This window comes from Aeromonas sp. sif2433 (assembly GCF_019218705.1).
Taxonomy (GTDB): domain Bacteria; phylum Pseudomonadota; class Gammaproteobacteria; order Enterobacterales; family Aeromonadaceae; genus Aeromonas; species Aeromonas encheleia.
In genome coordinates, this window is record NZ_JAHUXD010000007.1 from 1 (window position 1) to 56,252 (window position 56,252).

Annotated in this window: 56 protein-coding genes and 1 tRNA gene (1 of these 57 running past the window's edge); 13 read left to right on the top strand and 44 right to left on the bottom strand. The window is 61.1% G+C overall.

Translation table 11 applies throughout. The annotated features are described in order from the left end of the window. Positions 1-223: hypothetical protein (locus KW825_RS11905; RefSeq protein WP_218329338.1), on the top strand; the 223-nt coding region annotated here is incomplete at its 5' end. 127 nt (positions 224-350) lie between these two features. Further along, entirely contained in the window at positions 351-821 is a 471-nt protein-coding gene (locus tag KW825_RS11910) for a tetratricopeptide repeat protein (RefSeq protein ID WP_218329339.1), read from the top strand. A gap of 48 nt (positions 822-869) precedes the next feature. Here KW825_RS11910 and KW825_RS11915 read toward each other — a convergent pair. From KW825_RS11915 to rpsU, 5 genes are all read right to left on the bottom strand, one after another. Then, positions 870-946 (bottom strand) — tRNA-Ile (locus KW825_RS11915). A 179-nt stretch (positions 947-1,125) separates the two neighbouring features. Then, the gene (rpoD, locus tag KW825_RS11920; protein ID WP_305729942.1) at positions 1,126-3,021 is read right to left on the bottom strand and encodes an RNA polymerase sigma factor RpoD; all 1,896 of its coding nucleotides are present in this window, start codon (positions 3,019-3,021) and stop codon (positions 1,126-1,128) included. A 183-nt stretch (positions 3,022-3,204) separates the two neighbouring features. Next, entirely contained in the window at positions 3,205-4,992 is a 1,788-nt protein-coding gene (gene dnaG, locus KW825_RS11925; protein WP_218329340.1) for a DNA primase, read from the bottom strand. 89 nt (positions 4,993-5,081) lie between these two features. Continuing rightward, on the bottom strand, positions 5,082-5,525 hold the full coding sequence (locus tag KW825_RS11930; RefSeq protein ID WP_042653031.1) for a GatB/YqeY domain-containing protein: 444 nt from the start codon (positions 5,523-5,525) through the stop codon (positions 5,082-5,084). Positions 5,526-5,540: 15 nt separating this feature from the next. After that, positions 5,541-5,756: a 30S ribosomal protein S21 gene (rpsU, locus tag KW825_RS11935; protein ID WP_005309452.1), complete on the bottom strand. Its 216-nt coding sequence runs from the start codon at positions 5,754-5,756 to the stop codon at positions 5,541-5,543. Positions 5,757-5,935: 179 nt separating this feature from the next. Here rpsU and tsaD point away from each other — a divergent pair, with 179 nt between their 5' ends. Then, a complete protein-coding gene (gene tsaD, locus KW825_RS11940) occupies positions 5,936-6,949 on the top strand; it encodes a tRNA (adenosine(37)-N6)-threonylcarbamoyltransferase complex transferase subunit TsaD (RefSeq protein WP_218329341.1) in 1,014 nt (337 codons plus the stop codon). Positions 6,950-7,035: 86 nt separating this feature from the next. Here tsaD and rpoS read toward each other — a convergent pair whose 3' ends face one another. From rpoS to rlmD, 14 genes are all read right to left on the bottom strand, one after another. Continuing rightward, a complete protein-coding gene (rpoS, locus tag KW825_RS11945; protein WP_218291645.1) occupies positions 7,036-8,019 on the bottom strand; it encodes an RNA polymerase sigma factor RpoS in 984 nt (327 codons plus the stop codon). A 46-nt stretch (positions 8,020-8,065) separates the two neighbouring features. Then, complete coding sequence (locus KW825_RS11950; protein ID WP_042653034.1) at positions 8,066-9,112, bottom strand: LysM peptidoglycan-binding domain-containing protein; 1,047 nt, start codon at positions 9,110-9,112, stop codon at positions 8,066-8,068. Between the two features lie 9 nt (positions 9,113-9,121). Then, a complete protein-coding gene (locus KW825_RS11955) occupies positions 9,122-9,703 on the bottom strand; it encodes a YqaA family protein (RefSeq protein ID WP_218329342.1) in 582 nt (193 codons plus the stop codon). Beyond that, on the bottom strand, positions 9,700-10,317 hold the full coding sequence (locus KW825_RS11960) for a protein-L-isoaspartate(D-aspartate) O-methyltransferase (RefSeq protein ID WP_218329343.1): 618 nt from the start codon (positions 10,315-10,317) through the stop codon (positions 9,700-9,702). Before KW825_RS11960 ends, KW825_RS11955 begins: the two co-directional genes overlap by 4 nt. A gap of 4 nt (positions 10,318-10,321) precedes the next feature. Beyond that, the gene (gene surE, locus KW825_RS11965) at positions 10,322-11,083 is read right to left on the bottom strand and encodes a 5'/3'-nucleotidase SurE (protein WP_042653037.1); all 762 of its coding nucleotides are present in this window, start codon (positions 11,081-11,083) and stop codon (positions 10,322-10,324) included. Then, positions 11,064-12,122 (bottom strand): tRNA pseudouridine(13) synthase TruD, encoded by a 1,059-nt coding sequence (gene truD, locus KW825_RS11970; RefSeq protein WP_218329344.1) that lies wholly within the window; start codon positions 12,120-12,122, stop codon positions 11,064-11,066. Before truD ends, surE begins: the two co-directional genes overlap by 20 nt. Beyond that, the gene (ispF, locus tag KW825_RS11975; protein WP_042653038.1) at positions 12,122-12,598 is read right to left on the bottom strand and encodes a 2-C-methyl-D-erythritol 2,4-cyclodiphosphate synthase; all 477 of its coding nucleotides are present in this window, start codon (positions 12,596-12,598) and stop codon (positions 12,122-12,124) included. Before ispF ends, truD begins: the two co-directional genes overlap by 1 nt. Next, positions 12,595-13,326, bottom strand: coding sequence for a 2-C-methyl-D-erythritol 4-phosphate cytidylyltransferase (gene ispD, locus KW825_RS11980; RefSeq protein WP_218329345.1), 732 nt, complete (start codon positions 13,324-13,326; stop codon positions 12,595-12,597). The genes ispF and ispD overlap by 4 nt, the downstream gene beginning before the upstream one ends. Beyond that, entirely contained in the window at positions 13,319-13,636 is a 318-nt protein-coding gene (gene ftsB / locus KW825_RS11985; RefSeq protein WP_042653040.1) for a cell division protein FtsB, read from the bottom strand. Before ftsB ends, ispD begins: the two co-directional genes overlap by 8 nt. A 230-nt stretch (positions 13,637-13,866) precedes the next feature. Next, entirely contained in the window at positions 13,867-15,165 is a 1,299-nt protein-coding gene (gene eno, locus KW825_RS11990) for a phosphopyruvate hydratase (RefSeq protein ID WP_042653041.1), read from the bottom strand. A gap of 89 nt (positions 15,166-15,254) precedes the next feature. Beyond that, on the bottom strand, positions 15,255-16,892 hold the full coding sequence (pyrG, locus tag KW825_RS11995; RefSeq protein ID WP_042653042.1) for a glutamine hydrolyzing CTP synthase: 1,638 nt from the start codon (positions 16,890-16,892) through the stop codon (positions 15,255-15,257). Between the two features lie 141 nt (positions 16,893-17,033). Continuing rightward, positions 17,034-17,831, bottom strand: coding sequence for a nucleoside triphosphate pyrophosphohydrolase (gene mazG / locus KW825_RS12000; RefSeq protein ID WP_218329346.1), 798 nt, complete (start codon positions 17,829-17,831; stop codon positions 17,034-17,036). Between the two features lie 64 nt (positions 17,832-17,895). After that, a complete protein-coding gene (gene relA, locus KW825_RS12005) occupies positions 17,896-20,106 on the bottom strand; it encodes a GTP diphosphokinase (protein ID WP_042653044.1) in 2,211 nt (736 codons plus the stop codon). A gap of 325 nt (positions 20,107-20,431) precedes the next feature. Beyond that, on the bottom strand, positions 20,432-21,754 hold the full coding sequence (rlmD, locus tag KW825_RS12010) for a 23S rRNA (uracil(1939)-C(5))-methyltransferase RlmD (RefSeq protein ID WP_218329347.1): 1,323 nt from the start codon (positions 21,752-21,754) through the stop codon (positions 20,432-20,434). 235 nt (positions 21,755-21,989) lie between these two features. Here rlmD and barA point away from each other — a divergent pair, with 235 nt between their 5' ends. From barA to KW825_RS12025, 3 genes are all read left to right on the top strand, one after another. Further along, positions 21,990-24,701, top strand: a complete 2,712-nt coding sequence (gene barA, locus KW825_RS12015; protein ID WP_218329348.1) for a two-component sensor histidine kinase BarA — start codon at positions 21,990-21,992, stop codon at positions 24,699-24,701. Between the two features lie 136 nt (positions 24,702-24,837). After that, entirely contained in the window at positions 24,838-25,317 is a 480-nt protein-coding gene (locus KW825_RS12020; RefSeq protein ID WP_218329349.1) for a DUF1456 family protein, read from the top strand. A gap of 3 nt (positions 25,318-25,320) precedes the next feature. After that, positions 25,321-26,244, top strand: coding sequence for an N-acetylmuramoyl-L-alanine amidase (locus tag KW825_RS12025; protein WP_218329350.1), 924 nt, complete (start codon positions 25,321-25,323; stop codon positions 26,242-26,244). Positions 26,245-26,442: 198 nt separating this feature from the next. On the opposite strand, the gene pdxJ is transcribed toward KW825_RS12025, so the two are convergent. The 10 genes from pdxJ to rpoE all read right to left on the bottom strand — a co-directional run bounded on the left by pdxJ (position 26,443) and on the right by rpoE (position 35,429). Then, entirely contained in the window at positions 26,443-27,180 is a 738-nt protein-coding gene (pdxJ, locus tag KW825_RS12030; RefSeq protein ID WP_218329351.1) for a pyridoxine 5'-phosphate synthase, read from the bottom strand. 326 nt (positions 27,181-27,506) lie between these two features. After that, positions 27,507-28,205: a DNA repair protein RecO gene (recO, locus tag KW825_RS12035; RefSeq protein ID WP_218329352.1), complete on the bottom strand. Its 699-nt coding sequence runs from the start codon at positions 28,203-28,205 to the stop codon at positions 27,507-27,509. A gap of 14 nt (positions 28,206-28,219) precedes the next feature. Then, positions 28,220-29,125: a GTPase Era gene (gene era / locus KW825_RS12040; protein WP_042653051.1), complete on the bottom strand. Its 906-nt coding sequence runs from the start codon at positions 29,123-29,125 to the stop codon at positions 28,220-28,222. After that, positions 29,122-29,793 carry a ribonuclease III gene (rnc, locus tag KW825_RS12045; RefSeq protein ID WP_042653052.1) on the bottom strand — a complete coding sequence of 224 codons (672 nt, stop codon included), beginning with the start codon at positions 29,791-29,793 and terminating at the stop codon, positions 29,122-29,124. The genes era and rnc overlap by 4 nt, the downstream gene beginning before the upstream one ends. Next, complete coding sequence (lepB, locus tag KW825_RS12050) at positions 29,794-30,717, bottom strand: signal peptidase I (RefSeq protein ID WP_218329353.1); 924 nt, start codon at positions 30,715-30,717, stop codon at positions 29,794-29,796. A 3-nt stretch (positions 30,718-30,720) separates the two neighbouring features. Beyond that, a complete protein-coding gene (lepA, locus tag KW825_RS12055) occupies positions 30,721-32,514 on the bottom strand; it encodes a translation elongation factor 4 (RefSeq protein ID WP_042653054.1) in 1,794 nt (597 codons plus the stop codon). A gap of 171 nt (positions 32,515-32,685) precedes the next feature. Next, positions 32,686-33,147 carry a SoxR reducing system RseC family protein gene (locus KW825_RS12060; RefSeq protein ID WP_218291698.1) on the bottom strand — a complete coding sequence of 154 codons (462 nt, stop codon included), beginning with the start codon at positions 33,145-33,147 and terminating at the stop codon, positions 32,686-32,688. A 90-nt stretch (positions 33,148-33,237) separates the two neighbouring features. Next, a complete protein-coding gene (locus KW825_RS12065; RefSeq protein ID WP_042653056.1) occupies positions 33,238-34,218 on the bottom strand; it encodes a MucB/RseB C-terminal domain-containing protein in 981 nt (326 codons plus the stop codon). Between the two features lie 21 nt (positions 34,219-34,239). After that, positions 34,240-34,824, bottom strand: a complete 585-nt coding sequence (locus KW825_RS12070; RefSeq protein WP_042653057.1) for an RseA family anti-sigma factor — start codon at positions 34,822-34,824, stop codon at positions 34,240-34,242. A gap of 23 nt (positions 34,825-34,847) precedes the next feature. Next, the gene (gene rpoE / locus KW825_RS12075) at positions 34,848-35,429 is read right to left on the bottom strand and encodes an RNA polymerase sigma factor RpoE (RefSeq protein ID WP_042653058.1); all 582 of its coding nucleotides are present in this window, start codon (positions 35,427-35,429) and stop codon (positions 34,848-34,850) included. A gap of 181 nt (positions 35,430-35,610) precedes the next feature. Here rpoE and nadB point away from each other — a divergent pair, with 181 nt between their 5' ends. Continuing rightward, positions 35,611-37,218 (top strand): L-aspartate oxidase, encoded by a 1,608-nt coding sequence (gene nadB / locus KW825_RS12080; RefSeq protein ID WP_042653059.1) that lies wholly within the window; start codon positions 35,611-35,613, stop codon positions 37,216-37,218. A 73-nt stretch (positions 37,219-37,291) separates the two neighbouring features. On the opposite strand, the gene KW825_RS12085 is transcribed toward nadB, so the two are convergent. Next, a complete protein-coding gene (locus KW825_RS12085; RefSeq protein ID WP_218329479.1) occupies positions 37,292-37,666 on the bottom strand; it encodes a protein YgfX in 375 nt (124 codons plus the stop codon). Between the two features lie 62 nt (positions 37,667-37,728). After that, complete coding sequence (locus KW825_RS12090; protein WP_042653061.1) at positions 37,729-37,998, bottom strand: succinate dehydrogenase assembly factor 2; 270 nt, start codon at positions 37,996-37,998, stop codon at positions 37,729-37,731. 113 nt (positions 37,999-38,111) lie between these two features. Here KW825_RS12090 and ygfZ point away from each other — a divergent pair, with 113 nt between their 5' ends. After that, positions 38,112-39,023, top strand: a complete 912-nt coding sequence (gene ygfZ, locus KW825_RS12095; protein ID WP_218329354.1) for a tRNA-modifying protein YgfZ — start codon at positions 38,112-38,114, stop codon at positions 39,021-39,023. A 26-nt stretch (positions 39,024-39,049) separates the two neighbouring features. On the opposite strand, the gene KW825_RS12100 is transcribed toward ygfZ, so the two are convergent. Then, positions 39,050-39,955 (bottom strand): LysR family transcriptional regulator, encoded by a 906-nt coding sequence (locus KW825_RS12100; protein WP_218329355.1) that lies wholly within the window; start codon positions 39,953-39,955, stop codon positions 39,050-39,052. 122 nt (positions 39,956-40,077) lie between these two features. Between KW825_RS12100 and KW825_RS12105 the strand changes: the two genes are divergently transcribed. Beyond that, positions 40,078-40,515 carry a PACE efflux transporter gene (locus KW825_RS12105; protein WP_042653064.1) on the top strand — a complete coding sequence of 146 codons (438 nt, stop codon included), beginning with the start codon at positions 40,078-40,080 and terminating at the stop codon, positions 40,513-40,515. A 76-nt stretch (positions 40,516-40,591) separates the two neighbouring features. Here the strand turns inward: KW825_RS12105 and KW825_RS12110 are convergent, their stop codons facing one another. Further along, positions 40,592-40,933, bottom strand: coding sequence for a hypothetical protein (locus tag KW825_RS12110; protein WP_042653065.1), 342 nt, complete (start codon positions 40,931-40,933; stop codon positions 40,592-40,594). 193 nt (positions 40,934-41,126) lie between these two features. Between KW825_RS12110 and cutA the strand changes: the two genes are divergently transcribed. The 3 genes from cutA to KW825_RS12125 all read left to right on the top strand — a co-directional run bounded on the left by cutA (position 41,127) and on the right by KW825_RS12125 (position 43,779). Then, complete coding sequence (cutA, locus tag KW825_RS12115; RefSeq protein WP_218291630.1) at positions 41,127-41,444, top strand: divalent-cation tolerance protein CutA; 318 nt, start codon at positions 41,127-41,129, stop codon at positions 41,442-41,444. Then, entirely contained in the window at positions 41,441-43,222 is a 1,782-nt protein-coding gene (locus KW825_RS12120) for a protein-disulfide reductase DsbD (RefSeq protein WP_218329356.1), read from the top strand. Before cutA ends, KW825_RS12120 begins: the two co-directional genes overlap by 4 nt. A gap of 134 nt (positions 43,223-43,356) precedes the next feature. Then, positions 43,357-43,779, top strand: a complete 423-nt coding sequence (locus KW825_RS12125; RefSeq protein ID WP_042653068.1) for a hypothetical protein — start codon at positions 43,357-43,359, stop codon at positions 43,777-43,779. A gap of 4 nt (positions 43,780-43,783) precedes the next feature. Here the strand turns inward: KW825_RS12125 and KW825_RS12130 are convergent, their stop codons facing one another. The 11 genes from KW825_RS12130 to KW825_RS12180 form a co-directional block, all read right to left on the bottom strand. Further along, positions 43,784-44,206 carry a hypothetical protein gene (locus KW825_RS12130; RefSeq protein ID WP_126623402.1) on the bottom strand — a complete coding sequence of 141 codons (423 nt, stop codon included), beginning with the start codon at positions 44,204-44,206 and terminating at the stop codon, positions 43,784-43,786. Next, positions 44,173-44,871 carry a hypothetical protein gene (locus KW825_RS12135; RefSeq protein ID WP_218329357.1) on the bottom strand — a complete coding sequence of 233 codons (699 nt, stop codon included), beginning with the start codon at positions 44,869-44,871 and terminating at the stop codon, positions 44,173-44,175. The genes KW825_RS12130 and KW825_RS12135 overlap by 34 nt, the downstream gene beginning before the upstream one ends. A gap of 234 nt (positions 44,872-45,105) precedes the next feature. Next, positions 45,106-46,410 carry an FAD-binding oxidoreductase gene (locus KW825_RS12140; protein ID WP_218329358.1) on the bottom strand — a complete coding sequence of 435 codons (1,305 nt, stop codon included), beginning with the start codon at positions 46,408-46,410 and terminating at the stop codon, positions 45,106-45,108. Positions 46,411-46,715: 305 nt separating this feature from the next. Then, positions 46,716-47,795 (bottom strand): class II fructose-bisphosphate aldolase, encoded by a 1,080-nt coding sequence (gene fbaA, locus KW825_RS12145; protein WP_042653072.1) that lies wholly within the window; start codon positions 47,793-47,795, stop codon positions 46,716-46,718. Positions 47,796-47,910: 115 nt separating this feature from the next. Then, a complete protein-coding gene (locus KW825_RS12150) occupies positions 47,911-49,074 on the bottom strand; it encodes a phosphoglycerate kinase (RefSeq protein ID WP_042653073.1) in 1,164 nt (387 codons plus the stop codon). Positions 49,075-49,136: 62 nt separating this feature from the next. Beyond that, the gene (gene epd, locus KW825_RS12155; RefSeq protein ID WP_042653074.1) at positions 49,137-50,147 is read right to left on the bottom strand and encodes an erythrose-4-phosphate dehydrogenase; all 1,011 of its coding nucleotides are present in this window, start codon (positions 50,145-50,147) and stop codon (positions 49,137-49,139) included. 47 nt (positions 50,148-50,194) lie between these two features. After that, on the bottom strand, positions 50,195-51,124 hold the full coding sequence (locus tag KW825_RS12160) for an ROK family protein (RefSeq protein ID WP_218329359.1): 930 nt from the start codon (positions 51,122-51,124) through the stop codon (positions 50,195-50,197). Between the two features lie 216 nt (positions 51,125-51,340). Continuing rightward, positions 51,341-52,408 carry a uroporphyrinogen decarboxylase gene (hemE, locus tag KW825_RS12165; RefSeq protein ID WP_218329360.1) on the bottom strand — a complete coding sequence of 356 codons (1,068 nt, stop codon included), beginning with the start codon at positions 52,406-52,408 and terminating at the stop codon, positions 51,341-51,343. Between the two features lie 163 nt (positions 52,409-52,571). Then, a complete protein-coding gene (gene nudC, locus KW825_RS12170; RefSeq protein ID WP_218329361.1) occupies positions 52,572-53,357 on the bottom strand; it encodes an NAD(+) diphosphatase in 786 nt (261 codons plus the stop codon). 153 nt (positions 53,358-53,510) lie between these two features. Then, entirely contained in the window at positions 53,511-54,116 is a 606-nt protein-coding gene (locus tag KW825_RS12175) for a TIGR04211 family SH3 domain-containing protein (RefSeq protein ID WP_042653078.1), read from the bottom strand. A 152-nt stretch (positions 54,117-54,268) separates the two neighbouring features. Further along, positions 54,269-55,021 (bottom strand): potassium channel family protein, encoded by a 753-nt coding sequence (locus KW825_RS12180; protein WP_218329362.1) that lies wholly within the window; start codon positions 55,019-55,021, stop codon positions 54,269-54,271. Between the two features lie 99 nt (positions 55,022-55,120). On the opposite strand from KW825_RS12180, the gene KW825_RS12185 reads away from it, so the two are divergent. Then, on the top strand, positions 55,121-56,252 hold the 5' portion of the coding sequence (locus tag KW825_RS12185) for a methyl-accepting chemotaxis protein (protein ID WP_218329363.1). The gene runs 119 nt beyond the window's last position; 1,132 of the gene's 1,251 nt are visible here — the first part of the coding sequence; its start codon is at positions 55,121-55,123; its stop codon lies off the right edge, out of view.

Below are 56,252 nucleotides of genomic sequence, written 5' to 3' on the forward strand. Positions count from 1 at the left end.
GCTGGCGCAAGCTGAGCTGTGGGAAGAGAGACAGCAGGTGTTGAAAGGCTTGGGTATCCATGATGGCGGCCCTCGGGTGATGACCTACTTCAAGGTTAGCCTTTCAACATGTAATTGGGACAGAGCCTTTTTTATCCGCGAGGTGCCCCATGCGATCAGCGTGCGGCCCGGCGGGACTCGCCTCGAGAGACCCCCTGGCTTGCTCCGTCTCCAGCCGGCCTGACCGTCGCCATTGGCGCCCGCCTGCTGCTTATCTCTGCCAGCGCGGCGGATGCATGGCCCTCTCTTCCCCATTTCCCGGCCGCTGACTCGCAGGCATACTGGAATTACATCCCCATGCAGGAGCGCATATGAAACAGCTGGAAACCCTCAGGGCCGAAGGACGGATTGAAGAGGCTCGCCAACACGGTCTGCTGCAACTCATCGAGCACCCGCAGCACGCCGAGCTGCATTATGAGGTGGCCTGCCTGCACGACACGCTCGGGCGCGAGACCCAGGCCATTCCCCTCTACCAGAAGGCCATAGCGCTGGGACTGAGCGAGGTCTCCTTGCGCGGCGCCTGGCTGGGTCTCGGCAGCTCTTATCGCAGCACCGGGCAGTATACGGAGGCCCTGGCCGCCTTCGAGCAGGGGCTGGCCCGCTTCCCCGACGCCGCCGAGTTCAGGGTGTTTAGGGCCATGGCCTGTTACAACCTGGGCCACCACAAGGAGGGAATGGAGAGCCTGCTGGCCGTGCTGGCCGTCACTACGACGGCTCCCGACCTAACCCCCTATAGACGCGCCATCGCGCTCTACGCCGAGGATCTTGACCGGCGCTGGTGAACGCCAGAAACGACAAAGCCGCTCATGATGAGCGGCTTTGTCTGAATTTGGTGGCCCCTGCCTGACTTGAACAGGCGACCAATCGATTATGAGTCGACTGCTCTAACCAACTGAGCTAAGGGGCCAGAATCTTGGTTTTGCGGCGTGGATTATAGGGGATGTGTGATAACCCGTCCATAGGCAGATCAACCACTTGGCGAGTTTTTGTCCACCCGTCAGCAAATCTCTCTGCGCCCTGGCTCCCGGATAAAACAAAGCCCCGCATGGCGGGGCTTTTGAGACAGCTCAGGGCAATGCTTCAGGACTATTCGTCCAGGAAGCTGCGCAGCACTTCCGAGCGGCTCGGGTGGCGCAGTTTGCGCAGTGCCTTGGCTTCGATCTGACGAATACGCTCACGGGTCACGTCGAACTGCTTGCCCACTTCCTCGAGGGTGTGGTCAGTGTTCATGTCGATCCCGAAACGCATCCGCAACACCTTGGCTTCGCGGGCAGTCAGACCGGCCAGCACTTCGCGAGTCGCGTTGCGCAGGCTTTCGCTGGTCGCCGCATCCGCCGGCAGTGCCAGGGTGGTGTCTTCGATGAAGTCGCCCAAGTGGGAATCTTCATCATCACCGATGGGCGTCTCCATGGAGATGGGCTCCTTGGCGATCTTCAGCACCTTGCGGATCTTGTCTTCCGGCATGCCCATACGCATGGCCAGCTCTTCCGGGTTCGGTTCACGACCCATCTCCTGCAGCATCTGGCGGGAGATACGGTTGAGCTTGTTGATGGTCTCGATCATGTGCACCGGGATACGGATGGTACGGGCCTGATCCGCGATGGAGCGGGTAATGGCCTGACGGATCCACCAGGTGGCGTAGGTCGAGAACTTGTAGCCACGACGGTATTCAAACTTGTCTACCGCCTTCATCAGACCTATGTTGCCCTCCTGGATCAGATCCAGGAATTGCAGACCGCGGTTGGTGTATTTCTTGGCGATAGAGATAACCAGACGCAGGTTGGCCTCGACCATCTCTTTCTTCGCACGACGGGCCTTGGCCTCGCCGATGCTCATGCGACGGTTGATATCCTTGATCTGGGCGATGGAGAGGCCGGTCTCCTCTTCGATCTGCTGCAGCTTGCCGATGGCGCGCAGCACATCTTCGTCCATCTCGACCAGACGCGGCGACCAGGCTTTGCCTGCCTGCTTCTGATATTCAAACCAGGCGGTCTCGCACTCATTGTTGGTGAAGGCCGCGACGAAGGTTTTCTTCGGCATCTTGGCCTGCTCAACGCAGAGTTTCATGATGATGCGTTCCTGCACCCGCACCCGCTCCATCATCTCGCGCATGTTGTTGACCAGGCGATCGAACTGCTTGGGCATCAGGCGGAATTGACGGAACACATCGGCCAGCTGGGCGATGGCAGCCTGGGTATCGTCGTGGGCACGACCATTCTTTTGAATGGAGAGACGGGTGACTTCGTACTGGGCACGCAGTTCACCGAACTTCTCACGGGCGACTTCAGGATCCGGACCACCGTCCCCCTCGTCGTCGGAGTTGTCACCGTCTTCATCTTCGTCTTCGTCTTCGTCTTCGTCTTCGTCAGCCAGATCGTCTTCGCTGAGCTCGGAGCCGATATGAGTGGCGGTCGGCGCCACATCATCGGCCTCGTTGGGATCGATAAAACCGGAGATGATATCGGACAGACGCAACTGCTCGGCTTCGTACTTGTCGTACTGTTCGAGCAGGTAAGTGATGGCTTCAGGGTACTCGGCAACGGAGCTTTGTACCTGGTTGATACCGTCTTCGATCCGCTTGGCGATGTCGATTTCGCCTTCGCGGGTCAGCAGTTCGACGGTACCCATTTCCCGCATGTACATGCGGACGGGATCGGTCGTGCGACCAATCTCAGATTCAACAGATGCCAGAGCCTGGGCCGCTGCTTCGGCAGCGTCCTCATCGGCGGTACCACCTTCGGCCATGATCAGGTCATCGGCGTCCGGGGCATTTTCCACCACCTGGATACCCATATCGTTGATCATCTGGATGATGTCTTCGATCTGGTCAGAGTCGACAATGTCTTGCGGGAGGTGATCGTTCACCTCGGCATAGGTCAGGTAGCCCTGTTCTTTACCTTTGGCAACGAGGAGTTTAAGCTGAGACTGCGGGGTTTGCTCCATAGAACTCATCCGGTTGGTGTTGCTAGGTTGCGCGTACAGTGCGCTGCTGCGCAAATAGCCAATTCTAATAGAAAACCGCCAGACATGCTATGTCTGGTTGCGGCGTCGGTCATGAGAAACCCCTGCCCGCAGTATTGTCGGGGCCAGGCGGTTATACAATATTTGCTTTTAATCCCGTCGATTCGGGCAACGGTATTTATATTGAGACTAAACACTCAAATATCAAGCCCCACTCTCATTTCTTTTCTCAATCTGCACCTCTCTGATCAGCATCATCAGCTCCTGCGTCTCCTCAGAGCTTAGCCCTTCCTGCGCCACCTTGGCCTGCAACTCTTCGATCCGTTGCTTCAGAAACTGGTTGATGAAACCGACGAAGGTATCCTGCAGTTCACCCAGGATATCCGGCTCCTGATCGAGCTTTATCTCTTCAAACAGGTCGTGCATCGCCAGCTGGGCCAGGATCTCTCCCTCCTTGGTGCCACGCCAGTGCTCCAGCAAGATGCCGGTGGTGACAGCTGGCTGGGAAAGGATCTGCTGATGCAGTTGCAACAGGAACTTGATGCCCTGCACCCGCAGCCCGGCCAGCTCCGGCATGGGCGGCAACTCGGCCGTTATCGACGGGTACTGGATCATCAGCGCCAGTGCACGGCGCAGCGGCGTCAACTTGGCGGCCTTGGGTTTGTTGACCTCCCCCTTGGGCTGGCTATTGCGGGCAAACAGCTCGGCGATCCGCTGCTTGTTCTCACCCCAGCGCATCATGCTGGAGAGCCGGGTGATCAGCCCCTCGCGGGTGAAGCCCTCCGGCACCCGGCGGATCAGCTCGGCCGCCTTGTTGGCCACCTCGAACTTGCCCGCCTCACCGGAGAGGGCCGCATCCCGTCCAAGACGCTCGAACATGAAATCGGCGAAGGGCTGAGCCTCGTCCAGCAGGGCCTCGAAACCCTCCTTACCGATCTGGCGCACCAGCGAGTCCGGATCCTCTCCATCCGGCAGGAACACGAACTTGAGTTCGCGCCCGTCCTGCAGATGGGAGAGGGCATTATCCAGTGCCCGCCAGGCCGCCTCACGACCGGCGTTGTCACCGTCGTAGCAACAAACCACCTCGGCCGTGGTACGAAACAGGGTGTGGATATGGTCGCTGGTAGTGGCGGTGCCCAGCGCGGCCACCGCATAGTCGATGTCGTACTGACCGAGCGCCACCACGTCCATATAGCCTTCTACCACCAGGATCCGGCGAGGATCCTTGTGTGCCTGCTTCACCTCGTAGAGGCCGAACAGTTCCCGCCCCTTGTGGAAGATGGGGGTCTCCGGCGAGTTGAGGTACTTGGGAGTGCCATCCCCCAACACCCTGCCACCGAAGCCGATGACCCGGCCCCGCTTGTCACGGATCGGGAACATGATGCGATCGCGGAAGCGATCATAGCTGCCGGGGCCGCTGTCGCGGGGGATCAGCATGCCGCCGGAGATGAGCAGCTGTTCGTGATCCCGGCTGGAGCCAAAGCGCCGCCGGACCTGATCCCAGTCGCCCGGGGCATAGCCTATGTTGAAGCGCTTGACCACTTCCCCGGTCAGACCGCGTCCCTTCAGGTATTCCACCGCCTGAGGAGCCCCCTTGAGATTGCTCTCGTAGAAGCGGGCAATCTGGCTCATCAGCTCATAGAGATCCTTGCTGACGGCGGGTTGGGAACTGGCCGAGCCCCCCAGGCTCTGCTCACGAGGCACCTGCATACCCTGCATGCTGGCGAGCTCTTCGATGGCGTCGGGGAATTCGAGTCCGTCGTACTCCATAACGAAGCCGATGGCGTTGCCGTGGGCGCCACAGCCGAAACAGTGGTAGAACTGCTTCTCCTGGCTGACGGTGAAAGAGGGGCTTTTTTCGTTATGAAAAGGACAGCAAGCCTGATAGTTCTTCCCGGCCTTCTTCAGCCGCACTCGCGAGTCGATCAACTCGACGATATCGGTGCGTACGAGCAGATCATCGATAAAGGATTGTGGGATCCTGCCTGCCATAACCGTCCTGTTTCATTACTCGGAAAAATAAAAAAGCCGCGCATTCACAGGGAAGCACGGCTTCTTTCGACTAACAAGAGAAATGCCTGTTACGCCAAGCGGGTTTTCACCTGAGCACTGACGGCGCCGACATCGGCACGCCCCTGAATCTTCGGCTTCAAGACAGCCATGACCTTGCCCATATCAGCCATGACGGCAGCACCACTTTCAGTGATGGCTTGCTCGATCAGTGCGGCAATTTCGTCCGCGGTCAGCTGTTGCGGCAGAAATTCCTGCAACACCAAGATCTCTGCGGACTCTTTGTCGGCAAGATCCTGACGACCGGCAGCTTCAAATTGGCTGATGGAATCGCGGCGCTGTTTGACCATCTTGGTCACGACAGCGAGGATATCCTCATCATTGAGCTCGATACGGGTATCAACTTCACGCTGCTTGATTTCTGCCATCAACAAACGGATCGTCCCCAGGCGAGCCTTATCTCTGGCAAGCATGGCGAGTTTTTGTTGATCCTTGAGTTGATCCTTCAGAGACACGGCATGATCTCCCGATTAGTACAGGCGGATACGACGTGCGTTTTCGCGGGACAGCTTCTTGGCGTGACGCTTAACGGCAGACGCTTTGGCGCGCTTACGGATGGTAGTCGGCTTCTCGTAGAACTCACGGCTACGAACTTCAGACAGGATACCGGCCTTTTCGCAAGAACGCTTGAAGCGACGCAGAGCAACGTCAAACGGCTCATTTTCACGGACTTTGATTACTGGCATGTGCCTTTCACCTCAGTGATATATTGTTAGCTGACCATCAGTCGATCAGCATGTCTTAAAATGGTGCGAAATTATACTCTGGACAGGGAATGAAAGTAAACCCGCAGAGATCGCTCTGGTTTAAAAAACCCGCGAAGGTTACCATAGCCGTCTCATTTTAGCAGTGAAATTTTTTAGCAATGCGTGTATTGGGCATAGAGACATCCTGTGATGAAACCGGGATCGCGATCTTCGACGATCAAAAAGGGATCCTTTCCCATCAATTATACAGTCAGGTCAAGCTGCATGCGGACTACGGTGGCGTCGTCCCCGAGCTCGCCAGCCGGGATCATGTCCGCAAGACGATCCCCTTGATCCAGGCCGCGTTGCAAGAGGCGGGACTGGGTAAAGACGACATCGACGGCATCGCCTACACCGCGGGTCCGGGCCTGGTTGGCGCCATCCTGGTCGGCGCCACCATAGGCCGCTCGCTGGCGATGGCCTGGGGCAAACCGGCCATCGCCGTGCACCACATGGAGGGTCACCTGCTGGCACCCATGCTGGAGGAGCGGGCCCCCGACTTCCCCTTCGTGGCGCTGCTGGTCTCCGGCGGTCACTCCATGCTGGTACGAGTCGATGGCATAGGCCGCTATCAACTGCTGGGCGAATCCATCGATGATGCCGCTGGTGAGGCGTTCGACAAGACCGCCAAGCTGATGGGACTGGATTATCCAGGTGGTCCCCTGCTCTCCAGGCTGGCCGAGCAGGGTACCACGGGACGTTTCATCTTCCCGCGTCCCATGACCGATCGGCCCGGCCTCGACATGAGCTTCTCCGGCCTCAAGACCTTTGCCGCCAACACCATAGCCGCCAATGCCGACGATGAACAGACCCGTGCCGACATCGCCCGCGCCTTCGAAGATGCCGTGGTCGATACCCTGGCCATCAAGTGTCGTCGCGCCTTGAAGGAGACCGGCCTCAAGCGGCTCGTCGTGGCTGGCGGGGTCAGCGCCAACCGTCACCTGCGCACCCAGCTGGCCGAGCTGATGGAGAGCCTCAAGGGCGAGGTGTTCTACCCGCGTACCGAGTATTGCACCGACAACGGCGCCATGATTGCCTACGCTGGCATGCAGCGCCTCAAGGCCGGCGTGTTTGAACCGCTGGCGATCAAGGCGGTGCCACGCTGGCCGCTGGACACCTTGGATCCGGTTTGATCCAGAGGATCCTGTCGCAATGAAAAGGGGCCAATGGCCCCTTTGTTGTCTCTGTCGGCTGTATCACGGCCATCAGTTGGTACGGACTAATTGGTTCTAAACAGGGCCTCGATGGAGAGACCCTGCCCCAGCAGGATCTCCCGCAAACGACGCAAGCCTTCCACCTGGATCTGGCGTACCCGCTCCCGGGTCAGCCCGATCTCGGCACCCACGTCTTCCAGGGTGGCCGGCTCATAACCGAGCAGGCCGAAACGACGGGCCAGCACCTCCCGTTGCTTGGGGTTCAGCTCCTCCAGCCAGTGGACTATGCTGCTGCGCATATCGTCCTCCTGGGATTCCAGTTCGGGCCCCATACCGCGCTCATCGGACAGGACATCGAGCAGGGCCTTGTCGCGATCGCCACCGATGGGGGTATCCACCGAGGTGATCTTCTCGTTGAGCTTGAGCATGCGATTCACATCATCGACCGAGCGATCCAGCGCATGGGCAATGTCCTCGGCGGTGGGTTCATGGTCGAGACGGTGCGAGAGCTCGCGGGCGGTACGCAGGTAGACATTCAGCTCCTTGACCACATGGATCGGCAGCCGGATAGTCCGGGTCTGGTTCATGATGGCCCGCTCTATGGTCTGGCGGATCCACCAGGTGGCATAGGTGGAGAAACGGAAGCCGCGCTCGGGATCGAACTTTTCGACCGCGCGGATGAGACCGAGGTTGCCCTCTTCGATGAGATCCAGCAGCACCAGGCCGCGGTTGTTGTAGCGTCTGGCGATCTTGACCACCAGCCGCAAGTTGGACTCGATCATGCGTTTGCGGGCGGCTTTGTCACCGCGCAAGGCACGACGGGCGTAGTAGACTTCCTCTTCAGCCGTGAGCAAGGGGGAGAACCCAATCTCCCCCAGGTAGAGCTGGGTGGCATCCATGACCTTGTTCAGTTCCGGCACCATCAATTCGTCGGAGATAGTCTCCTCAACCTCGGCGGCAACTTCCTGAACCTCTTCTTCCTCATGGGTTTCCAGCTCTTCGTCGAACTCTAATTCTGCATCCTGCATTACCAGTTGTTCTTGGCTCATGATATGTCTCCCTGACCTGAACCAGAGTAAGACCTAGCTCTCTGGGTTAACGCTTTGGCAAATAGCTCATCGGGTTAATCGACTTGCCTCTGTACCGGATCTCGAAGTGCAAGCGCACATCCGGTGCGTCCGTGCTACCCATATTGGCGATGACCGTGCCCCCTTTGACGGAGTCACCCTCCTTCACCCGCAACTCATCGTTGTGGGCATAAGCGGAGAGGTAGTCATCATCGTGCTTGAGAATAATCAGCTTGCCATAGCCCCGCAGCGCGCTGCCCGCATAGACAACCTTGCCACCGCTCGCGGCGTAGATGGGTTGCCCCTTCTGACCCGAGATATCGATGCCCTTGTTGCCCTGCTCCGCGACAGAGAAACCTTCGACGACCCGGCCTTGAGTCGGCCAGTGCCATGAGAGCTTCGACTGGGAGCTGCTTGTTTTTTGTTCTTTGACCTGAGCGTATGCTGTTGAAGATGATGGAGCAATCGTTTTCTGTGCGATGAACGGAGTGGTCGTACCTGCCGGGGCGGTCGCCATAGGCTTGGGACCCGAACTGGCCACTACCGCCGTCGCCACCACCATCTGGCTGCCTCCGGTCGCGCTCGACCCGACCTTGAGCACCTGCCCCACATTCAGGGCATAGGGCGCCTGCAGGTTGTTGCGCTGCGCCAGGGTCTGGTTCGACACGTTGAACTGACGCCCAATGCTGCTCAGGGTGTCGCCGCGGCGCACCTCATAGGTACCAGCGCCACTGACGGCGCTGCCGGTGCTGGCCACCGCGGCAGAGGAGCCATCCAGCCTGAGCTGCTGGCCCGGGTAGATGTTGTAGGGGGGGCTGATCCCGTTGAGGCTGACCAAGGACGCGACATCCATGCCCGAACGGAAGGCGATGGAGTAGAGGGTATCCCCCTTGACCACTGTGTAACCGCCGCCCTGCATGCCCGGATTGGCCATGTTTTGACGAGTCGGGATGGTCGAGGCAATGGGGTCATTGCCGAGACTCTGTACCGGGGCAGCAGTCTTGCTGGAAGAGCAGGCAAGCAGTAGCCATGACAACACGACGACACTACTTCCTTGCCAAACACGCGAACGCATAGTGGATCCTTAACGACTAAACCAGAAATAGGCCGCAATGGCCAAACCAATACAGAGCCAACCCAGCACATCCACATAGTGCATCAGCTTGCGCTCCATCTTCTCACCGCCCCAGCGCATCAGGCCCGCCACCAGGAAGAAGCGCATGCCACGCCCAATGATGGAGGTCACGATAAAAGGCAGTAGCGCCATATGGAGCAAGCCCGCCGTGACGGTAAACACCTTGTAGGGGATCGGCGTGAAACTGGCAATGAAAATCACCCAGATACCCCATTGTTCGAACCACTGCTCAGCCAGGGCGATCTTGTCCTCATAGCCGACAGAGACCACCAGCGGCTGCACCACCGGCTCCCACAGGGCGTAGCCCAGCAGGTAGCCAAACACCGCCCCCAGCACCGAGAACAGGGTGGCCAGGCCGGCGTAGTGCCATGCCCGGTGGGGTTTGGCCAGCGCCATGGGCGCCAGCATCACGTCCACCGGGATGGGCCAGAATACGGATTCGATAAAGGCGGTGATCGCCAGATAATAAGGCGCGTACTTGTGGCGCGCCCACTGCATCACCAGCACATAGAGGCGGGAAAACAACTTCACTCAACATCTCCGTCAATGAGGGGAACAAAACGCACCGGCTCCAGGATCCGGCTGGTCAGCTGGGAGCCAGAGCGTTCGATAAGCTGCAGCGTCTGTTGGCTGTCGCCCACCGGCAGCACCAGCCGGCCACCCTCGGCGAGCTGATCGGTCAGGGCCTTGGGCACCTCGCTGGCCGCCGCCGTCACCAGAATGGCATCGAACGGCCCCTTGTTGGGCCAGCCCAACCAGCCGTTGCCGTGCTTGGCCGAGACATTGTGCAGATCGAGCTGACGCAACCGGCGCCGGGCCAGGAACTGCAGCGACTTGATCCGCTCCACCGTGTAGACATGTTCCACCAGATGAGCCAGCACCGCGGTCTGATAACCGGAGCCAGTGCCGATCTCCAGCACATGAGCCGGATTGTTCTGGATCAGCAGCTCGGTCATCCGCGCCACCATGTAGGGTTGCGAGATGGTCTGACCCTGGCCGATGGGCAGGGCCGTATTGTCCCAGGCCTTGTGCGCCATGGCCTCGTCCACAAACAGCTGGCGTGGCACTTTCGCAATCGCCGCGAGCACGCGGAAATCGCGAATATCCTGGGCAATCAGCTGATTCAAAAGGCGTTGTACGATCACACCTTCATCCCTGCAGATCTAGCCAGGCTCCCAGACCCGCCAGACTGCTGTAGGCAGTCATGTCGATGGTCAATGGGGTGATGGAGACGTAACCCTGCTCGATGGCCGCGAAATCCGTACCCTCCCCCGCATCCTGCTGGCTGCCGGGGGGGCCGATCCAGTAGATGGGTTGACCACGAGGATCCTCGGTGCGGATTACCGACTCGGCGCGATGGCGATTGCCAAGACGAGTCACCTTGATCCCCTTGATCTGACTGAGCGGCAGATCCGGCACATTCACGTTGAGGATCTGATCGGCGGGCAGCGAGTGCAGCATCAGGCCCCGCACCAGCAGGGCGGCATAGTGGGCCGCCGTGGCGAAGTGGGTCCTGCCCACCAGCGAGATGGCCAGGGAAGGAAAACCGAGGTGGCGCCCTTCGGTCGCCGCCGCCACAGTACCGGAGTAGATGACATCATCCCCCAGGTTGGCGCCGTGGTTAATCCCGGCCACCACCATGTCCGGCTCGGGCCGCACCAGCTCGTTGACCGCCAGGTGCACGCAGTCCGTCGGCGTGCCCTTGACCGCATAGCTTTCGATCCCATTAAAGCCGGATTCGCTGAGGCGGGTGACCCGCAGCGGTACCTCCAGCGTCAGGGAATGACTCGCGCCGCTGCGGTTGCGATCCGGCGCCACCACTATGACCTCGCCACAGGCAGTCAGCGCAGTGCTGAGGGCACGAATACCCTCGGCGTGTACACCATCGTCATTACTGACCAGAATTCGCATCGGTTGGGTTCCTGAAACCGTGATCGGCCTCTTCGGCCTGCATTAACTCGCGCACCACGCTGGTGGCAAAGGCCCCGGCCGGCAGGAAGAACGACAGGGTCAAGGCCTCGGCGTCCAGCGTCCAGCTCATCCCCTCCGGCAGCAGCAGCAGCGGACGTCTGTCCTGATCCAGCCCGGCCTTCTCCAACCCGGCGCACCAGTCGCCATAAGCCGCCAGCACCCCTTGTTCAAACTCGGCGGCGGCCCCCTGACTGGCCAGTCGACCACGGCCCCACTGGGGGGCGGTCAGCTGCACGTCGCCGGAGGCCAACCGCGCCTCCAGCTCGGGGGTCAGCGTCTCTTCACTGAAGATGGAGTGACTGCCCTTGAGCATCACGCAGTCGCCGGCCAGCAGCTGATGGGCCAGCCCCTGCTCGATACGGGCACTGACGATGGCGTTGAACAGCATGCTGCGGGCGGCGGAGAGATAGAGGGAACGCTTGTTGCGATCATTGATCCGCTTGCCGGCGAACATCGCCTTGGCCGCCTCCAGGTTGTTGCCGCCACGGCCGAAGCGCTGCTCGCCGTAGTAGTTCGGCACCCCCTGGCTGGCGATGGCCTGCAGACGGGGCTCCAGCCCCTCGCTCTGCTCCAGCCCGGTCAGGCGCAGGCGGAAGTGGTTGCCCTTGAGGTAGCCGACCCGCAGCTTGCGGTTGTGACGCTTGGCCTGCAGGATCTGGATGCTGTCGCTCTGGATGACCGACAGATCCGGCTCGGCCTTGCCTGGCAGGTGAATGCCAAACCACTGTTCGGTCACCGCGTGGCGATCCTTGAGGCCGGCCCAGGTCACCGCGTTGCGATTGACCCCGGCCGCATCGGCCAGCAGGCCCGCCACCCAGGCGGTGTTCTCGCCGGTCTTGCGCACCCGCACGAAGATGTGCTCCCCTTCCCCGCAGGGCTCGAAACCGAGATCCTCATTGACCACGAAGTCGCCGGCCTCGGCCTTGAGGATACCGCGGGCAGTCGGTGCCCCATGCAAATAGCTAAGCTGTTCCAACATCATTGTTTCACCAGTAAGACGACGGCTTCGGTGGCGATCCCTTCCTTGCGCCCCGTGAATCCAAGCTGCTCTGTGGTGGTCGCCTTGACATTCACCCGGTTCAAATCACATTTCAAATCCGCCGCCAGCACGGCGCACATGGCCTCGATATGGGGGGCCATCTTGGGGGCCTGAGCGATGATGGTCACGTCCAGATTGCCGATGGCATAACCCGCCTGCTGCACCCTGGCAAATACGTCCCGCAGCAGAATGCGGCTGTCGATCCCCTTGAACTCGGCGGCGGTATCGGGGAAGTGGCGGCCGATATCACCGGCACCGATCGCCCCCAGCAGCGCATCGCTCACCGCGTGTAGCACCACATCACCGTCGGAGTGGGCCAGCAGCCCCTGTTCGTACGGCACCGCCACCCCGCCCAGCATGCAGGGGCCGACCCCGCCAAATCGGTGTACATCAAAACCATGTCCAATGCGGATCATGATGGCTCCTTGAACGATGAATCGGGTTGCGCCTGCTGGCGCCCATTCTGTTGATCTAAAAAGAGCCCCGCCAGGGAGAGATCCTCCGGCCGGGTCACCTTGATATTGTCGGCGCGCCCCTCCACCATGCGCACCGGATAACCGGCGCGCTCCATGGCGGAGGCCTCATCGGTGATGGTGGCGCCCAGTGCCAGCCCCTCCTCCAGCGCCCGCCTCAGGGGAGCAGTGGGGAACATCTGCGGGGTCAGGGCATGCCAGAGCTGCTCGCGCTCGACGGTTGCCACTATGTTGCCCTGTTCGTCGGTCCGCTTCATGGTGTCGCGCACCCGGCTGCCGAGGATGGCGCCATCGCACGTCAGGGCCGCCGCGATCAGCTTGTCGAGATCGCCGTGGCAGAGGCAGGGACGGGCCGCATCGTGCACCAGCACCCAGTCCCCGCTCGCCACATGCAGGGCATTCAGGACCGAGTAAGCGCGCTCGCTCCCCCCCTCGACCCGCAGGATACGAGGATCGGCCGCCACCGGCAGGGCATCGAACCAGCCGTCATGGGGGGCTAGCGCCACTATCACCTGAGCGATGGCAGGATGGGACAGCAGCCGGGCGAGGCTGTGCTCCAGAATGGTCTGGCCGGCCAGTTGCAGATACTGTTTCGGGCAATCGGCCCCCATCCGGCTGCCAATCCCGGCGGCGGGAACGATGGCGGTCAGCCCGATCTGGCGATCAGTCATCGTAGGGCGCACCGTCCGGCTCAGTCTCCTGGCCATTATCCTTGGGAATGATCCGGTAGAAGGTCTCACCCTGCTTGATGTAGCCGAGATCGTTGCGCGACAGCTCCTCGATGGCCTCAAGGCCCGAGGTCAGATCATCAATCTCACGATAAATCAGGTTGTTGCGGTCCTTGAGAACCAGATTGTCCTGCTGCTGCCGGTGAATGGCATCGGAGAGTTCCCGATAGTCGGAGAGGCCATTCTTCCCCAGCCAGAAGTCATATTGCAGCCCTCCCAACAGGAAGAGCAGGATAAGAGTGAGTAGCCGCATGCACTGAGTCTCCTTCAAGCGGCCTAGTTTCCCATATTCGCAGGCAAGACAAAAGGAAGCCGGTGAGCCAGACGGGCAGGGCCGACCAAAAAAGGCGAAAAGACCATGGGCGCCACCGAAAACATCTCACCCGACATCTGCTCGGACTGTGGGCAAACCAGTCTGTGGACATAAAAAAACCCCGCCAGAGTGGCGGGGTTTTTCAACAGCTTAAAAAGTGCAGGCAGTAATTACTGGCCTTTCACTTCTTTCAGACCGCGGAACGGAGCCTTGGCACCCAGGGCTTCTTCGATACGGATCAGCTGGTTGTACTTGGCAACACGGTCAGAACGGCTCATGGAACCGGTCTTGATCTGGCCAGCAGCGGTACCCACGGCCAGGTCGGCGATGGTCGCGTCTTCGGTCTCACCGGAGCGGTGGGAGATGACGGCGGTGTAGCCAGCGTCTTTGGCCATCTTGATGGCAGCCAGAGTCTCGGTCAGGGAACCGATCTGGTTGAACTTGATCAGGATGGAGTTGGCGATGCCGTTGTCGATGCCGCGCTTCAGGATCTTGGTGTTGGTTACGAACAGGTCGTCACCCACGATCTGGATCTTGCTACCCAGTTCCTTGGTCTGGTAGGCGAAGCCGTCCCAGTCGGATTCGTCCAGGCCATCTTCGATGGAGACGATCGGGAACTTGGTGGTCAGGTCGGCCAGGTAGTCGGAGAACTCGTTGGAGGTGAAGATACGACCTTCGCCCTTCAGGTTGTACTCTTTCTTCTCGGCGTCGTAGAACTCGGAAGCGGCGCAGTCCATGGCCAGGGTGATATCGGTACCCAGCTTGTAACCGGCAGCAGCAACGGCTTCGGAGATCACTTCCAGCGCTTCGGCGTTGGACTTCAGGTTAGGTGCGAAACCACCTTCGTCACCCACTGCGGTGGCGTAGCCCTTGGACTTCAGTACCTTGGCCAGGTTGTGGAAGACCTCGGCACCCATGCGGATGGCTTCTTTCAGGGTCTTGGCGCCAACCGGCTGGATCATGAACTCCTGGATGTCGACGTTGTTGTCGGCATGCTCACCACCGTTGATGATGTTCATCATCGGCAGCGGCATGGAGTAAACACCCGGGGTACCGTTCAGCTCGGCGATGTGAGCGTACAGCGGCAGGCCCTTGGCGGCAGCAGCAGCTTTGGCGTTGGCCAGGGAAACAGCCAGGATGGCGTTGGCGCCGAACTTGGATTTGTTCTCGGTACCGTCGAGGTCGATCATGATCTGGTCAATAGCGGCCTGGTCCTTGGCATCTTTACCCAGCAGAGCCTGAGCGATCGGGCCGTTAACGGCTTCGATGGCTTTCAGCACGCCTTTACCCAGGAAACGGCTCTTGTCGCCGTCACGCAGTTCCAGCGCTTCGCGGGAACCGGTGGACGCGCCAGACGGAGCGGCTGCCATACCAACAAAACCACCTTCCAGATGAACTTCGGCCTCAACGGTCGGGTTACCACGGGAGTCGATGATTTCACGACCGATCACTTTAACGATCTTGGACATGTGTATTTCCTCAGGTTTCGTAAAAAAACAACAAAAATATGCCAAAAAAAGCGGCTGTGGCACAGAGCCTCAACCGCATTTATTTTCAATTACTTCAGATTACGCTTCTGATACTCGCCGGCGGCCTTCACGAAACCGGCAAACAGGGCGTGTCCATCACGGGGAGTCGAGGTGAACTCCGGGTGGAACTGCGCCGCTACAAACCAAGGGTGATCCGGAATCTCGATAATTTCCACCAATTTCTTGTCGGCGGAGAGACCGGTCACCTTCAAGCCGGCCGCTTCGATCTGCGGCAGCAGCTTGTTGTTCACCTCATAACGGTGACGGTGGCGCTCATAAATGGTCGGGCTGCCGTACATCTGGCGCACCTTGGAGCCTTCTACCAGGTGGCAGAGCTGGGAGCCCAGACGCATGGTGCCACCCAGATCGGATTTCTCGGTACGGGTCTCGACGTTGCCTTCTTCATCCACCCATTCGGTGATGAGGCCAACGACCGGGTAGGCGCAATCTTTCTTGAATTCGGAGGAGTGAGCCCCTGTCATGCCGGCCACGTTGCGAGCGAACTCGATCATGGCAACCTGCATCCCCAGGCAGATACCCAGGTAGGGGATCTTGTTCTCACGGGCATACTGGGCGGCCAGGATCTTGCCTTCCACGCCACGCTCGCCGAAGCCACCCGGCACCAGGATCGCATCCAGACCTTCCAGCAGCTCGGAGCCACGGGTCTCGATGTCCTGGGAATCGATGAACTTGATGTTGACCGACAGACGGGTCTTCAGGCCACCGTGCTTGAGCGCCTCGTTGACGGACTTGTAGGCATCCGGCAGGGAAACATACTTACCGACCATGCCGATGGTCACTTCCGCGGTCGGGTTGGCCTCTTCGTAGACAACCTGTTCCCACTCGGACAAGTCGGCTTCGTTGCACTTCAGGCCGAAACGGGCGATGAAGTAGTCATCCAGATTCTGGGATTTCAGCAGCGCCGGGATCTTGTAGATGGAGTCGACGTCTTTCATGGAGATGACGGCGCGCTCTGGCACGTTGCAGAACAGGGCAATCTTGGCACGCTCGTTGGCCGGAATGGCGCGATCGGAGCGGCAGATCAGCACGTCCGGCTGGATCCCGATGGAGAGCAGCTCTTTGACCGAGTGCTGGGTCGGCTTGGTCTTCACCTCGCCGGCGGCGGCCAGGTAGGGAACCAGGGTCAGGTGCATGAACATGGCATTGTCGCGGCTCACTTCGGCGGCCAGCTGACGAATGGCTTCGAGGAACGGCAGGGACTCGATATCGCCCACTGTACCGCCCACTTCGACGATGGCCACCTGATGGCCTTCGGCACCGGCAATCACCCGCTCCTTGATGGCGTTGGTGATGTGCGGGATGACCTGGATGGTGGCGCCCAGATAGTCACCACGACGCTCTTTGCGCAGCACGTCGGCGTAGATGCGACCTGTGGTGAAGTTGTTGCGACGGGTCATCTTGGTGCGGATGAAACGCTCGTAATGGCCCAGATCCAGATCGGTCTCGGCCCCGTCCTCGGTTACGAACACTTCACCGTGCTGGGTCGGGCTCATGGTGCCCGGATCCACGTTGATATAGGGGTCCAGTTTCATGATGGTCACATCCAGACCACGGGCTTCCAGAATGGCTGCCAGAGAAGCTGCGGCAATGCCTTTGCCGAGGGATGAAACAACGCCACCAGTTACAAAAATATATTTTGTCGTCATGCTGAACCTGAAAGAAGTTTAGGGAATTTTAAGGGGTGCTTCGGGGATGAAGCAGGACGGGGAAACAGTATACCAAAACCCCCTCTCCCAAACAATGAACAAAAATCTATCAGGCTCCCCGCCTCCCCGTCTTGCGCCAAATCAACTTTGTTCGGTTTCCTTGGCCTTGTCCCAGGCTGCATCCAGCTTCTCCAGGGAACAATCGGTCATTTTCAGCCCTTCCGCGGCAATAAACTGTTCAACCTGACGAAAACGACGTTCGAACTTGGTGTTGGCGGCCCGCAGCACCTGCTCCGGATCCTTGCCCAGATGGCGTACCAGGTTGACGGTGGCAAACAGCAGATCGCCGAGCTCATCGCTGACCCTCTCGTCGTCAACGTCGACCATCAGCGCCTCCTCCATCACCTCCTCGATCTCCTCGTGGATCTTGTCCACCACGGGGCCGAGCGTCTTCCAGTCGAAACCGACGGTGGCGCAGCGCTTCTGGATCTTGGCGGCGCGGGTCAGGGCCGGCAGTGCGAGCGGGATGTCGTCCAGCACGCTCTCCTTGTCGAGCGCGGCGCGCTCCTTGGCCTTCTCCGCCTCCCAATTCAACTTGACCGCCTGCTCGTCACCCAGCTCCGCATCGGAGAACACATGGGGATGGCGGCGGATCAGCTTCTCACTCACCGTAGCGACGATATCGGCGAAATCGAACAGCCCCTGTTCCTTGCCCAGCTGGGCGTAGAACACCACCTGGAACAGCAGATCGCCGAGTTCGCCCTTCAATCCTTCCCAATCCCGGGTTTCGATGGCATCGGCCACCTCGTAGGCCTCCTCCAGGGTGTGGGGCACTATGGTCTGGAAATCCTGCTTGAGATCCCAAGGGCAACCCCCTTGCGGATTACGCAGTTGAGCCATGATCTCGAGCAGTTGGGGCAGGTCGTAACGTTGGGACATGAGAGGGTCGCTTCAATTCGTGCAAAGGGGTTAAAACAGGACCGGCCACGGGGGCCGGTCATTATCAGAGGCGCTTGGCGCTGATCACGTCGTTGAGCTGGCTGAGCTTGGCCAGGGCCCGGTTGAAGGCGTTGATGTTGTAGATCTCCAGCTCCATGTCGATCTCCGCGGTCTGCTCGCGCACGTTGGAGCGCGAGCGCACCCCCATCACGTTGATCTTCTCGTTGGCGAGCACAGTGGTGATGTCCCGCAGCAGGCCGGATCTGTCGTTGGAGAGGATGCGGATGGTGAGACCATAACCACCGGAGTAGTTCTCCCCCCAGACCGCCTCGATCAGCCGCTCCGGGTTGCGGCGAGACAGCTCCTTGAGCTGCTCGCAGTCCTCCCGGTGGATGGAGACGCCGCGCCCCATGGTGATGAAGCCCTGGATGCCATCCCCCGGAATCGGCTGGCAGCAGCGGGCGATGTGAGTCATCAGGTTGCCGACCCCTTCCACCACTATGTGATCCTTGGGCTTGGGCCGGAACGGCAGATTGGCCTTCTGCTCCAGCTTCTCCAGCAGGCGGCGATCCTCTTCCTCGGCGGTCGGCTTGTTGTAGCGGGTGTCCAGGTAGTTGAGCAGCTGGTTGATGCGGATGTCACCGCTGCCGATGCCGGCCAGCAGATCGTCGAGCTCCTCGGCATGAAAGCGCTCAAGCACCACCTTGTCCACCTTGGAGAGGGTCAGGTTGTGCCTGTCCAGCTCCTTCTCCAGCAGCTCCTTGCCGGCGGCGATGTTCTTGTCCCTATCCAGCTTCCTGAACCAGGTGGCTACCTTGGCCCGCGCCCGGCTGGAGCGCAGGAAGCCGGCGTTCGGGTTCATCCAGTCGCGGCTCGGGTTCGGCTCCTTCTGGGTGATCACCTCCACCTGATCACCGGTCTGCAGCGTATAGGTGAAGGGCACTATGCGGCCATCCACCTTGGTGCCGATGCAGCGGTGGCCGATCATGCTGTGCACGTGATAGGCGAAATCGAGCGGGGTGGCCCCCGCCGGCAGGTCGATGACATCGCCCTTGGGGGTGAACACATAGACCCTGTCCTCGAACACCTGGCTGCGCAGATCGTCCAGCAGGGAGCCGCTCTCGGAGAGATCCTCCTGCCAGGCGAGCAGCTTGCGCAGCCACTCGATCTTGTCCTCGAAGGTGCTGGTCTTGGCGGCGGCCTGGGCCCCTTCCTTGTAGCGCCAGTGGGCGGCGACGCCGAGTTCGGCATCCTGGTGCATCTGCTCGGTCCGGATCTGGATCTCGATGGTCTTGCCTTCCGCCCCCACCACCACTGTGTGGATGGATTGATAGCCGTTCGGCTTGGGGTTGGCGACATAGTCGTCGAATTCACGGGGAATGTGGTGGAAGTGGGTATGGACTATGCCGAGCGCCGCGTAGCAATCCTGCAGCCGCTTGGTCACCACCCGCACCGCACGCACGTCGAACAGCTCGTTGAATTCGAGGTGCTTCTTCTGCATCTTGCGCCAGATGCTGTAGATGTGTTTGGGGCGGCCGTAGACCTCGGCCTCGACCCCGGCCTCGGCAAGCGCATCGCGCAGGGACTGCACGAACTCGCGGATGTAACGCTCCCGATCGAGACGCTTCTCGTCGAGTTGCTTGGCGATCTGCTTGTAGGTGTCCGGGTGCAGGTAACGGAAGGCGAGATCTTCCAGCTCCCATTTGAGCTGACCGATGCCGAGCCGGTTGGCGAGCGGCGCATAGATGTTGGTGATCTCCTGGGCCATCAGCACCCGGGTCTCTTCATCCGCCTTCTTCGCCTCCCGCAGGCAGGCGATCCGCTCCGCCAGCTTGATCACCACGGCGCGCACATCCTCGACCATGGCGAGCAGCATGCGCCGCACATTGTCGACCTGCTCCGGCGAGGTTTCGCTGCGGTGCAGGGTCTGCAGGGAGCGGATAGCCTCCATCTCCAGCACCCCTTCCACCAGCTTGGCGATCTTGGGGCCGAAGTCCTCGCTCATCCGCTCCTGATTGAGGAGCCCTGCCTCGACGAAGGGATAGATGATGGCGGCCTTGAGGGTGGCAAGATCCATGCTGAGCATCAGCAGGATGCCGACCATCTCGACCCCGCGCACCAGCAGGCGGCTGGTGAGCGCCTCGTCACCGAGCGTCAGACAATACTGGTAAGCGGTTCGCAGTTGATTCTTGTCATTCTCACTCAGAGTCAGTGAACTGACCCACTCCTCCAAGGTGAAATTGTCTTTCAAATGAATATCGCGCACCGCAACCATGGTATCAATCCTTTAAATTGTGGGGCCGAAAGCCGATGCTTCCAGTCCCTCATCTGCTGATGACTGCCTCAAATGGGGATGTGAGAGAGACTTTTCAAGGCATGCCACCTTCCAGGTGACAGGGTTCTCCACACCGCTGGCCAATTTTTGAGGATCTAGATTACCCCAATCATTCCTGCTCAAACAGCGCCATAGGCATCAGAATGCCCCAGCCGCAGGAGCCGGATTACCTTAATCCATGCCTGCTAAAGCAGCGCCATGGGCGTCAGAAGGCCGACATGGCGCAACATCTCTTCCCCCCGAACCCAGCGCCGGATTACCTTAATCAATCCCGCTCAAATAGTGCCATGGACTCCAGGTGGCCGGTGTGGGGGAACATGTCCAGCATCCCCAGGCGGGCCAGTCGATAACCCCCCTTCACCAGCACCTGGCTGTCCCGCGCCAGGGTGACAGGGTTACAGGAAACATAGACCACGCGTTTGGGCGAAAGTGCCACCACATGGCTCATCACCTCCAGCGCACCGGGCCGGGCCGGATCCAGCAGCACCAGATCGAAACCTTCCCGCGCCCAGGACATACCGACGATGTCACCGCTCAGGTCCGCCTTGTAGAAGCGGGCGTTGTCGATGCCATTGCGACGGGCGTTCTCCTCGGCCCGGGTCACCATGGCCAGATCCCCTTCGACCCCGACCACCTCGCGGGCCTGACGGGCCAGCGGCAGGGTGAAGTTGCCGATGCCGCAGAACAGATCCAGCACCTTGTCCGCCTTGGTCGCCCCGAGCCATGCCAGCGCCTGGGCCACCATGCTCTGGTTGATGGGGCCATTGACCTGAATGAAATCCCCGGGGGCGAATGCAAGAGACAGGCCATCTAATGAGTAAGCGGGCTGGAATTGCTGGCGCAGCGGCTCGATGCGCTCGTCGGCCGCCTGCAGATAGAGATCGATCCCCTGGGCCTCGGCAAACTCGGTCAGCAGCGCCCGATCCGCCTCGTTGGGACGACCGGTATGGCGCAACAGCAGCAGTATCCCCTGCTCGGCCTGGATCAGTTCCGCATGTCCCAGCTCGCGCTGGCTCTTGAGGTGATTGAGGCATTCCCGCAGCGGGCTGATGAGCGCCGACAGCGAGGCGGTCAGGACTGGGCAGCTGGTGATCTCGACCAGATCGTTGGACTGGCGGCGACGAAAACCGACCCGGGTACAGCGGCCATTCTTGTCAAACTTGATGGCCAGACGGCAGACCCGGCGATAGGCGCGAGCCTCCCCGGTCAGCACGGGTTCGAGGGCCGGCGCCTTGATCTGCCCCAGTCGCTCGAACAGGCTGACCAGTCCGGCCGCCTTGGCCGCCTGCTGATCCGCCTCACTCAGGTGCTGGGCGTTGCAGCCGCCACACTCGCGATAATGGGCGCAGAAGGGGGCGATGCGATTGTCGGCGGGGGTCACCAGCTGTTGCAGGGCGGCGTGCGCATACTGCTTCTTGTCATCGATGATGCGAGCCTTGACCCGCTCACCGGGCAAGGCCCCCTCGACGAAGATCGCCTTGCCCTGATGACGGCCGATCCCGACACAGTGGTGATCCAGACTGTCTATCGTAAATTCAATACGTTGGGGCTGGGTGGATTTCTTTTGGGGCTTGAAAAACTGGGCCATAAAACTTGGTGCCTATAGGTGGCTATGTCATGATTGTGGAATCTGCTGCAGGCCATTGTCCCACAAGAATAATAGTATGACCAAATACGGCCTGAGGGCTCTCGCTGCGGCATCGGCCCCCTTGCCCATTCTGACCCTGGTCGGCGGTTTGTGCTCATGACCAGAGACGGCCTCAGAACCCTGGTGGCAGCAACATTTTTATATTGCCAACCCTCATCGTCGGCGGTTTGTTCTTATGACTAGATACGGCCTCAGAGCCAGAGTGCTGGCATTTACCATATTGCCAACCCTGATCATCGGCGGCCTGATTGCCGGTTACTTCACCTTCCACCGCTATCACCAGCTGGAAAACAACCTGATCGACCAGGGCATCAACATCATCGAGCCCCTGGCCATCGCCAGCGAATACGGCATGACCCAGCACAGCCGCGAGTCCCTCAAGCGCCTGATCGGGCTGACTCACCGCAAGAACTCGCCCTTCATCAAGTCCATCGCCGTCTTCACCCAGGACAACCAGCTGTTCGTCACCTCCAACTACCATCGTGACTTCGGCCAGCTGCGCCTGCCCGATGGCAGCGCCATCCCTGAGCTGACCAGCGTCTCCTTCAACGGTGACGACATCATACTGCGCACCCCCATCCAGGCCGAGACCAGCCTGGACGGCTTCCCCTTGCCGAGCGATCTTGAGCCGCCGGTGATCGGCTACATCTCCATGCAGCTCGCCACGGACAGGGCCATAGTCCTGCAGTATCGCGACGCCTTCTTCGCGGTGGTCATGGTGCTCATCGGCCTCGCCGTCAGCACCCTATTTGGCTTCCGGCTGGTCAAGAGCGTGACCCAGCCCATCACCGATATGGTGCAGGCGGTGCACAGGATCAGGGAGGGGCGACTCGACACCCGGGTCAGCGGCCAGCTCACCGGCGAGCTGGACATGCTGAAGAACGGCATCAACGCCATGGCCAAGGCGCTCTCCGAATACCATGAGGAGATGCAGCAGAACATCGATCAGGCCACCTCGGATCTGCGGGAGACGCTGGAGCAGATCGAGATCCAGAACGTCGAGCTCGACATGGCGAAGAAACGGGCGCAGGAGGCGGCCAGGGTCAAGTCGGAGTTCCTTGCCAACATGTCCCACGAGCTGCGTACCCCGCTCAACGGCGTCATCGGCTTCACCCGCCAGCTGCTCAAGACGGCGCTGACCCCGAGCCAGACCGACTACATGCAGACCATAGAGAAGTCGGCGCGCAACCTGCTCGGCATCATCAACGACATCCTCGACTTCTCCAAGCTGGAGGCGGGCAAGCTGCAGCTGGAGCACATCCCGTTCAGCCTGCGCGACACCCTCAACGAGACCATGCACCTGCTCGGCCCGAGCGCCCACGACAAGCAGCTCGAGCTGTCGCTGCAGGTGGATGCCGAGGTGCCGGACTACCTCACCGGCGATCCCATGCGGCTGCAGCAGGTGCTGACCAACCTCACCGGCAACGCCATCAAGTTCACCGAGCGCGGCAACGTGGACGTGCACATCCAGCAGAGCGGCAGCGCCAGTGGCAACAAGGTGCGGCTCAACGTGCTGATCCGCGATACCGGCATCGGCATCTCGGAGGAGCAACAGCGTCAGCTGTTCCAGGCCTTCAACCAGGCCGACTCCTCGATCTCGCGCCGTTATGGCGGCACCGGCCTCGGCCTGGTCATCACCCAGAAGCTGGTGCAGCAGATGGGCGGCCAGATCCGGTTCGAGTCAGAACTCGGCAAGGGCTCCGTCTTCTCCTTCAGCCTGGATCTGGACATCTCCCCCCTGCCCCAGAGCGAGCGGCTGCCGCTGGATCGCATCCAGGGCAAGCGGCTCTGGTTGCTGGAGCCGGATCCCTTCGCCCACGCCTCCCTGCTCGCCCTGCTGGCCGAATGGCAGCTGGATGTGCAGGCGCTGAGCATAGATGCCGAGTGGCCAGAGATGAGCAGCCAGGACATGGTGATCATCGGCAGCAGCACCCTGCACACGCCACAGCAGGTGATCACCCGCCTCGATGGCTTGAGCGGGCAGCAGAACACCATAGTGCTGCTCAGCAGCCACGAGCCCGCCCTCTATGAGGCCATGCTGGCCCACGGCGCCGAGCACTGCCTCTCCAAGCCCATCAACCATCGCAAGCTGCTGCATGCCCTGCTCTCCCCCGAGGCGACCAAGCGCACCCCGCTGCCCGCCGCCTCCCCCCGCCGGGTGCAGGCGGTCAAGGTATTGGCGGTGGACGACAATGCCGCCAACCTCAAGCTCATCGCCGCCATGCTCAAGGAGATGGTGAGTCAGGTGGTGGTCTGCAAGAACGGCAAGGAGGCGGTCAACCTGGCCCAGAGCCAGCCGTTCGACATCATCTTTATGGATATCCAGATGCCGATCATGGATGGCATCAGCGCCACCCAGGCGATCCGCCGTCACTCCCTCAACACCGAGACCCCCATAGTCGCGGTCACCGCCCACGCCATCCCCGGCGAGCGGGAGCGGTTGATCCGCCAGGGCATGGACGACTATCTGGCCAAGCCCATCGACGAGGGCATGCTGGCCCAGCTCATCACCGACTTCGCCCATCGCCGCCACCAGAATCACGGCGATCAGCAGATAGACTGGTCGTTGGCTGTGCGCCAGGCCGCCGGCAAGACGGAGCTAGCCCAGGAGATGCTGACCATGTTGCTGGCCAGCTTCGATGAGGTGGAGCCGCTGCTGGAGGCGGCGCTGTCCGGCCAGGCGGACGATGCCGAGGTGCTGGCACAGCTGCACCGTCTCAACGGCGGCTGCGCCTACTCCGGGGTGCCCGGCCTGCAGCGCCTGCTCTCCCAGCTCGAGCAGCAGCTGCGCGACGGGGTGCCGGTCGGCGAGCTCGAGCCCGAGTTGCTGGAGCTGCAGGATGCGCTGGAGCAGGTGCGTCAGGAGGCGCCCCGCTACCTGGCCTGAAAGCTTTTGATGCAAAATCAGCATCATCGGGTAGTGGCAAGGGGCTCACCGCCACCCAAGCGAGGCGGGCTGACCCGCTTTTTCTGACGAAGAGTCCGGTAAATGGTAAAGTTGCGCCGTTTCTACAGGAGTCAACATGACGAACAACGATATTCTGCGCCGTCTGCGCTACGCCCTCACCATCAGCAATAACCAGATGGTCGACATGTTTGCCAAGGGCAACCTGACCGTCGATCACGCCCAGCTGCACAGCTGGTTGCTGAAAGGCGCCGAGGAAGGGGAAGAGCAGGACCCGGGCTTTGTCGCCTGTCCCGATGCGGCCCTTAGCCAGTTCCTCGACGGCTTCATCATCACGCGCCGTGGCGTGCGGGAAGGGGCGCCGGCCCAGGTGATCCCGAACCGGATCAACAACAACCTGATCCTGCGCAAGCTGCGCATCGGCCTCGACTACAAGGAAGAGGACATGCTCGGCACCCTGAAGCTGGCCGACTTCAACCTGTCCAAATCCGAGCTGAGTGCCCTGTTCCGCTCCAAGGATCACAAGCACTATCAGGATTGCGGGGATCAGATCCTGCGCAACTTCCTCATCGGCCTGACCACCAAGTACCGCGCCTGAGCCATGGGCCAGCGTGTTCGCCCCCCGTCAGCCCACCCCGAGGTGGCCGGTGGGCGGCGCTGGCCATCACTCTTCTCCCGCCTCGGACGGCGTAGCGGGTGGCACAGCCTGCTGTCATGCTGCCTGTTCCTTGGTCTGAGCGCCTGCCAGCCCGCCTCCTATCGGCTCGATTCCCGCTATGCCAGCGCCAACCAGAATGAGCGCATCGCCTTCCTGATCCTGCACTACACAGATGAAGACGACACCCACTCCCTGCGCCTGCTGACCGAGCCGCAGTACAAGGTGAGCGCCCACTACCTGATCCCCCGCGACACAGACCAGACGCCGCTGCCCATCTACCAGCTGGTGCCCGACAGCCAGCGCGCCTGGCATGCGGGCCGCAGCCGCTGGCATCAATATGCCGGGCTCAACGCCAGCTCGCTCGGCATCGAGATCGTCAACCTGGGCTACGAGACCGGGCAGGAACTGCTTCCCGTCCAGCTGCGCCACTGGCAGCCCTATACCCAGGCCCAGATCGCCGCCGTCGGCGCCCTGGCGCAGGAGCTCATCCGCCGTTACCAGATACCGCAGACCCAGGTGCTGGGTCACAGCGATGTCGCGCCCGAGCGCAAGCAGGACCCCGGTCCGCTCTTTCCCTGGCGCGAACTCGCCCTGCGATACGGCGTCGGCGCCTGGCCGGACGAAGCCAGGGTCGAGCAGTTGCGCCGGCAGCCGGCCCCCGCCTGGGATGCCCTCGCCTGGCAGCAACAACTCGCCCGCTACGGCTACGGCATAGCCCCGAGTGGCGACTGGGATGAGCAGAGCCGCACCGTGCTGAGCGCCTTCCAGCTCCACTTTCGCCCGGCCCTCGTCAACGGTGAGCCGGATGCCGAGAGCCAGGCCATTCTCAGCGCCTTAATGGAGCGTTACTTCCCCGAGTCTCGCTGAGCTGTGCACATCTCCGGCTCAGCCCCACTTCTCCCCCACCCTCATCAGCGGTGAGCCGGATGCCGAGTGCCAGCAGGCATCCCTCACCGTCCTGTGGAGCGTGACTTCCCGATGCCCTGAGCCCGCCTATCTCCTGACAACGAAGAGGGACGCCGCGGCGTCCCTCTTGCTATCTCATCCATCCATCATCAATGACGATCAGATCCCCTGGCGGGCTTCCTGCATCAGCAGGCGCATGTCGCTGACCGCTTTGGCCAGGCCGTCGAAGGCGGCACGGCCTATGATGGCGTGGCCGATGTTGAGCTCATAGAGCTCGGGGATGGCGGCGATGGCCTTGACGTTGTGGTAGTGCAGGCCGTGGCCGGCATTCACCTTGAGCCCCTTGCCGGCGGCATAGGAGGCGCCGGCAGCGATGCGCTTGAACTCGGCGTTGCGCTCCGCATCCGTGGTGGCATCGGCATAACGGCCAGTGTGGATCTCGATGAAGGGGGCGCCGCTGGCGGCGGCGGCGTCGATCTGCAGCGGATCCGCATCGATAAACAGCGACACCTGGGCACCGACGGCCGCGAGGCGGGTCACCGCATCGGCGATCTTGTCGAGCTGGCCCGCCACGTCCAGGCCCCCTTCGGTGGTCACCTCGGTGCGCTTCTCAGGCACCAGGCAGACGAACTGGGGCTGGATGCGGCAGGCGATGCCGATCATCTCCTCGGTCACCGCCATCTCCAGGTTCATCCTGGTCTGGATGGTATGACGCAGGATCTCGACGTCACGGTCGGTGATATGGCGGCGATCTTCCCGCAGGTGAACCGTGATGCCATCGGCACCGGCCTGTTCGGCCACGAAGGCGGCCTGTACCGGATCCGGATACTGGGTGCCGCGGGCATTACGCAGGGTGGCGATATGGTCGATGTTCACACCCAGGTAGATCTCGCTCATTGCTTACTCCTTGATACAGGTCATCTGTTAACTGTGTGGCTGGCGGTAGACCCCCAGCCTCTGATATCCGTATGTCAGCTCGTAGGTTCGATTAGCGCAGCGTAATCGGACGTCGGTAACATTCTTACCGTGCCGGGTAACGCCGCAAAACGGTTAGCCCAAGCTACTTCGCCGCTTTAAAAACAACTCCCGGCTCTTCAACTGGCGTTTGCTGAAACATGAAAGGCTGCAGCGCCAATCCGCGTTAGCTTTTCCGTTTCAAAAACAACTCCCGGCTCTTCAACTGGCGTTTGCTGAAACATGAGAGGCTGCAGCGCCAATCCGCGTTAGCTTTTCCGTTTCAAAAACAACTCCCGGCTCTTTAACTGGCGTTTGCCGAGATAGGGCTGCAGCGCCAGCCGGCTGAAACGCTTGGCCGCCTGCAGCAAGGGGGGACTGTCGAAACGCCCCTCGGCGAAGGCCAACAGGTGGGCGCCGAGGAACAGGGTACGGGGATCCGGCGCCCGCTCGCAAGCGACAAAGCCGAGCTCGCGCTCGAAGCCGTACAGCAGCTCGGGTTGGATCGCGGACTCATCGTCGGCGGCATATTCGAAATCCACCGCGTAGCCGAGCGCCTGCAGCAGCAGGAATTCGAAGCGACGCAGGGGCAGCTCGGGGGTCTCGCCATCCGCCAGCGCCATCAGGGCACGGGCATAGGCATCGAACACCTCGGGGAAGGGGGTATGAGCCTCCAGCAGGTAGTAGACCAGTTCGTTGAGATAGAGGCCGTAGAACAGGCGGTCACCGCCGAGACGCAGGGAGTGATCCGGGCATTCGACCTGGGCGAGGTTCTTGAGATCGCCCTTGCCACGCCAACTCAGGGTGAGCAGGGTGAAGGGTTGCAGCAGCCCCTTCAGAGGGGAGCGTGGCCCGCGAGAACCGCGAGCCACCAGGGTAAAGCGGCCACTATCCTGGGTGAATACCTCGACCAGCTGGCTGGTCTCCCGATAGGGCCGACTGTGGATGACGAAAGCCGGACTCAGCAATCGCTCAGCGCCACTTAGTCATCGCCATAGCCGAGACTGCGCAGGGCGCGCTCGTCATCGGCCCAGCCCGATTTGACCTTGACCCACAGTTCCAGGTGCACCTTGTTCTGGAACAACCGTTCCATGTCGAGGCGCGCCTCTGTGCCTATGGTCTTGATCTTCTCGCCCTTGTTGCCGATGACCATCTTCTTCTGGCCTTCACGTTCAACCAGGATCAGGCCGTGGATATGGTAGAGACCGTTCTCCTCCACCTTGAAGCGTTCGATCTCCACCGTCACCGAATAAGGCAGCTCCTCACCGGTGAAGCGCATCAGCTTCTCACGGATGATCTCGGAGGCCATGAAGCGGGACGAGCGGTCGGTCACGTAATCTTCCGGGAAGAAGTGGTTGTTTTCCGGCAGCAGATCCTTGGCCCACTCGCGGATCTTCTCCACGTTGGTACCCTTCTCGGCACTGATGGGCAGGATGTGGGAGAACTTCATCTGCTGACCCAGCCACTCCAGGTGCGGCAGCAGGTCTTCCTTGTCCTTGACGTTGTCTACCTTGTTGACCGCCAGCACCACGGGACAGGGCAGATGGCGCAGCTTGCCGAGCACCATCTCGTCATCCTTGGTCCAGTGGGTACCGTCGACCATGAATACCACCATGGCCACGTCCCCCAGCGAACTGGTGGCGGCGCGGTTCATCAATCGGTTGATGGCCCGCTTCTCCTCGATGTGCAGACCCGGGGTATCCACAAAGATGGTTTGATAGTTGTCCTCGGTGTCGATCCCCAAGATCCGGTGACGGGTAGTCTGGGGCTTCTTCGAGGTGATGCTGACCTTCTGGCCGAGCAGCTTGTTGAGCAGGGTGGACTTGCCCACGTTGGGGCGGCCTACGATGGCGACAAAGCCGCAATAGGTGGTATCTGTATCTGTCATGACAGTCTTTCCAATGCTTGCTGCGCCGCGGCCTGTTCGGCCTTGCGACGGCTGGTGCCGACCCCGACCAGCGGACCATCCAGGCCATCCACGTCACACTGGACGGTGAACTCCTGGTTGTGGGCTTCGCCCTTGACGTTGGTCACTGTGTAGGTCGGCAGGGATTTACGGCTTCCCTGCAAAATTTCCTGCAGCCGGGTCTTGGGATCCTTCTGCTCAATGCCTGGCTTGATCTCGTCCAGGCGGCTGGCATACCAGCTCAGCAGCAGGGTCCGCACCGTCTCCAGATTGGTATCCAGATAGACTGCGCCGATCACCGCCTCGACCGTGTCGGCCAGGATCGACTCACGGCGAAAACCGCCGCTCTTGAGCTCACCCGGCCCCAGGATCAGGTGATCCCCGAGATCGAACTCCCGGCCGAGCTCGGCCAGGGTCTTCTCCCGCACCAGGGTGGCGCGCATCCGGCTGAGGTCCCCTTCCGCCGCTTGCGGGAAGCGGTGGAACAGGTCGTCGGCAATCACCAGACTCAGGATGGAGTCACCCAGGAATTCCAGTCGCTCGTTGTGACGGGAACCGGCGCTGCGGTGAGTCAGCGCCCGGGTCAATCGGTCTTGATCTTGAAAGACATGCCCGAGACGGGACTGCAGTCTGTTCATCTTGATATTCATTTACTTGATTCCGCCAATGCGGTTGAAGCGCACACCAGTCGGTACCCAGCTTGGCAAACTGGAACCTTCCTCGCGCTCGAATTCGAAACTGATCCAGATGGCGACCGCCTTGCCCACCAGGTTCTGCTCGGGCACGAAGCCCCAGAATCGGCTGTCGGTACTGTTGTCGCGGTTGTCGCCCATCACGAAATACTGGCCTTCCGGCACCACCCACTCATCGGGGTAGGTCCCCGGCTGGCGGTAATAACGGTCGACCAGATCGGGCATCAGGGGGTTGCGCAGGGTCTCGTGAGAGACGCTGCCCAGCTGTTCGGTGTACCGATCCAGCGGGATCCCCATCTGGCTAAATTCGCCCCTTTGTTCAAACTTGACGTCGAGCTTCTTGAAGCCCGGGCACGTTTTCCCTTCCTGCTCCTCGCACTTGGATCTGATCATCAGCTCCTTGTTGCGATAGATGACCCGATCCCCCGGCATGCCGACCACTCGCTTGATGTAGTCCACCCGGGTATCCAGCGGATACTTGAACACCACCACATCGCCACGCTCGGGGGCGCCTGTCTCCAGGAACTTGGTGTTGGTCACGGGATCACGCAGGCCGTAGGCGAACTTCTCCACCAGGATGAAGTCGCCCACCAGCAGGGTGGGCATCATGGAGCCAGACGGGATCTGGAACGGTTCGAAGATGAAGGAACGCAGGATCAGCACCAGCGCAATGACCGGGAAGACCCCGCCGGTCTGTTCGATCCAGACCGGCATGGGGGCCACCTTGGCCAGCGTCTTCTCATCGATGTTCGGGCCGGCGTTGGCACGGGCTGCCGCAATCTTGGCCGCCCGTTGCTTGGACCAGACCAGCTTGTCGACGGTCCAGATGATGCCGGTCAGTACGGTGACAATCGCCAGGATCAGGGAAAAGGTGCTAGCCATCGATTAGTCCTTGCCTACGTGGAGGATCGCGAGGAAGGCCTCTTGCGGCACGTCGACACGGCCCAGGGACTTCATCCGCTTCTTGCCTTCTTTCTGCTTGTTCAGCAGCTTCTTCTTCCGGCTCACGTCACCGCCGTAGCACTTGGCGGTCACGTCCTTGCGCAGGGCCTTGACGGTGCTGCGGGCGATGATCTGGTTGCCGATGGACGCCTGAATCGCGATGTCGAACATCTGGCGCGGGATCAGCTCACGCATCTTCTCCACCACCTGGCGACCGCGATACTGGGCGTTCTCCTTGTGGGTGATGATGGCCAGGGCATCGACGCGCTCACCGTTGATCATGATGTCGAGGCGCACCATCTCGGAGGTCTCGAAGCGCTTGAAGCCGTAATCCAGCGAGGCGTAGCCGCGGCTGGTGGACTTGAGGCGATCGAAGAAATCGAGCACCACTTCCGCCATCGGGATCTCGTAGGTCAGGGCCACCTGCTTGCCGTGATAGACCATGTTGGTCTGCACGCCACGCTTCTCGATACAGAGGGTGATGACGTTGCCCATGTACTCCTGCGGCAGCAGGATGTTGCACTCGGCGATGGGCTCACGCATCTCTTTGATGTTGTTGACCGGGGGCATCGCAGACGGGCTGTCGATGTGGATGGTCTCGCCATTGTTCAGCTCGATCTCATACACCACGGTCGGCGCCGTGGTGATCAGATCCAGATCGTATTCCCGCTCCAGGCGCTCCTGGATGATCTCCATGTGCAGCATGCCGAGGAAGCCACAACGGAAGCCGAAGCCCAGTGCGGTGGAGCTTTCCGGCTCGAAGAACAGGGAGGCATCGTTCAGGGAGAGCTTGTCCAGCGCATCACGGAATGACTCATAGTCATCGCTGGAGATGGGGAACAGGCCCGCATAGACCTGCGGCTTGACCTTCTTGAAGCCCGCCAGCGCCTTGTCGGCACCGTTCTTGGCCTGAGTCAGGGTATCGCCCACCGGCGCGCCATGGATGTCCTTGATGCCGCAGACGACCCAACCTACCTCGCCACAGCCCAGACCCTGGGTATCCACCTGCTTGGGGGTGAAGATACCGATACGATCCACGCCCCACACCTGACCGGTGCTCATCACCTTGATCTTGTCGTTCTTCTTGAGCGAACCGTTCTTGATCCGCACCAGGGAGACGACGCCAAGGTAGGAGTCGAACCAGGAGTCGATGATCAGCGCCTGCAGCGGGGCATCCGGATCCCCTTCCGGGGGCGGGATGCGGGCCACGATCTCTTCCAATACCAGATCGACCCCCAGACCGGTCTTGGCGGAGCAGCGCACCGCATCGATGGCGTCGATGCCGACGATGTCTTCGATCTCTTCCGCGACCCGCTCGGGTTCGGCGGCCGGCAGGTCGATCTTGTTCAGGATCGGCACCACTTCCAGCTCCATCTCCATGGCGGTGTAGCAGTTGGCCAGAGTCTGTGCCTCAACCCCCTGACCGGCATCCACCACCAGCAAAGCCCCTTCACAGGCCGCCAGGGAGCGGGAAACCTCGTAGGAGAAATCCACGTGGCCCGGGGTGTCGATAAAGTTCAGCTGATAGGTGTTACCGTCTTGTGCCTGGTAGTTCAGGGTCACACTCTGTGCTTTGATGGTAATGCCGCGCTCGCGCTCCAGATCCATGGAGTCAAGCACCTGAGCCTGCATCTCGCGGGAGGACAGGCCGCCACAAGTCTGGATCAGACGGTCCGACAGGGTCGATTTACCGTGGTCGATGTGCGCAATAATCGAAAAGTTACGAATGTGTTTCATCGAGCAAGAATCACTCAAAATTAAGTTAGGGTCGGATATGAGGGCAGGATTTTACTGGATAACCCGGTCGACGGCCAATCTTTAGTCGACGGGCACCAGAAATAGCGCCTTGTCTGGCAGGCGTTAGGCACCATTTCGGGCACAAAGAGGCCCGAAACAGGATCTTGCCACTCAGGAAAGGTGACGGGTATTGAGTACCACGCCGAGCATGCGAGGACCGTATTCCCCTTGCTCGAGCCGAGCAGAAAAGTAACGAACCAGTGAAAAACCTAGGGTGCCGCCCAGCAGGCAGCTGAGGATGGTCACCCCCTCCCCCGCCGACAGCAGCGGTGCCAGCCAGAGCTGGCCGAGCAGGGCCCCCAGCAACAGACAGAACAGCGGCAGCACATAGACCAGGGCGGCTCCCCGCAGGATGCTTGCCTGCGGGATGCCGAGCCGGATCTGCTGACCGACCATGACTTCGGCGGTCAGCGCCACCCGCAGTCGCTGCGACTTCAGGGGAAAGGCCTTGGCGACGGTGCCGGTGCCGCAGTTGGACTGCTGATGGCAACCGCTGCAGGCGGAGCGCCGTTCGCACTCCACCCAGGCATGTTGGCCATCGATGGCCACCACGGTCGCCAGCTCTTCACTCATTTCACTCACCAGAGGGATCCAGACTAGCAGCAACAGATTTATCCAATCTGAACACGGCCGCCCCGCCCGGGCAAGTGGAATGGCTCAGTCTCATTGCACCGCCTCATTGCGCGCCAGCGGCTGCACCGACTCGGCGATACGCTTGGCCGTCTCGGCCGGGACTTCCCCGACCACGGTGATCTCCACCCCGACCTCGTTGACATAGCTCACCAGGGAGGTGGCTCCCTGCCGGATCAACTGCTGGCGCACCGCCTGCTTGGGATCGACCCTGGCCACATAGACAGAGAGATCCACCAGTCCATCCGACAACATCATGTAGTCCACCGGCAGGCTGGTGCTGACCAGCTGGTGGCGGTCCTGGGACAACACCTTGAAGCCGGCCGGCAGCCAGGTCAGATGCCAGTTCAGGGTCTGCTGGGGGGCAGGATAGGCATCTTCCAGCTCCAGCGCCTCGGGCAGCTTGCTGTTGACCAGGGTCACCAGCCAGGGCGCCGGCGCCGACTGACGGTCCAGATCGACCCCCAGCACCTGCTCCACCAGGCTCCCTTCCCGATCCACCATGTCCACCCGCAGCAGCAGGTGGCTCTGCTCATCTATCCAGAGCACGAAACCGTACTTGTCCGTCTCTTTCGGCACCAATCTGACGACCTGTGCCACCAGACCGGCCACCCGGCTGCGGCCAGCCAGCACGGGATCATAGCTTTCCAGCACCCGGGGCAGCGGCATCTTCACCAGGGTCGACCACACACCAGGGAAGCGCGCGCCCTTGAGCGTGTAGGGTTCGTGGGTGTTTTCGAAGAAGGTGTATTCATTCTGGCGTTGCAGGTACTCCACCGTCTTGCCATCGAGGTAGCTCAGATGGGCCACCTCTTTGCCGTCGATCACCCCATGACTGAAGCGGATGGGTTCGAGGCGCCCCTGACGGGCCTTGACCATGGATAATTCGAAATTCTGTTGAGAGACGGCACTCTGCATCTGCTGCAACAAGGCCTCGGCCGACAGTTCGTCGGCCGAGGCCTTGGCACAAATTAGCAGGAGAGAGGCCAGCAAGATACGGCTGGACTGGCGCACGATCTGATCCCTAAAAATGCGTTATTCCTGGATCTGCTTGTCTTGTAGCAGACGTTGTTGCAATTGATGATCACGCAGGAAGGCATTGATCCGCTCACGCTGCTCTTGCATCTGTTGCTCGTTCAACCCTTGTTGACGAGTCGTGGCGCGGTTCCCATCTTGCGGATAGTGCACGCTCACCGGCGTCGCACTGCCACCGACGGGTATGGTGTTGAGCACCGGGTTGGCCGGCATACCGTCCTGACCCTGATATTGCTGAACCCCGAAGATGACGGCAGCGGCAACCGATGCGGCGATGGCATACTGCCCCACCTGCTGGCTGACGCGACGCAGCAAGGGCAACACCTTGGCCCTGTGCACCTGTGGCGCGGCTGGCTGTACCGGCTTGGGGGCCAGTATGGTCGGTTCGTCTTCCAGCGCCAGCATTATGCTGTCGCTGAGATCCAGTTGCAGATTGACCGGCAGGTCCCCCCGCATGGCATCACCGATCAGATGGTAGCGAGCCCAGGTATCCTGCAGTGCCGGATCCGTTCCCAGCTCATTCAGTACCTCAACATCGCTCAGGTCACCATCCATCAGGGCTGAGAGTTGCTCTTGATTTGCCATAAGTTTGCCTGTCTTTCCCCAGTTTAATTCTCGATCAGAGGTTGCAGCTTTTTGTCGATTGCTTCCCTCGCCCGGAAGATACGGGATCTCACCGTACCCACAGGACAATCCATGATCTCCGCAATCTCTTCGTAGCTCAGCCCTTCCAGTTCACGAAGGGTGATCGCTGTTCTCAAGTCTTCAGGCAAGGCTTCTATGGCGGCAAACACGGTACGCTTGATCTCATCGGTCAGCGCCAGGTTTTCCGGGGTGGCCACCTCTTGCAAGGCTTCACCACCACCATAATATTCAGCCTCGTCTGCTTCGACATCACTGCTGGGCGGTCTGCGCCCCTGTGAGGTCAGGTAATTTTTGGCCGTGTTGACGGCGATCCGGTACAACCAGGTGTAAAACGCGCTCTCGCCACGGAATGTCGGTAACGCACGGTAAGCCTTGATAAAGGCCTCCTGCGCCACATCCGGTACATCGCCCGGATTGTTGACATACCTGGCCACCAGGTTGACCACCTTATGCTGGTATTTTTTTACCAACAGGTTGAATGCATTTTTATCGCCACGCTGGACCCGTTCAACCAGCTGTTCGTCCAGTAGATTCTGGTCGCTCATCAGAGCCGTAAAACCCCCATCAGGTTATCGTTTTTCTTTTCCGGCCCTTTCTAAGCGCACAAGTTCAGACAGGAGGAATCAGAGAAAGTTCGCTTGCATTGAAAAAAATGTGATGCGAGCTGCATCACAACCCCCCTTGGGCTACCATGGGGCCAGTTCTTTATCCAGGCCAATGATACTTATGAAAGCAAGTGTTGAATACCTTTGCGACGTACTGATCATTGGCAGCGGTGCCGCCGGTCTGTCTCTCGCGTTGCGATTGGCAGATCAGGCCAAAGTCCTGGTTCTGAGCAAGGGGCCCATCAGTGAGGGGGCCACTTTCTATGCGCAAGGAGGCATCGCTGCCGTGTTCGACGAGACCGACAGCATCGAATCCCACGTGAGCGACACGCTCAACGCCGGGGCCGGGTTATGTGACCCGGCCGTGGTGGAGTTCACCGCCCGCAACGCCCGCGACTCCATCCAGTGGCTGATCCAGCAGGGGGTCCCCTTCGATCAGGAGGAGGATGCCGAGGGAGAATCCCACTATCACCTGACCCGGGAAGGGGGCCATAGCCATCGCCGCATCTTCCACGCGGCCGATGCCACCGGCAAGGCGGTGCAGCTCACCCTGATCGATCAGGTGCGGGCCCACCCCAACATCCGGCTGATGGAGCGCTTCAATGCGGTCGATCTCATCACCACCCGCAAGCTCAATCTGCCGGGCAACAAGGTGCTCGGCGCCTATGTCTGGAACCGCAACGTAGAGCAGGTCGAGGTGATCCGCGCCCGCTTCGTGGCGCTGGCCACCGGCGGGGCCTCCAAGGTGTATCAGTACACCTCCAACCCGGATGTCAGCTCAGGGGATGGCATCGCCATGGCCTGGCGGGCCGGCTGCCGGGTGGCGAATCTGGAGTTCAACCAGTTCCACCCCACCAGCCTGTTCCATCCGGACGACCCCAACTTTCTGCTGACCGAGGCGTTGCGTGGCGAAGGTGCCTATCTGCGCCGGCCCGATGGCAGCCGCTTCATGCTGGACTTCGACGAGCGCGCCGAGCTGGCGCCGCGTGACATAGTCGCCCGCGCCATCGACCACGAGATGAAGCGGCTCGGTGCCGACTGCATGTACCTGGACATCAGCCACAAGCCGGCCGACTTCATCATCAAGCACTTCCCGACCATCCACGAGCGCTGCCTCGCGGTGGGGATCGACATCACCAAGGAGGCCATGCCCATAGTTCCGGCGGCGCACTACACCTGCGGTGGCGTGATGATAGATGGCAGTGGACAGACCGATATTCCCGGCCTCTACGCCATCGGCGAGGTGACCTACACCGGCCTGCACGGCGCCAACCGCATGGCCTCCAACTCCCTGCTCGAGTGCGTGGTCTATGCCCATCAGGCGGGGGCCGACATCCTGGCCAAGCTGCCCATGAGCGTGGAGCCGCCCAAGCTGCCAGCCTGGGACGAGAGCCAGGTGGATGACTCGGACGAACAGGTGGTGATCCAGCACAACTGGCACGAGCTGCGCCTGATGATGTGGGACTACGTGGGGATAGTGCGGACCAACAAGCGCCTTGCCCGCGCCAAGCGCCGCATCGACCTGCTCAAGCAGGAGGTGCAGGAGTACTACGCCAACTTCCGGGTCTCCAACAACCTGCTGGAGCTGCGCAACCTGTTGCAGGTGGCCGAGCTCATCGTCAACTGCGCCCTGCAGCGCAAGGAGTCCCGCGGCCTGCACTACAACCTGGACTACCCGGAGATGCAGCCGGACCCCAAGCCCACGGTACTGACACCGGATCGGGAATAACCCCTCCGCCAGTTGTCACCAAATGACCCCGCTCCGGCGGGGTCATCTATTGATGGGTCATTGGAAAATGCGGTTAACGAGGGGGATTGAGATGAATGGCGCGGGCCAGCGCCCGATAGTGCTCCGGCGCCAGCGCATCCGAGCAGAGCCAGAGCTGTACCTCGGGCAACTCGCCCTCTCGCAGCCGCAACCAGAGCACACCGGGCAGGATGCGGCAGCGGGCCCCCAGCCGGTAACGCCGCCCCTGCCACTCCAGCCATTCGCCATCCCAGATCAGCTCACCACGGATGAGCATGACCCGACGCCAGGCGAGCCAGAGGCCCGCCAGCCAGCAAGGTAGAAACAGCCCCCACTGCCAACCCCGGATCAGGCTGGCGGTGGGCCACAGCAACAACAGAAATAGCATGAGCAGCAGCAGGCGCTGCCGCCGGGAGACGATGACGGGCATCACGACCCGCATCAGGGGACTGGCACCGGTGACGGGCTGGGCCGCATGTCAGGCGCGGGGGATCAGCTTTGGCGGTCGTGACGGGCCTGGTTGCGCTCCAGGATCAGCGGGATCATGGCGGCGAAGGCAGGATCTTCCGGCACGCCGTGGCCCATGCACCACTTGAACAGATCCGGGTCATCGCTCTCCAGCAGGCGGATGAAGGTCTGTTGATCATCCTCGCCGAGGGCATCGAACTCGTGTTCGAGAAAAGGCATAAAGATCACATCCAGTTCGAGCATGCCGCGGCGGCAGGCCCATTTCAGGCGGGACTTTTCAATTGGACTCAACATGGCACTCTCCTTACAAAGACCCGAGGATGGTAGCAGCTGGATTTTCCGGCTGACAAACATTCCTTACGTCTTTACCATGCAGGTCACATACTTTCTGTCTCTGGAATACCATCGTGAGCCTGCTAACGCCTGTTTTTCCTGCCGAGCCAACCCTCTTCCCCCTGACTGACCTCGCCATCACCAGCCTGAGCGGCATCGATCGTGTCAAATATCTGCAAGGCCAGGTCACCTGCGATGTCAATACGCTGCAACCGGGTCAGAGCACCCTCGGCGGCCACTGCGATGCCAAGGGCAAGCTGTGGAGCGATTTCCGTCTGCTCTGCCTCGAAGAGCATCTGCTGCTGCTGACCAAGTCCTCGGTGCTGGCGCGCCAGCTGCCCGAGCTCAAGAAGTTCGCGGTGTTCGCCAAGGTCGAGATCGCCGCCTATCCGGGTCAGGCGGTCGGTGTGGCCGGCCAGGGAACGGATGCCTGGATGGCGGCGCAGTTCGCCATTGAAACGACGGCCCTGATCCCGGGCGGCATGGCGGTGCGGATCGAAACCGATCGCTGGCTGCTGGTCAGCGAGCCGCCGCTGAGCCTCGGCCTGCCCGCCGGGCAGGAGTCACTCTGGTGGGGACTGGACATCAAGGCCGGCATCCCGCACCTGGAAGCCGTGCATCAGGGGGAATACATTCCCCAGATGCTGAACCTGCAGGCGCTGGACGGCATCAGCTTCACCAAGGGCTGTTACATGGGGCAGGAGATAGTGGCGCGCGCCAAGTATCGCGGCGCCAACAACCGGGCCCTGTTCGTGCTGGCGGGCTCGGCTGCCAATCCCGTAGCCAGTGGCGATGCGCTGGAGATCCGGCTCGGTGACAACTGGCGACGCAGCGGCATGGTGCTGAACGCCTGGCAGCAGGATGGTCAGCTGTGGCTCACCGCCGTGCTGCCAAAAGATACCGAGACCGACGCCCAATTCCGCCTCAAGCAGGAAGAGGCCTCCAGCCTCAGCCTGCAACCCCTGCCCTACCCGCTGATCGACTGAGTTCGCGGCCCGACCACAACAGACACTCAGGAGGCGCGCCCCACCTGCTCACGTCGGGCATGCTGGATCAGCGCCTCCTTCAGCCAGCGACCCGCGGCGCCAAGCGGCTGCGCCCGCTGCCACAGCAGCTCTATCCCCATGCTCCACTCCTGATCCAGAAACGCGACGGGCAGTTTCACCACCTCGCCCCGGGTCAGCGGCCCCTGCAGCAGGTACTCCGGCACCGAGCCCCAGCCCAGTCCCCGCTTGATCAACTCCAGCACGGCCCCGTCCCCCTCGACCCACCAGACGCTGGGGGAGAAGCGAAACCGCTCCCGCTCCACGCCGCCACGGCGGCCGGTCACCATCAGCTGGCGGGCGGTCTTCAGCTCGGCGAGTCCGATGGGGCCCTTGCTCGCCAGGGGGTGGGTCGGGGCGGCGATGATGGGGAGATTCAGCCGACCGAGGGAGTGAAAGGCCAGCGCCGGATCTTGCTGCAACCGCTCGTAGCTGATGCCGAGGTGCGCCCGCCCCTCCTGCAGCAGCAGGGTGAGATCCTCGAGCATGGGGAAGAGCAGCTCCAGCTCCAGCATGGGGAACTCGCAGGCGAAGCGCTCAAGCACCTCACCGATCCAGGGCAACTGGGAGCCGTCATCGATGGCCAGGGTGAGGCGGGGCTCCACCCCGCCGTGCAGCTCACGGGCCACCGCCTGCAACTGATCGCTGCTGGCCAGCACCGACTGGGCCTCCACCCTGAGGCGCTCCCCCGCCGCCGTCAGCACCGGGTAGCGACCCGAGCGATCGAACAACTCGAGGCCGAGATCGATCTCCAGGTTGGCGATGGCCGTGCTCACCACGGATTGGGCCTTGCCCAGCCGGCGGGCGGCGGCCGAGAAAGATCCCGTCTCCGCCGCCGCCAGCAGCGCCTTGAGTTGTTCCAGTGAAAGGTTCATGTCTCAGTCTCCCTCATCAATGTATCTATTTTAACGATACATACTAACGAGAACCTATGCGTTTTTATGGATAGATTAGCCCCCATCATGTCGTTAGACACATTGCTTAGAGGGAGATGAATATGCGTAACACTCGCGACCGCCTGCGCCATGCCGTTGGTTTTGAACTGATTGGTCTGTTGATCGCCGCCCCCCTGGCAAGCTGGGTCACCGGCGTCGGCCTCAATCACATGGGTCCGCTTGCCCTGTTCTTCTCGGTGGTCGCCACCGTCTGGAACTATGTCTACAACATCGGGGTGGACAAGCTGTTGCTTCGCTATCAGGGCCACACCCACAAGTCGCTGTGGCAACGAGTCCTGCATACCTTCGGCTTCGAGGGGGGGCTGCTGCTGGTTGCCCTGCCGGTGATGTCCTGGTGGCTCGACATCAGCCTGCTGGAGGCGCTGGTGCTGGATCTGGGCTTCGTGCTGTTCTACCTGGTCTATGCCTTCGTCTACAACTGGAGCTATGACAAGGTGTTTCCCATCCCGGGCCAGTCGGCACAGCGGGTTACGGGTTAACGGAGCAGGGGATAAACGAGGCACCATCATGCGGCAGGCATGATGGTGCTGAGAGGGCTGGCGGGGAGACCCGTGCTCAGGCCTGGGCCTTCGCCTCTTCGGTGGGGGCCTCGGTCTGGGCCGCTTCCTGGTTCAGCATGGCCTCTAGATCGCTCTGGTACTGGTTCAGCATGCGCTGGGCCGCGACCAGGTCACCCTTGTGCAGACGCTCGAACAGATGGTGCTGCACCACGCCGTTGAGGTACTCCACCGTGATGGGTTGTTCCAGCGCCGACAGCAACTCCTCTTTCTCCAGCTCGGCGTTGATTTCATCGACGCTGGTGCGCAGCAGACCGGCCAGTTGTACCAACATGCGGCGCTCGCCTTCACGCAGCAGGCTCAACATGCGGTTTCTCTGCTGCTCATTCTGTTGGGTCATACATTTCCTTACGTAGAGTGGGAACAAGCCCGCTCATTCTGCCCTGTCCTTTTCACAGCGTCTATCTCAGGCGCATCACTTATTTGTACGCCGGGTGCCGGGCCCGCATCGGGTGCTATTTCCCCCTTTGCTCGGTATAGTAACGGCTGATCCAGAGGGCCGACTGGCCCCCTCAGACGAGACCTGTCATACCATGACCGACGCTATTCTGGTGCTCTGCACCTGTCCAGACGAGGCCAGTGCCGACCTCATCTGCGAGCAACTGCTGACCAGGCACCTCGCCGCCTGCATCAATCAACTGCCAGGGCTCACCTCCGTCTATCGCTGGCAGGGGAAAATTGAGCGCGCGCGCGAAATCCAGCTCATCATCAAGTCCAGGGCCCCGCTGTTCGAGCCCCTGCGCCAGTGCATCCTTGAGCATCATCCCTATGAGGTGCCGGAAGTCCTGGCGCTCCCGACAAGCCAGGGCCATCAACCCTATCTCGACTGGTTAACACAGGAAACCTCATGATCGTGCTGCGCCTGTTCTCACCCCTGCTGCTCCTGCTGGCCCTGCTGACATCCCCCGCACAGGCCAGCAGCAACGACCTGCTGAGCTCCCTCGGCATCGAGGCCGGCACCCAACCCAAGTTCCTGAAGGTCGATGAGGCCTTCGTCCTGGACAGCGAACAACAGGGTGACAAGCTGCTGCTGAGCCTGCGCATCGCCGATGGCTACTATCTCTACCGTCATCGCTTCAGCTTCCAGGGGCAGAACCTCACCTTCGATGCCCCCGAGTTGCCCGCCGGCACTGAGCACGAGGATGACTTCTTCGGCAAGACCCGGGTCTATTACCAGGAGGTGCAGATCCCCGTCACCCTGACCGAGGTAGGCCAGCAGGCCAGCCTCAAGATCAGCTATCAGGGCTGTACCGATGGCCTCTGCTACCCGCCCACCGACAAGCTGATCGAGGTGCAGCCCATCGCGGCCACCCCAGCCGTCAGCGCTGCGGGAGCGGCGAGTGCAGACCCCGCCACTGCGCCGGCCAGCAGCCAGCAGGATCGGCTGGCGGCCGCCCTCGGCAGCCAGGGCTTCTGGCTCAGCATCGCCGCCTTCTTCGCACTGGGGCTGGGGCTCGCCTTCACCCCCTGCGTCTTCCCCATGTACCCCATACTGACCGGCATCATCGCCGGCGCGGGCCAGCGTCTCTCCACCCGTCGCGCCTTCCTGCTCTCCTTCGTCTATGTGCAGGGCATGGCGGTCACCTACACCCTGCTCGGGTTGGTGGTCGCCTCGGCCGGGCTCAAGTTCCAGGCCGCGCTGCAGCACCCCTATGTGCTGATCGGCCTCTCCGTCATGTTCGTGCTGCTGGCGCTCTCCATGTTCGGGCTCTATACCCTGCAACTGCCGAGCAGCCTGCAAACCCGGCTCTCCGGCCTCTCCAATCGTCAGCAGGGCGGCTCGGTGGCGGGGGTCGGCATCATGGGCATGATCTCCGGCCTGGTCTGCTCCCCCTGCACCACGGCCCCGCTGTCGGGGGCGCTGATCTACGTGGCCCAGAGCGGCGATCTCTGGCTCGGCGGCGCGGCGCTCTATGCGCTCTCCCTGGGGATGGGGCTGCCACTGCTGCTGCTCGGCACCTCGGGGGGCAAGCTGCTGCCCAGAGCCGGCGCCTGGATGGATGTGATCAAGCAACTGTTTGGTTTTGCGCTGCTGGCGGTGCCCGTGCTGCTGCTGTCACGACTGTGGAGCGAGCAGGTCACCAGCCTGCTCTGGCTGGGCTGGGGCTTGCTGCTGTGCGGTTACCTCTACCATCATCAGCAACGTCAGCCCCACTCCATCGGCAGGAGCCTGTGCGGCTTCGTGCTGCTGCTGGCGATGATGGGGGCCGTGGTGGCGGCCAGGGATCTGTTGCTACCCGACCAGCGGCCCCAGGCCAGCACCCAGACCGAGGCGCCGCCGTTTATCCGCATCAAGACCCTGGATGATCTCAGGACCCAGCTCGCCGCCGCCCGTGGCAAGCCGGTACTGCTGGATCTCTATGCCGACTGGTGCGTGGCCTGCAAGGAGTTCGAGCACAAGACCTTCAGCGATCCCGCGGTGCGTGCCCGCTTCAACGACATGGTGTTGCTGCAGGCGGATGTCACCGCCAACGACGATGTCGACGTCGAGCTGCTCAACGGCCTGAACGTGTTGGGACTGCCGACCCTGATCTTCTTCGACAGCGCCGGTAATGAGGTCAGCGGTCAGCGGGTGACCGGCTTTATGGGCCCCGCCGAGTTCCTCGGCCAGCTCGACAAGCTGCGCTAACCAGAGGCCGGCTCGGAGCCCCTGAGTCGGCGTTCTCGTCAGCCGGCAGTCACTGATTTTTCTGACCATCCCTTGTATCTGCGGGGCGGCATGGCAAAATTCGCCCTTTCCCGTCTCGTTCGTCCGGAGTTTTGATGAAAAAGTGGTTCATCCCCCTGCTGGCCCTCTGGCTCTCTGGCTGCAATACGGGTCCAGGTGAAGAGGCGATCCAGAGCCAGGTCACCGCCAAGCTGCAGGCCGAAACCGATCCCAATCTGTTTGATATCAGTGACTTCACCGTTCTCGGCAAGGAGGAGCGGATGGACGGCGTCTACCTGGTCAAGGTGAGCTACCAGGTGCGCTTCAAGCAGGGACTGGATCAGCTGCAGATCCTGCACGATGAGGATCTCGTCTACGACAGGGTCGGCCCCTTTCAGCAGGAGATGGCCCTGATGGAGCTGGAGCGCAAATACGGCGAGTTCGAGGCGGGACAGGCGCTGCCACAAGAAACCGAAGTCTGGATGATGAAGACGGAACAGGGCTGGCGCCTGGCGGTGCCAACCCAGCAAGCAGGTTGATGCCTTACCCTTTATTCTTCCAGGCGACCAGCGAGATGGCGACATCGTTATAATCGCCATCATTCTGGTCTTCAATGGAAATATTATATCCATAGCCAATGACAGAGCCGTCATTGGTCGTAATATTATAAGTGTTGATACTGCTGCTCAATGCTGCGGATTGAGGTTCATCTATCAGCAATTTGACCTGCCCATTCTGAACAAAATCTGCCCCCTGTGCCAGCGGTGGATTAATATCCACGCTCTGCTTCTGATTATCAAAATATACCTTGCTGCCATCATAGAGCTTCGCCTTCACCTGGAATCCAGCCTGAGTCGTCACAAACCAGGACATATAATAACCGGCAGGGAATGAGTCGATATTAAATATTTTACTCGCCATGATATTACCCCTCAGGATTGGGTTGCCGACAAGAAATTCTGCCACTCGAAATTCATGGCCGTGGAGTAGATGTTCTGTGCCTTGTTTTCATCTATGGCTCCGGGATGTGCACGCTGGTATTGATCCAGAAAGTTGCCCATGGCATAGGCACCGGAGGTGCTGTCGTTGGCCGTTATCCAGGGGCCATACAGGTTGCCGGGCGATGGCGGCATCAGCTGATTGGCGAGCCAGTACCAGAGGTATTCGCAAGGGATCATCATGATGAGGGTGTAGATGGGATCGGCATGGGAGGCCGTGTCCGACTCGAATTGGGCATAATCACGACACGCGGGGGTCGGCACCACCCCGCTGGCATCACGGACATGCCATATAGTGGGAAACGCCTCGTTATACGTCTGGTATCTTTTATATTTCTCCAGCAGGAAAAACTTTAATCCCTCATCATCCGTGCGACTCTCCGCCGCCAAGTAACTCTGGGCACCGTTAAAACAATAATAAGCATCACTGACGTTGAATCCACCATAGATAACGGGATCCAGATTGGCATTCTTGATACCGTCAATATAGGGGGTCACCAGTGTCTTTTGCGCAATAGGCAGACAGGGTTGCCATAAACGCCAGAATAGAGAGTCGGCAGGAGGAGGGGCACTGGACAAGCCATGCCTCTCCAGCAACATATTGTCAAACTGGAGCCGTCTTGGGCTGAACATATTATTTCCTTATATCCCGTGTTATTGCAGGAACGGGTCGCCATGGTGACTCCCGCGCCTTCCGTGCCAGCCACCAACAAGGATTCGTTCGTGAACAAGCCAGATCACTATAGCCAAGGAATAAGGTTTCATATGATGCTTAACCACCTTTCGGTGATCACACAGATCAGGAGGTTGATTTCCAATATGTTTTTGTTTTCCGGCCCTCCTGCCCATGGAGAGGCCGGCGCGAGATCACATCAGATCCTTCATCCTGTGCCACAGCATCCCCAGCGCCAGCAGGGGTGAACGCAGGGCCGGGCCGCCGGGGAAGGTCATGTGGGGTACGGTGCTGAACAGATCGAAGCCACGGCTCTCCCCCACGATCGCCTCCGCCACCAGCTTGGCCGCCATGTGGGTGGCGTTGAGGCCATGACCTGAATAGGCCTGGGCGTAGAACACATTGGGATATTCCTTGAGGCGCCCGATCTGCGGCAAGCGGTTGGCCCCTATGCCGATCATGCCGCCCCACTGGAATTCGATGGCGGTGCCGGCCAGCTCGGGGAAGACCCGCAGCAGCTTGGGCAGCATAAAGGCCTTTATATCCTTAGGATCGCGCCCAGAATAGTTGCAGGCACCGCCAAACAGCAGCCGGCCATCGGCCGACAACCGGTAATAATCGAGCGCCACGTTCTGATCGCACACCGCCATGTTTTGCGGCAGCAGGCGCTGGCGCAGCCGCTTCTCCAGCACCTCGGTGGCGAGGATATAGGAACCGGCCGGCAGCACCCGTCCACCCAGCTCGGGATTGAGATCGTTGAGGTAGGCGTTGCAGCCGATCACCAGATAGTCGGCACTGACCCGGCCATGGGCCGTGGTGACCTCTACCCGATCGCCATAGTCGATGTCGATCACCCTGGACTGCTCGAACAGCGCCACACCGAGGCTAGCCGCGGCACGGGCCTCGCCGAGCGCCAGGTTGAGGGGATGCAGGTGGCCGGAACCCATGTCGATCATGCCACCAATATAGCGCTCGGAACCGACCACCGAGCCCATCTCGGCCTGGGGCACCAGCCTGGTCTCATGCTGGTAACCCAGGCTGGCCAGATGCGCCATCTCCTCCTCGAATCCGGTCAGATGGCGCGCCTTGGTAGCGAGATCGCAATAGCCCCAGCGCAGGTCGCAGTCGATGTTGAAGCGCTCGATCCGCTCGCGCACCAGCTGCACCGCCTCCAGCCCCATCAGATCCAGCTCGCGTACCCCCTGCTCGCCGATCCAGCGGGCAAACTGGCTGGTGTCGTGGCCGATGCCGCGAATGAGCTGGCCGCCGTTGCGGCCCGAGGCACCCCAGCCGATGCGGTTCGCCTCCAGCAGGGCCACCCTGTAGCCCGCCTCTGCCAGATTGATGGCGGTGTTCAGCCCGGTGAAGCCACCGCCTATGATGCACACATCGGCATCGAGCTCACCGCTGAGCTCGGGCCACTGCTGATGGTCGTTGCGGGTCGCCGCATAGTAGGAGGTGACGTGCTCCTGGTGTCCGTTGTGTCTTCCTGTCTGCATACTTAGCATCCTGCCTTGGTCGCATTCGTTTACTAAATTAAACATTATGTCATCGATAATACCCACCCAATGGGCACTGATCCAGCCTGTCGGGATCACAGAAATGCAAAAGGTGCCCCAAAAGGCACCTTTTTATCCTCATCTCCTGGCTCAGCCTGCTCCCGGAGTGCTGTAGCACAGCAGGCGCCACTGATAAGAGCGCCTTGTCATCGCCACCAATCCCTGACCCCATATGCCTCCGGAGCGCAGCAACGCAAAAGGCGCCCCGAAGGGCGCCTTTTTATGCAATCAGTGACGGTAACGAATTACAGTACGTTGATGGCGTTCAGGTCGGAGAAGGCTTTCTCCAGACGGGCGATCATGGAAGTCTGACCGGCACGCAGCCATACGCGCGGATCGTAGAACTTCTTGTTCGGCTTGTCAGCGCCTTCCGGGTTGCCCAGCTGGCCTTGCAGGTAGGCTTCGTTGGTCTTGTAGAAGTTCAACAGACCTTCCCAGGTAGCCCACTGGGTGTCGGTGTCGATGTTCATCTTCACGACGCCATAGGAGATGGATTCGCGGATCTCTTCCAGGGTGGAACCTGAGCCACCGTGGAACACGAAGTCCAGGGACTTGGCAGGCAGACCAAACTTCTCGGAAACGAATTTCTGGGAAGCGTCCAGGATGGACGGGGTCAGCTTGACGTTACCCGGCTTGTAAACACCGTGCACGTTGCCGAAGGAGGCAGCGATGGTGAAACGCGGGCTGATCTTGGACAGACGCTCGTAGGCGTAAGCCACGTCTTCCGGCTGGGTGTAGAGGGCGGATTGATCCATGTGGCTGTTGTCCACACCGTCTTCTTCGCCACCGGTGCAACCCAGTTCCAGCTCCAGGGTCATGTTCATCTTGGCCATGCGAGTCAGGTACTCACAGCAGATGTCGATGTTCTCTTCCAGCGGCTCTTCAGACAGATCCAGCATGTGGGAGGAGAACAGCGGCTTGCCGGTCTCGGCGAAGTGCTTCTCGCCCGCGTCCAGCAGACCGTCGATCCACGGCAGCAGCTTCTTGGCGGCGTGGTCGGTGTGCAGGATAACAGGAACCCCGTAGGCGGCAGCAACGGCGTGCACATGCTTGGCACCGGAGATGGCACCCAGGATGGCGGCTTGCTGACCTTCCAGCTTCAGGCCCTTACCGGCGGTGAACACGGCACCACCGTTGGAGAACTGAACGATGACCGGAGCCTTCACATTGGCGGCAGCTTCCAGTACAGCGTTGACGGAGTCGGTACCGACGCAGTTAACGGCTGGCAGAGCGAAGCCGTTCTCTTTGGCGATGGCGAACACTTTTTGAACGTCATCACCAGTGATTACGCCGGGTTTTACGAAGTCGAAAATTTTCTTAGACATGTTAAATCGTCCTGTTCTCGTATGCCGTTAATAAAAAATGGGGGTTCATCATGAACCGGCACAGCGGTCACATGATAAACGAAACGGGAGGCTTTTGCCCCCCGTCCCGGGTCAATTAGGCCTTGGCGCGCTGTTCCAGCATCGCAACGGCCGGCAGTACCTTGCCCTCTACAAACTCCAGGAAGGCGCCGCCGCCGGTGGAGATGTAGGAAACCTTGTCAGCGATACCGAACTTGTCGATAGCGGCCAGGGTGTCACCACCGCCAGCGATGGAGAAGGCCGGGGAGGCGGCGATCGCTTCGGCGATAACCTTGGTGCCTGCCGAGAACTGGTCGAACTCGAACACGCCGACCGGGCCGTTCCACAGAATGGTCTTGGCGTTCATGATGATGTCGGCCAGGGCCTTGGCAGAGTCAGGGCCGATGTCGAAGATCATGTCACCGTCGGTCACGTCAGCGACGGACTTGATGGTAGCCGGGGTGGATTCGGAGAACTCGGTGCCCACGACCACGTCGGTGGTCACCGGAATGTTGGTCTCGGCGGCCAGTTTCTTGGCGGTGTCGAGCAGGTCGTGTTCGCACAGGGACTTGCCGACGTTGTGACCGGCAGCGGCGATGAAGGTGTTGGCGATGCCACCACCGACCACCAGCTGGTCAGCGATCTTGGAGAGGGATTCCAGCACGGTCAGCTTGGTGGAGACCTTGGAGCCGCCCACGATGGCAACCATCGGGCGCTCGGGCTTCAGCATGGCCTTGCCCAGGGCTTCCAGCTCACCGGCCAGCAGCGGACCGGCACAAGCAACGGGGGCGAACTGAGCCACACCGTAGGTAGAACCTTCGGCGCGGTGAGCGGTACCGAATGCATCCATTACGAAGATGTCACACAGGGCGGCGTATTTTTTGGCCAGCTCTTCGGTGTTCTTCTTCTCGCCCTTGTTGAAGCGGCAGTTTTCCAGCACAACCAGCTCACCGGCGGCGACTTCTACGCCATCCAGATAATCCTTGGCCAGGCGAACCGGGCAGGACAGAGCGTCTTTCAGATAGTTGACAACCGGAGCCAGGGAGAATTCTTCGTTGTATTCACCCTCGGTCGGACGACCCAGGTGGGAGGTGATCATCAGCTTGGCGCCCTTTTCCAGAGCCAGCTTGATGGTCGGCAGCGTTGCCACGATACGTGCGTCGGAAGTGACCTTGCCGTCTTTTACCGGTACGTTCAGGTCAGCACGGATCAGAACGCGTTTACCCGCCAGATCCAGGTCGGTCATCTTGATAACAGACATATTCAGTCCTCTATATTTTCAGGTAATGTTAAAAACAGTAACCTTGCGCCCGGTGCAGGCTCTCAGCCTGCGGCCATCATGGCCCGGGTGGTATCCAGCATACGGTTGGCGAAGCCCCATTCGTTATCACACCACATCAACATCTTGACGAGGTTGGCATCGCTCACCCGAGTCTGGGTACCATCAATGATGCAGGAGTGTGCATCATGATTAAAGTCTACGGAGACCAAAGGCTCTTCCGTGTAATCCAGGATACCGCTTAATGTACCTCTGGATGCCCGTTGCAGGGCTTGATTTACGTCAGTAACTGTCACTTTTTTACGAACAGTAATACTGAGATCCATCGCCGTTACGTTGATGGTCGGCACCCGCACCGCGATCGCCTCGAACTTGCCGGCGAAGTGCGGCAGGATCCGCTCCAACCCCTTTGCCAGCTTGGTATCCACCGGAATGATGGACTGGCTGGCGGCCCGGGTTCGGCGCAAATCGCTGTGGTAAGCGTCGATGACTTGCTGATCGTGCATGGCCGAATGAATTGTCGTAATAGTACCACAATTTATCTCGAACTCTCGATGCAATGTTTCGATGACGGGCACCACGCAGTTGGTGGTACAGGAGGCATTGGAGACGATCCGCTCCCTTCCCGTCAGCACCTGATGGTTCACCCCGAAAACGATTGTCGCGTCCACGTCCGCATCCGCCGGATGAGCGAACAGCACCTTGCCCGCCCCCGCGCCCAGATGGCGCTCGGCATCGGCCCGCGAGCCGAACACCCCGGTGCAGTCCAGCACCACGTCCACCCCCAGCGCCCGCCAGGGCAGATTGGCCGGATCCCGCTCGGCAAACAGGGGGATGAGATCCTCCCCCACCAGCATGCTGTGACCCGCCAGTTGCACCGGATGGCGGAAACGGCCGTGGCTGGTATCGAAGCGGGTGAGGTGCACCATGGCCTCGGGGGCCGCCAGTTCGTTGATTGCGACTATCTTGATGGTCTTGTCACGGCCGCTCTCGTAGAGGGCCCGCAGCACGTTGCGACCGATGCGCCCGTACCCGTTGATGGCAATCTTGATCATGGAAAATGGGTGTCCTTAGCGACGGCAAAAGAGGGCCTATGGATGACTCACGACAGCAGGGCATCCTGGAAGACGCCTCTGGCCAGCAGCGCAGCCCCGAAGACACCGGCGCTGTCCCCGAGGGAGGGCGCTATGATGGGGGTGGCGAAGCGGGGGTTGAAGAGGAACGGCAGCACCGTCTGACGGCCCGCCGTATAGAGGCTCTGTACGTTGCCGACCCCGCCGCCGATGACGATGACGTCCGGATCCAGGATGTTGATCACGTTGGCCAGTGCCTGACCGAACAGCAGGTGCAGCCGGTCGATGGTGAGCTTCGCCACATGATCGTGGGCGCTGGCCGCCGCAATCTGGGCGAGGGAGAGGTGGCGCTTGGCTTTGGCCTCATACCAGGCCTCCAGCGCGGGGCCACTGATGAAGGTCTCGACGCAGCCGCGCTTGCCGCAGTAGCACTCGGGCCCATCGGGGGAGAGCACGTTGTGGCCCCACTCCCCGGCGATGCCGTGGTGGCCGTTGAGGATCTGGCCGTTGATGACGATGCCGGAGCCGACCCCGGTGCCCATGATGATGCCGAACACGACTTTCGCATCCGGATGATGCTGGCGCACCGCCCCCAGGTGGGTTTCCGCCAGGGCGAAGCAGTTGGCATCGTTGGCGATGAGCACAGGCACGCCGAGCCGGCGCTCCAGATCTTCCTTGAACGGCTTGCCGTTGAGCTCTGTGGTATTGCAGTTCTTCATCAGCCCGGTCTGGGGATCCCGCGCCCCCGGTGTGCCCATGCCGATGACGGCCGGGCGCTGACCGAGCTTGCCGGCGCACTCGTCCACCAGCTTGGCGATCTGGCCTATCATGTGCTCGTAACCGCCACGGCGCTCGGTGGGGATGCGATGGCGCAACAGTACCTCGTCGCCATCGAGCACCACGCACTCGCACTTGGTCCCGCCCAGATCGATACCCCAATCCCACGACTTCTTGCTCATTCTGCCTCCTGCATGGCGAGCGAGACGGCCGATACGCAGCCTCGCACGCTGTCGCTCATCTTGTGTGTGGCCACCGCCACAGATGGCGCAGTGTAACCCGAGCCGGGGCCGGCGCGCAGTACCCAAAACTGTGCAAGGGCCAAAACGGCGCCTCCCCGGATAACACAACGGGGCCCTGGGGCCCCGTTGTCATGATGCTGATGCTGCGGTTCGACCTCAGCGGCCGTGATACTGAGCGGAGAGCTCGTGCACCGCGTTGACGAAGACGCCGGCGTGCTCAGGATCCACATCCTGATGGATGCCATGGCCCAGGTTGAAGACGTGGCCGTTGCCGCTGCCAAAGCCCGCCAGGATGGTGGCGACCTCTTCGCGGATGCGGGCGGGGGCGGCATAGAGCATGGAGGGATCCATGTTGCCCTGCAGCGCCACCTTGTCGCCGACCCGGCGCTTGGCGTCGGCGATGTCGGTGGTCCAGTCCAGTCCCAGGGCGTCGCAACCGGTGGCGGCGATCTGCTCGAGCCACTGACCGCCGTTCTTGGTGAACAGGGTCACAGGCACGCGGCGGCCCTCGTGTTCGCGGATCAGGCCGTCGACTATCTTGTGCATGTACTGCAGGGAGAAGTCGCGGTAGTCGCGCGGGGTCAGCACCCCGCCCCAGGTGTCGAACACCATGACCGACTGGGCACCGGCCTTGATCTGGGCGTTGAGGTAGCTGATGACGCTGTCGGCCAGCTTGTCCAGCAGCAGGTGCAGGGTCATGGGCTCGGCGTACATCATCTGCTTGATCTTGGTGAACGCCTTGGAGCTGCCCCCCTCCACCATGTAGGTGGCCAGGGTCCAGGGGCTGCCGGAGAAGCCGATCAGCGGCACCTCGCCCTTCAGCTCGCGGCGTATGGTGCGCACCGCATTCATCACGTAGCCGAGTTCGTCTTCCGGATCCGGCACGGGCAGCGCCTGCACATCGGCCATGGATTTGATGGGACGCTCGAAGCGCGGGCCTTCGCCGTGTTCGAAGTAGAGGCCCAGCCCCATGGCGTCGGGGATGGTGAGGATGTCGGAGAAGAGGATGGCGGCATCGAGCGGATAACGGCGCAGGGGCTGCAGGGTGACTTCACAGGCCAGCTCGGCGTTGCGGCACAGGGACATGAAGTCCCCCGCCTGGGCGCGGGTCGCCTTGTATTCCGGCAGGTAACGGCCAGCCTGGCGCATCATCCACACCGGGGTCAGGTCCACATCCTGGCGCAGCAGGGCACGCAGGTATCGATCGTTCTTCAGCTCTTTCATCCCAGTTCCTGAGTCATATCCAGCATAAAATGGCGGATATGATACCACTTTGTGCACGGCTCTGGGCGGTCCAAACTGCCAGCCCGGCCGGTTCGAGTACAAAGATGTGAAGGGGCGCAAACAAGCGCCCCGTTTTTGTCCCGTCAGCGCACTCAGCCGACCCTCACGCCTCCTCGCCGAGACAGAGGGCGATCAGCCGCCGCGCTATGGTGCCGTGAGGGGGCAGCCGTGGCAGCCGATCGGCGCCGAAGAAGTCGGCCGCCACCAGCTCCTCGTCCTGCACCCGGATCTCGCCACCCTCGTAGTCGGCGATGAAGCCCATCATCAGACTGTGGGGGAAGGGCCAGGGCTGGCTGGCGACGTAACGCACCTTGCCCACCCGGATGCCGCTCTCCTCGAACACCTCCCGCGCCACGCACTGCTCCAGGTTCTCCCCCGCCTCCACGAAACCGGCCAGCACCGTATACATGGGATCTTCCGCCTGATAGTGACGGCGATGGGCCGCCAGCAGGATGTCGGACCCCTTGCGCACCGCCACTATGATGCAGGGGGAGATCCGCGGGTAGACGACGTGACCCTGCCGACACCCTTGCGCCCACTCCCCCGCCTTGGGGACCATGGGAGTACCACACTCGCCGCAGAAGCGGTGGCTGCGACGGAAGGTGGCCAGCTGCCAGGCGCGGCCCGCGAGACGAAAGCCCTCCTCATCCCCCGCCACCATCAGCTGGCGCAGCGGCATCATGACCGATGGCTCGCCCTCGGCATCCGCCCCCAGATCCAGCAGATAGCAGGGCAGATCGTCCCATTGGTCGAAGCGCTCGAACGGGGCCTCATGCAGGTGGGCGGGGAGTTGGGCACGGGGGCCCTGTGGGATCTGCCCCTGTTCATCCAGCAGGACGAGATGATCGCCCCCCAGCACGAACCAGCGGGCCTGTTCGGTTAATGGCATGAGATGAAAACTCTTGTTGAGACTGTGGTGCAGGGCACGGACAAGTGAGACTCATCTTACGACCGGGCGGCCGTCGTGGCGACCAGATTGCCGCGGCCATGCACAAAAAAAGGGCCGCCATGGCGACCCCTCTCATCCAACCGGCACCGCCGATCAGTTCATCCAGCGTTCGCTGCTCTTGCGGCGACGCGGCAGCATGGGCAACAGGATGCCAAGCAGGATGCCGCCCCCCACCATGGCACCACCGCGGATGAACCAGTCCATCTGCATGTCGTGCTCCTGGTTGTCATAGCTCTGGGTCAGGGCGTCATTCTGCTCCTTGAGACTGCTCATCTCGGCGCTCTGGCTGCCGAGCTGGGTCTTCAGGCTGGCGATCTCCTTGGTCTGTTCGGCGATCTTGCCATCCTTCTCGGCGAAGCGTCGCTCGTTGTCGCCATTGAGGTTCAGCAGGCGGGCCTTGGCCTCTTCCAGCGCGGTTTCAACCTGGGGCAGACGCTCACGCAGGCTGATGTCGGCTTGCAGTTCGCTGTTTTTGATCCAGCCCTCGCGGCCACGGTCGTCTACCACCTGGGTAAAACCGGCCGCATTGTTCACCGCCTTGACCTCCAGCGGTTCACCGGCCTTGACGCTGCCGAGGATCCGGTACTGGGTGCCAGGACCGTTGTGGATAAAGGTAAAGATGTTGTCTGAAACATAACGGGTATCGGCCAGGGCCTGTTGGGCACACAAGCAGATCAAAATCCCGAGAAGGGCGCGCATGGTCGATCGATTCTCTTCGTTGAGTTAGGTGACAGGCCGAATGTTAAGCTGCTGGCGGGTCAAAGGACAAGCAAAGAAAAGCGCCTCCCCCCTCGCCGTGAGGCAGGCCGCCCCTTCCCCCGTTTGCCACGCGACCATTCCAGACGCCGAGGCTACTTCTGTTTCAGTGCCTGCACCTCTTCTCGCAGTGCCTTGAGCTCCTGCAGCAACAGCGCCTGCTGTTCAGTCTGCTGGTGCCGCCACTTTGCGGTGTCATCGTTGGTCTTGCCGGGATGGACGAACAGGCTGGCCATGAAGCCGCTGAGGGCACCAAACAGACCCACCCCAAACAGGATCAGCAGACTGGCGACGAAACGCCCCTCCTCAGTCCTCGGCACCAGATCGCCGTAACCCACGGTAGAGAGCGTCACCAGCGTCCACCAGAAGGCGTCATAGGGTGTCTGGATCAGGCTGCCCGGCTTGTCCGCCTCTACCCAGAACATGACGCAGGACCCCACCCCCAGCAGCAGGAAGAACAGGAACAGGATGCCGGAGAGGGTGGTCTCGTTGCGCTCGCGGCGAAACATGCCGAGCAGATCCGGCCTGTCCCGCAGCAGCTGATAGACCCGCCACAGCTGGATCAGCCGCGCCCAGCGCAGCTGTTCCACCATGGGCAGGCTGCCGGGCAGGTAGAACCAGTTCGCCTTGAAGAAGGCCATCCGATCGGGGGCACGAACCCAGCCATAGGCGAAATGGGCGAGGAAGAAGTAACAGATCAGGCTGTCGATGTCATAGAACAGCTGCAGAGTCATCGGGCTCCACGAACCATGCCCCCACCAGCGGGCACAGACCAGAGCGACGGAGATCACCGACAGAAACGCCATCAGCAGATCCATGGCGCGCAGGTGAGTTAAGTGATGTCGCATGCATTTTCCTACTTTAGGCACGGAGCTAAGTAATAAAAGTGAAGATAATGCCGATAGTCATGATGACAAAGGGAAAATGGACCTTAGAAGGAGAAAACTATGCAGTTAAATTCGCTGGAACGGCGCATGAGCAACATTCGACTGGTGCCCAAGGTGGTGCTGCTCATGGTGTTCAGCACGCTGCTGTTGCTGGCCAAGCTCTGGTTCGATGCCAGCAATCTGGAGGCCACCCTGCTCGGCGAGGGGATCGAGGCCGCCAAGGCCAACGACATCGCCGATCGCCTGCTCTGGAGCGGCCTGATGGAGACCGCGCTGATGGGGGTCATCTTCGTCGTCCTGCTGCTGACCGGCTCCCGCCTCATGGTCAAGCAGGTGCACTACCTGGTGGGACTGCTTGAGCGTTTCGCTCGCAAGGATCTCAGCCACAGCGTCTTGCTCAAGTCCCGCGACGAGTTCGGCGACATCGCCAAGGCGGTCGCCCACTCCCAGGAGAACCTCAAGCAGGTGTTTGGCACCCAGCGCGTCGCCTGCAAGGAGCTCAACGACATCGCCTCCCAGGTCACCCTTTGCATGGAGGAGGCCAACGAGGCGATCAGCGAGGAGTTCGTCCAGATAGAACAGCTGGCCAGTGCCATGAACCAGATGGTCGGCGCCATTCGCGAGGTGGCCAATCATGCGGAGCAAGCCTCCCACGCCACCGCCGACGCCTGCCTGCTGGCCGAGGAGGGCAGTCGCTGCGTGGCGGCCACCGTCAGCACCATAGACACCCTGTCCGGCAACATCCAGCGCTCCTCCGCCGTGGTCAACGAGGTCGAGCACGGCGTCGATCGCATCGGCTCTGTGGTGGACACCATCCGCGGCATCTCGGAGCAGACCAACCTGCTGGCCCTCAACGCCGCCATCGAGGCCGCCCGTGCCGGCGAGGCGGGTCGCGGCTTCGCCGTGGTCGCCTCCGAGGTGCGCGAGCTGGCCAACAGAGCCCAGGCCGCCACCGTCGAGATCCAGAAGATGATCGAGCAGTTGCAGGGCAACGCCCGCCAGGCCGTCGGCCTGATGAGCGAGAGCGTGCAGCAGGCCGACAAGGGGGTGGCGCAGGTGACCCAGGCCGGCGATCAGCTCGCCACCATAGTGCAGCGAGTGCGCGGGGTGGCGGACATGAACCGCCAGATCGCCGCCGCCTCCGAGCAGCAGAGCGCCGTGGCCGAGGAGATGAGCGCCAATCTGGAGCAGG

What these genes read in the sequence shown, in the direction of transcription:
- pdxJ (WP_218329351.1), bottom strand. Translation starts at nt 27,180, where the DNA reads ATGAGCGAGATCTACCTGGGTGTGAACATCGACCATATCGCCACCCTG.
- KW825_RS12175 (WP_042653078.1), bottom strand. Translation starts at nt 54,116, where the DNA reads ATGCGCGCCCTTCTCGGGATTTTGATCTGCTTGTGTGCCCAACAGGCC.
- hemE (WP_218329360.1), bottom strand. Translation starts at nt 52,408, where the DNA reads ATGAAAGAGCTGAAGAACGATCGATACCTGCGTGCCCTGCTGCGCCAG.
- dnaG (WP_218329340.1), bottom strand. Translation starts at nt 4,992, where the DNA reads ATGGCAGGCAGGATCCCACAATCCTTTATCGATGATCTGCTCGTACGC.
- ispF (WP_042653038.1), bottom strand. Translation starts at nt 12,598, where the DNA reads ATGATCCGCATTGGACATGGTTTTGATGTACACCGATTTGGCGGGGTC.
- KW825_RS12180 (WP_218329362.1), bottom strand. Translation starts at nt 55,021, where the DNA reads ATGCGACATCACTTAACTCACCTGCGCGCCATGGATCTGCTGATGGCG.
- lepB (WP_218329353.1), bottom strand. Translation starts at nt 30,717, where the DNA reads ATGGCTAGCACCTTTTCCCTGATCCTGGCGATTGTCACCGTACTGACC.
- eno (WP_042653041.1), bottom strand. Translation starts at nt 15,165, where the DNA reads ATGTCCAAGATCGTTAAAGTGATCGGTCGTGAAATCATCGACTCCCGT.
- surE (WP_042653037.1), bottom strand. Translation starts at nt 11,083, where the DNA reads ATGCGAATTCTGGTCAGTAATGACGATGGTGTACACGCCGAGGGTATT.
- KW825_RS12025 (WP_218329350.1), top strand. Translation starts at nt 25,321, where the DNA reads ATGGGCCAGCGTGTTCGCCCCCCGTCAGCCCACCCCGAGGTGGCCGGT.
- KW825_RS11950 (WP_042653034.1), bottom strand. Translation starts at nt 9,112, where the DNA reads ATGCGTTCGCGTGTTTGGCAAGGAAGTAGTGTCGTCGTGTTGTCATGG.
- rpoE (WP_042653058.1), bottom strand. Translation starts at nt 35,429, where the DNA reads ATGAGCGACCAGAATCTACTGGACGAACAGCTGGTTGAACGGGTCCAG.
- KW825_RS12105 (WP_042653064.1), top strand. Translation starts at nt 40,078, where the DNA reads ATGCGTAACACTCGCGACCGCCTGCGCCATGCCGTTGGTTTTGAACTG.
- rnc (WP_042653052.1), bottom strand. Translation starts at nt 29,793, where the DNA reads ATGAATATCAAGATGAACAGACTGCAGTCCCGTCTCGGGCATGTCTTT.
- rlmD (WP_218329347.1), bottom strand. Translation starts at nt 21,754, where the DNA reads ATGGCCCAGTTTTTCAAGCCCCAAAAGAAATCCACCCAGCCCCAACGT.
- cutA (WP_218291630.1), top strand. Translation starts at nt 41,127, where the DNA reads ATGACCGACGCTATTCTGGTGCTCTGCACCTGTCCAGACGAGGCCAGT.
- rpsU (WP_005309452.1), bottom strand. Translation starts at nt 5,756, where the DNA reads ATGCCAGTAATCAAAGTCCGTGAAAATGAGCCGTTTGACGTTGCTCTG.
- ftsB (WP_042653040.1), bottom strand. Translation starts at nt 13,636, where the DNA reads ATGCGGCTACTCACTCTTATCCTGCTCTTCCTGTTGGGAGGGCTGCAA.
- KW825_RS12020 (WP_218329349.1), top strand. Translation starts at nt 24,838, where the DNA reads ATGACGAACAACGATATTCTGCGCCGTCTGCGCTACGCCCTCACCATC.
- barA (WP_218329348.1), top strand. Translation starts at nt 21,990, where the DNA reads ATGACTAGATACGGCCTCAGAGCCAGAGTGCTGGCATTTACCATATTG.
- truD (WP_218329344.1), bottom strand. Translation starts at nt 12,122, where the DNA reads ATGTTGGAACAGCTTAGCTATTTGCATGGGGCACCGACTGCCCGCGGT.
- KW825_RS12090 (WP_042653061.1), bottom strand. Translation starts at nt 37,998, where the DNA reads ATGTTGAGTCCAATTGAAAAGTCCCGCCTGAAATGGGCCTGCCGCCGC.
- KW825_RS12150 (WP_042653073.1), bottom strand. Translation starts at nt 49,074, where the DNA reads ATGTCTGTTATCAAGATGACCGACCTGGATCTGGCGGGTAAACGCGTT.
- KW825_RS12140 (WP_218329358.1), bottom strand. Translation starts at nt 46,410, where the DNA reads ATGCAGACAGGAAGACACAACGGACACCAGGAGCACGTCACCTCCTAC.
- KW825_RS12070 (WP_042653057.1), bottom strand. Translation starts at nt 34,824, where the DNA reads ATGGCAAATCAAGAGCAACTCTCAGCCCTGATGGATGGTGACCTGAGC.
- epd (WP_042653074.1), bottom strand. Translation starts at nt 50,147, where the DNA reads ATGATCAAGATTGCCATCAACGGGTACGGGCGCATCGGTCGCAACGTG.
- era (WP_042653051.1), bottom strand. Translation starts at nt 29,125, where the DNA reads ATGACAGATACAGATACCACCTATTGCGGCTTTGTCGCCATCGTAGGC.
- KW825_RS12060 (WP_218291698.1), bottom strand. Translation starts at nt 33,147, where the DNA reads ATGAGTGAAGAGCTGGCGACCGTGGTGGCCATCGATGGCCAACATGCC.
- KW825_RS12160 (WP_218329359.1), bottom strand. Translation starts at nt 51,124, where the DNA reads ATGAGCAAGAAGTCGTGGGATTGGGGTATCGATCTGGGCGGGACCAAG.
- KW825_RS11910 (WP_218329339.1), top strand. Translation starts at nt 351, where the DNA reads ATGAAACAGCTGGAAACCCTCAGGGCCGAAGGACGGATTGAAGAGGCT.
- KW825_RS12085 (WP_218329479.1), bottom strand. Translation starts at nt 37,666, where the DNA reads ATGCCCGTCATCGTCTCCCGGCGGCAGCGCCTGCTGCTGCTCATGCTA.
- nadB (WP_042653059.1), top strand. Translation starts at nt 35,611, where the DNA reads ATGAAAGCAAGTGTTGAATACCTTTGCGACGTACTGATCATTGGCAGC.
- tsaD (WP_218329341.1), top strand. Translation starts at nt 5,936, where the DNA reads ATGCGTGTATTGGGCATAGAGACATCCTGTGATGAAACCGGGATCGCG.
- pyrG (WP_042653042.1), bottom strand. Translation starts at nt 16,892, where the DNA reads ATGACGACAAAATATATTTTTGTAACTGGTGGCGTTGTTTCATCCCTC.
- KW825_RS12120 (WP_218329356.1), top strand. Translation starts at nt 41,441, where the DNA reads ATGATCGTGCTGCGCCTGTTCTCACCCCTGCTGCTCCTGCTGGCCCTG.
- KW825_RS12100 (WP_218329355.1), bottom strand. Translation starts at nt 39,955, where the DNA reads ATGAACCTTTCACTGGAACAACTCAAGGCGCTGCTGGCGGCGGCGGAG.
- KW825_RS12135 (WP_218329357.1), bottom strand. Translation starts at nt 44,871, where the DNA reads ATGTTCAGCCCAAGACGGCTCCAGTTTGACAATATGTTGCTGGAGAGG.
- rpoS (WP_218291645.1), bottom strand. Translation starts at nt 8,019, where the DNA reads ATGAGCCAAGAACAACTGGTAATGCAGGATGCAGAATTAGAGTTCGAC.
- ispD (WP_218329345.1), bottom strand. Translation starts at nt 13,326, where the DNA reads ATGACTGATCGCCAGATCGGGCTGACCGCCATCGTTCCCGCCGCCGGG.
- nudC (WP_218329361.1), bottom strand. Translation starts at nt 53,357, where the DNA reads ATGCCATTAACCGAACAGGCCCGCTGGTTCGTGCTGGGGGGCGATCAT.
- lepA (WP_042653054.1), bottom strand. Translation starts at nt 32,514, where the DNA reads ATGAAACACATTCGTAACTTTTCGATTATTGCGCACATCGACCACGGT.
- KW825_RS12125 (WP_042653068.1), top strand. Translation starts at nt 43,357, where the DNA reads ATGAAAAAGTGGTTCATCCCCCTGCTGGCCCTCTGGCTCTCTGGCTGC.
- relA (WP_042653044.1), bottom strand. Translation starts at nt 20,106, where the DNA reads ATGGTTGCGGTGCGCGATATTCATTTGAAAGACAATTTCACCTTGGAG.
- fbaA (WP_042653072.1), bottom strand. Translation starts at nt 47,795, where the DNA reads ATGTCTAAGAAAATTTTCGACTTCGTAAAACCCGGCGTAATCACTGGT.
- mazG (WP_218329346.1), bottom strand. Translation starts at nt 17,831, where the DNA reads ATGTCCCAACGTTACGACCTGCCCCAACTGCTCGAGATCATGGCTCAA.
- KW825_RS12110 (WP_042653065.1), bottom strand. Translation starts at nt 40,933, where the DNA reads ATGACCCAACAGAATGAGCAGCAGAGAAACCGCATGTTGAGCCTGCTG.